Source organism: Parapedobacter koreensis, assembly GCF_900109365.1.
Taxonomy (GTDB): domain Bacteria; phylum Bacteroidota; class Bacteroidia; order Sphingobacteriales; family Sphingobacteriaceae; genus Parapedobacter; species Parapedobacter koreensis.
On sequence record NZ_FNZR01000012.1, the window covers coordinates 57,672 to 114,678 of the forward strand.

Below are 57,007 nucleotides of genomic sequence, written 5' to 3' on the forward strand. Positions count from 1 at the left end.
CCTATGCTATCGGGGCCGTTGAAAATGAATACGACAGGACATTGATGATTCGCAGTGCCAAACGGTTTATTTACCTCGTGGTTGGGGCGGGTGCCTTGGTCTTTCTATCAGCCACGTATTCAGATATCCCCTTAATGGATTGGATATTCGGAGCACGCATTGGGCAAGCAGCCATCCTATTGGCCACAATATCCTTAGGACTGACATTCCTTGCATTCAAAAGACGAAAAGCGGTCGCTGCCCGTGTATTGGCAGGTTTTCAGGTAACCATGATCTTACTGGCAGCAACGTACCAACATTATCCAGAGCTGGTGCTCTTCAAGCATGGTGGTGGCTTGTCATTGATTGAGCATGCCGACAATGCCAAAACCATTGCGGCCCTTGCGTGGGCGCTGTTATTAGGTAGCCCACTCATCTTACCGTTTTTGTTTTACCTCATGCGCGTATTTGGCAAACGATCTCCCTACCCATAAATTATGACATCCACCAAACGTTTGGCTATTTGCATATTGGGTGAATATTGCGATATTTGTATGTTTTAGGATCAGGAGTCAGAAAGCTGGCAGCTTAATAACTAACAAAAATGGTAACGGTAACAGAAAAAGCAAAACAACGTATCCTTGATATCTTACGCGAGGAAAGTTACGATAGCACATATTTCGTTCGGGTGGCTGTGGAAAGTGGTGGTTGCTCTGGATTGAGCTACAAGCTCAATTTTGACAATGAAGAGAAGAAGGGCGACCAATTTTTCGAAGATAAAGGTGTTAAAATCTGCTTGGACATCAAGTCTTACCTCTATTTAGCGGGGACGGAGCTGGACTACACGGATGGCCTTACTGGTAAAGGATTTGAATTCCATAACCCCAATGCTTCCCGTACGTGTGCTTGCGGGGAAAGCTTCGCGGTTTAGTCACTTCCGCTATTTCAGTGCAAACAAATCATCCACCCCCAATAACCTGCGGCACGTAAAGCCTTCGGCATATTTTGCTCCGATATATTTGCCGTATTCCCTTGCCCTGCCTTCGATATATTCTAAAAAATCCGGTCTCGAAATATAGGTTTCAGGCTCATTTGAGGCGTATGCTTCGTTGTGAAACTGTGATTTAAATGCCTTAATAGCATTTATTTTGCCTTCCCAGTGGTCACTAACGTCTACCACGATATCGGGTTTGATATAATAGTCCTGAATCAGCTGAAGCACCAGCCTCGGACGATGAGGCACCTGAACGCTGCCTTCATCAATGGTTTCTATTTTACGCAAGCCAGCAAGGAAAACCGCATCGTTGACTAAGTCCCCCGATCGCCCGTGATCCGGATGCCTGTCATATAGCGCATTGGAAATGATAATTTCCGGGCGATATTTCCGTATGGATTGAACCACTTGTAGTTGATGTGACTCATCATTACGGAAAAAACCGTCACGCATTCCCAAGTTTTCCCTCACCGATAGTCCGAGCACCGCTGCAGCATGACGTGCTTCCTCATGGCGTGATTCCGGGGTTCCTCTTGTGCCCAATTCACCGCGTGTCAAATCAACGATACCCACCTTCTTGCCCATGGCTACATGTTTGAGAATGGTACCACCACAACCTAATTCGGCGTCATCTGGATGTACGGCAATGATTAAAATATCCAGCTTGTTGTTTTCTTCCATGTACGAGTGTTCAACAATTTTGGCGCAAAGATAATAAATGTATTGGATCAGAAATAACGGCTGGTTGGTCGTTCTAAGCTTCGGATGATATTTTCGATTTCGAAATCCTCTTCCGGATGGTAAGTATTTTTGAGGTTATGGCCAAATACCCTTGCGACAGACTGGTAGAAGAAAGCGGTGAATCCACCCCTTAATTCCTTCACCACCTCATAGCTGGAGCTGCCTGTTTGGCGGTCGATGAGTTTAATCAGAATTTCCCCCTGTGAAATGGTCAATTTCTTGACTTCCCTGTTGAACATGTCCTTGATTTCTTTCTCACAGGCTTTTACGAGCCGTTTTTGCTCCCGCTTGCTATTGGTCAAAGCCAAATCACGGTAAAGTTGCTGGTACCTATTTTGTGCAAATTTGGCGTAGGGCAATACCTTGATCACGTTATAGCGTAGCCGCATGTAGCGGGCCTTATCTTCCGGGCTCCTAAATACTCGTTTTCGGGTGACTTCTACTTCCGGGATTAGCAGCCAGGGCATCTGCACGCCGTCTACCACGGCCGTAAGCACCATCTGTCCTTCTCGCCGCTGAGTTTCGTTACGTGACAAAGCAACGGTATCCTGCTGCCCCATCACGTCGCTTGCAAGCACCATAGCACTTAAAAAAAACAACACACGTAGATAACCCATTTACTTAATATCGATAATTATCCGTATATTTATGAATTAAACGAAAGGACAAACATTTTGTCCAATATCATTACGGACATACAAAGATAAAAATTCTCGGCAATAAAGTGTAAGGCGATATATATGAAAGAATTAGTGATCGATTTAGAAGCAGAAAGTAAAGAAATACGCAAGCGATATCGCGCATTGCTACGCGCCTGTAAGCCTACCTTGCAGCGTGGAGACAAACAAATGATACGCAAAGCTTTTGATATGGCGCTGGATAGCCACAAGGACATGCGTCGCAAATCCGGAGAACCTTACATTTATCACCCTATCGCAGTCGCCCAGATTGCAGCAGAAGAAATCGGCTTAGGCACCACTTCCATTGTTTGCGCCTTATTACATGACGTGGTGGAAGATACGGATATTTCATTGGAGGATATCGAACGTGAATTTGGTAAAAAAGTGGCCCGTATTATCGATGGTTTGACCAAGATATCCGGCATCTTTGATCCCAATAGCTCCATGCAAGCCGAAAATTTCCGGAAGATGCTGCTTACCCTTGCTGATGATGTCCGTGTTATCCTTATCAAGCTGGCCGACCGCCTGCACAACATGCGCACCATGGATTTCATGCCCCGGGATAAACAACTGAAAATTGCATCGGAGACCTCTTACCTTTATGCGCCGCTTGCTCACCGTCTAGGCCTGTATGCCATCAAGTCCGAGTTGGAAGATCTTTCCATGAAGTATACGGACCCCGATACGTATAAATTCATCGCCAGAAAACTCAACGAAAAAAAGGCTGAACGGGAGCGGTTTATCCATAATTTTATCGGGCCTATCAAAGAGATATTGCTTGAGCAGGGCATCAAAGCCCAAGTATTCGGCAGACCGAAGTCTATTCATTCCATTTGGAACAAAATGCGTAAAAAATCAATCCCCTTTGAGGAGGTATATGATTTATTTGCCATCCGTATCATCATTGATGCAACCCAGGAAAATGAAAAGGCCGAATGTTGGAAAGCCTACTCCATCGTGACCGATCTTTACCGTCCCAATCCAGACAGGTTGCGTGATTGGATTTCATCGCCCAAGGCCAATGGCTATGAGTCTCTCCACACCACCGTGATGGGCCCTAAAGGCCAGTGGGTAGAAGTACAAATCCGCACCGTACGGATGAACGAAATCGCCGAAAAGGGCTTTGCCGCACACTGGAAATACAAGGAATCAAATTCAGACAGCGGGCTCGACCAATGGATACAGAAAGTAAGGGAAATATTGAGCAACCCGGAGCCGAATGCCTTGGACTTCCTGGATGATTTCAAGATGAATTTATTTTCAGATGAAATCTTCATTTTTACTCCGAAGGGAGCGCTTATCCAACTACCAAACGATGCCACCGCACTTGACTTTGCCTTCGAGATACATTCCGACTTGGGTGCCAGTTGCATCGGTGCCAAAGTAAACCATAAGTTGGTGCCACTGAGCCACAAACTCCAGAACGGCGACCAGGTGGAGATCATCACCTCCAGTAAGCAGACCCCAAAAGAAGACTGGCTTAATTTCGTAGTCACAGCCAAAGCCAAGTCCAAGATAAAGTCAGCCCTGAAGGAAGAAAAAAGGCGCGTAGCCGAAGATGGGAAGGAAATTCTTGAGCGGAAGTTGAAATCGCTGAAAATTACCTACAATACGGAAAATATCAACAAGCTCACTTCGTTTTTTAAATTCCCTTCATCGCAGGATTTATTCTACAACGTGGCTAAGGGCGACATCGACATCAAAAACCTGAAAGAATTTGCCCTGAGCGAAAAAACAGTCGAACAGCAAAACGGACAGCAGTTCAACTCGCACATTAGTGGACTGGTTGATAAGATCAATAAAAAGGATTACGAAACGTTACTGATTGGTGATGACTTGCAAAAAATCGACTACACGCTTTCCCCGTGTTGCAATCCAATTCCAGGCGATGATGTTTTTGGCTTCATTACAATTAATGACGGCATTAAAATACATCGGACCAATTGTCCGAACGCGGCCAAACTGATGGCCAACTATGGCTATCGTATTGTCAAAGCCAAATGGACATCCCAGAAAGAGCTGGCATTCCTTACAGGGCTACACATCGTGGGTATAGACGATGTGGGGCTTGTCAATAAAATCACGAAAGTCATTTCACACGATTTCAAAGTAAATATCCGTTCCATTACCATTTCCAGCAATGACGGCATCTTTGAAGGTTCCATTATGATTTTCGTCAATGATACGGCCCATCTGGAAAACCTTATCAAACACCTTAAACAGATCAAAGGGATCACCGGCATTACGCGGTTCGACTCCACCAATTGAGAGGTGGTGCCTGATTTGCATTTTCATGCAATTTTATGTAAATTTGTACGTTTAACTTTCGGATGATGACTCAAACGGAAAACTATCAAACAGTAAAGAAAATTTTCGAGGCTTACCTTGAAAACAAAAGCCTTCGCAAGACGCCGGAGCGCTATGCCATTCTTGAAGAAATTTATTCCCGAAATGACCATTTCGATGTGGAATCGTTGTATATCCACATGAAAAATAAAAAATATCGTGTCAGCCGAGCGACCGTATACAACACGTTGGAATTATTGGTATCATGCGATTTGGTGACCAAACACCAATTTGGCAAAAACATGGCCCAATTTGAAAAGTCGTATGGATACAAGCAGCATGATCACATCATTTGTATCGAATGCGGCAAAGTTGTGGAATTTTGTGACCCACGTATCCACCAGATACAGAGCATGATGGGTGAGTTGCTAAAGTTTGACATTAAGCACCATTCCCTGAATTTATACGGAATATGCAGCGATTGCTCGGCTAAGAAAGCAGGATTACCCGGACAACCCTCCCTGAAGAAAAGAGAATTGGCTGAGACCCATTGAACTTGATTCGATCCAACTTTTATTTTTCACGCGCAGCCAGCGAACGGGCATTGCTCGGCTTTTCGATTTTAAAATCGGAGAATATTAAAATAATGTTAGATTTGCCACGAAATTGATGTTCCAGCAATTCGCAGCATCGGGGATACGCTTACCATCTTTCACTGATTATTAAATGATTTCAATTTTTCAACGCTGATTAAATTATGCAAGTTGATGTGCTTTTGGGCCTGCAATGGGGCGACGAAGGTAAGGGCAAAATTGTGGATGTGCTCTGCCCAAAATACGATTTGATTGCTCGCTTCCAAGGCGGGCCAAACGCAGGACATACCTTGGAATTTGACAACCAAAAATACGTCTTGAATACCATCCCTTCCGGTATCTTCAATAAAGATACCCTCAACCTTATTGGTAATGGGGTGGTGATCGATCCCATCATCCTCAAACGGGAACTCGACACGTTAAAGAGAAACGGTTTTGATCCGGTAGCCACAGAAAAATTGGTCATTGCCCGCAAGGCCCACCTCATCCTGCCTACGCACCAGCTGCTGGATGCAGCTTCGGAAAGCAAAATGGGCGCTGGCAAAATCGGTTCCACGCTCAAAGGTATCGGCCCTACCTATATGGATAAAACCGGACGCAATGGGCTCCGTGTGGGCGATACGACCCTGCCTGATTTCATGGATCGCTACCAGCGGCTTGTGGAAAAACACAAATCCATCTTGTCCCACTACGGCGAAATCCCTGATTTTAGTGAGCGTGAGCAAGCATTCATGGAAGCCATCGAATTCCTGAAAACCATCCCCCACGTAGATAGCGAGCATTTGGTAAACCAATACCTACGGGAAGGTAAACACGTGCTTGCAGAAGGGGCGCAGGGTACACTACTGGATATCGACTTCGGCTCATACCCTTTCGTGACGTCTTCAAATACCACTACGGCAGGTGCTTGCACTGGTTTGGGGATTGCACCTTCCAAGATTGGCCACGTTATCGGCATTTTCAAAGCCTATTGTACCCGTGTTGGCGGTGGTCCATTCCCTACCGAGCTCGAAAACGAGACCGGGGAGCAACTTCGCCAATTAGGCCATGAATTCGGTGCAACGACCGGACGCCCGCGCCGCACCGGATGGATTGATCTACCAGCGCTGAAGTACGCCATTATGCTCAATGGGGTCACCGAATTGGTGATGACCAAGGCTGATGTATTGAGTGGGTTTGACACGATCAACGTGTGCACCCATTACATTCAAAATGGCGAAAAAATCGATTACATGCCTTATGACATTGTGAGCATCAAACCAGAGCCGGTATATGAGCAACTCAAGGGATGGGACACCGATTTATGCAGCATCACCCGCAAGGATCAAATCCCTGAAACTTTGCAAGAGTATATCCATTACTTGGAGCAGCACCTTGGCGTACCCATTAAATACCTGTCTGTAGGGCCGGATCGCACGCAGACACTGTTATTGAGCTGATATTAGTTGATTATGGTATCATTAGCATGCCATCTTGCTGATAGCGATGTATTCACCCAAAAGGCGTTGCAATGGGCTGCACAGTTTGATAGCGTGTGCTACCTCGATTCCAATGGCTACCGCGACAATTACGGCAATATTGACGTATTTATTGCCGTAGGATCCACTGCATCTTTTATGTCTGATGGCAAGGATACATTTGAAAAGCTCCAAGAATTTATTGACAACCACCCCAACACCTGGGTTCCGGGATTCCTGGGATACGATTTAAAGAATGAAATCGAGGACCTCCATTCTCGTCATCCCAATCATACGGGCTTTCCGGATGCCTATTTTTTTGTACCACAATATACGTTGCTTATTGGCCAGTACAATGCAGAAATCAAAGGTCCGGATCCGCAAGCAATCATCAAGCAAATTGAGGCAACGGAATTAAAGGATGAGCCGTTGGAATTCAAGGGGCAATTGAAATATCGCATGAACAGGACGGCCTATTTTTCGGCTTTTGCCGAATTGCAGCACCATATTCATCAAGGCGATATCTATGAAGTAAATCTCTGCCAGGAATTCTTTGCCGAGCAAGTCTCCCTCAATCCCTTGAGTGCCTATCGGAAGCTCAACGAAGTGTCGCCTACCCCCTTTTCTTGCTTCTTTAAATTTGGGCAGAAATACATCCTTTCTGCTTCACCAGAACGTTTTCTATCCAAAAGTGGCAATACGTTGCTTTCCCAGCCCATCAAAGGGACGGCTCCCAGGGGCAAAACTGCTGGCGAGGACGAGCAGCTGAAGGCCACATTGGCGGCTAACCCCAAGGAAATCAGTGAAAACATCATGATTGTAGATTTGGTCCGGAATGACCTTACCCGAAGCGCCAAACCGGGTAGTGTGCGGGCCTCCGACCTCCTACAGATACACAGTTTCAAACAAGTACACCAGCTGATTTCGACGATTGTCTGCCAAATACAGGAAGGGATGACTGCTACGGAGACCATCCGGAATACCTTTCCGCCCGGTTCGATGACCGGAGCTCCCAAAATCAGTGCAATGAAACTGATAGACCGCTATGAAAACAGCCGCCGAGGAATATATTCCGGTGCACTGGGGTATTTCAGTCCGCAAGGCAACTACGATTTCAGTGTTGTTATCCGTACACTGCTATATAATGCAGAAAACGGTTACCTCTCGTTCCATACAGGTGGGGCCATTACCTATAATGCCGATCCCGAAAAGGAATATAACGAATGCTTGCTAAAAGGGAAAGCATTGTTTGAAGTGCTCAAAAGCCAGTGATGGAATGGCACTTCGCTACATGGACACTTATGCTTCGTATTTCCCGACCACTATTTTGATCATATTTTCATAATCCAAATAGGTGTTGGCCAGTCGCAAGATTTCTTCTCGGGTAATGGCATTGACCACATCCGTATAATAGTCGTAATACTCGAAATCAAGGCCGGAGAAATACACATTCTTAAACTTATCGGCATGCGAAAACACGTTTTCTAAACTGCCCAGCATCGTCCCCATCAGGTAGTTTTTTACTAAGGCCAGTTCCGCTTTTTCCACAGGCTCTTCCCGAAGCCGTCGGATTTCTTTTTCAATTTCGGCCATTGTAGCTTTCGTTACTTCGACTCCTACCTCGGAGCTTATGGTGAAAAAGGCACTGTGTTTGAGCGAAGCGAGGCCCGAACCAATGCTGTACGTATACCCCTTGTCCTCGCGGATATTAGCCATTAGGCGCGAGCCGAAATAACCACCCAAGAGGGTATTCAGCACCTGCAAGCCGGGAAAGTCGGGATGAGACCGCTGGATACTTTGGTATCCCAAGCGGATAGCCGATTGCAACGCATCTTTACGCTCATCTACCACCAGCAGTCCTGTCGTACCTGAAATAGCCGGTGCAGTATCCACTGGTGCAGATCCACCCTCCGCAGGCCAGCTATCGCCAAACAACCCTTCCAACATCGCTATCACCTCATCTGTGGCCTTACCGGATACTACCAATGTACAATTTGAGGGCGTGTATTGCTGCTTAAACAGCGCTAACAATGCCTCCCTGGAGATGCGATCGTAGTCTGCAATATCAGGCACACTACCGTAGCGTGACGGGCCGAACAAGGTTTTGTTGAATAGCCTGCGTGCCACAAAACTATTTTTCTTCAATGACACCTGCAGTTTCTGCTTATTGTTACGGATATAGGTAGCCAGTTCTTTTTCAGGAAAAACAGCGTCCGTAAGGATATCTTTAACAACTGGCAACAACTGACTCAAGTGCTTATTCAATGAAAACAACGTCAGGGATGACTGGTCATAGCCATACTCCGGCACCAGAAAAGCGCCATGGAAATCCACCAGCTCGGCAATCTGCTTGCTGCTGTATGACGCAGTCCCTTCGAGCAGGAGTTCGCTCGCACAGGTGTTGAGCAGCGCTTGTTCGTCCTGCGCAAATACGTTCGCGAAAATCCATTCGATGCGTACCACATCTTGCTCACCTGCGTTGAATACAAAAGCCTGTAAGCCATTTGAAAATTGGAGGTGTGCCGGTTTAATTAAATCGAAGCCGGTTATCGGGTGATACGCAGGTGGCAATGTTCTATCGAGCATGGGGGGTGGCAATATAAATAAGCGTTGACGAATTTTCTTTTCTAAACAGTTGTTGCGCCTGTTGCTGGATATCGGCAGCAGAGACAGCCAAGTAGCGTTCCACCTCGTGGTTGAACTTATCTGCATCGCCGATCAGCTCAAAATAAGCAAGGTTCATCGCCTTTTCAAGAATTGCCATTTCCGCAAAAACCATGGTCGATTCTATGCGGTTTTTGACCTTATCCAATTCGTAGGGCTCCACCTGCTGCACCTTGAGCTTATCTAATTCCGACCAGATGACCTCCTCAGCGGTATCCATGGCAACATTGGGCAACGGTTTGCCCTCGATTACAAACAGGTTGGCATCCAAGCTTCCCGTTTGGTAAGCATTGATCTCGCTAAACAATTCTTCTTCTTTCACCAGTCGTCGATACAGCCGTGAAGACGGCCCACGCGAGAGCAAGTCGGAAATCAGGTCCATTGCATAGTACCCTTCATCCAGACGGGCAGGGCCATGAAAAGCGATGTAGATACTGTTCAGCGGTACATCGGCCTGCACCACCTCCCTGCGGGCTTCCTGCTGTTGGGGTTCCATCGGCAGTTGCCGCTCGTACGTGTTGGTAGACGGAATAGGGCCAAACCATTTCTTGGCCAGCTGCTTTACCTGATCGGTCTGCACACGGCCAGCCACCACCAAAATCGCATTGCTCGGGTTATAATGCTTGGTGAAAAACGATTTGACGTCTTCCATCCTTGCCTGTTCGATGTGCGCCAGTTCCTTGCCGATGGTTGCCCAGCGGTACGGGTGTACCTTATAGGCCAACGGCCGCAACCTGAGCCAAGCATCGCCATAGGGTTGGTTGAGGTAGCGCTGCTTAAACTCTTCGCACACCACATTACGCTGCACCTCCAAGCTTTTCTCGTTGAATGCCAATTCCAGCATCCGGTCACTTTCCAGCCAAAAAGCCGTTTCGAGATTGGACGCAGGCAGGGTGATGTAATAGTTGGTGATATCGTTGCTGGTAAAGGCATTGTTTTGCGCGCCCACAGCCTGCGACGGTGCATCATAGTTGGGGATATGGGCAGATCCCCCGAACATAAGATGTTCAAATAGGTGGGCAAAGCCTGTCTGCTCGGGATGTTCGTCCCGTGCTCCCACATCATAGAGCAAGTTGACCACGGCCATTGGCGTAGCCGCATCTTCATGCACCAAAACCCGCAAACCATTAGCCAATGTAAATCGATTGAATGTGACCATCCTGATACGCAATTAACTATTCATAGTGTAAAAACCAATTATAAGTTTAGCCAGTCTATATCCTGCTTCAGCAACGACAAGGTCTGCGCTTCCGCACTACCAGCCTCGGGCTTGAAGTCATACACCCACTCCGCTTGCGGCGGCAAGCTCATTAGGATGGATTCGATGCGACCATTAGTCTCCAACCCGAATTTTGTCCCCGCGTCATATACCAGGTTAAACTCCGCATAACGCCCCCTGCGAAGGTATTGCCAATGCTTGTTAGCCTCGTTAAATTCCCGATGGCGGTTCCGGTTTACCAGTTCAGCGTAGATGGGCACAAAGGCGCGCCCCAGCGTACAGGAAAAATCAACTATCGCATCCCAGGGCACTCCCGCCTTTTCCGGTGTAAGCCGGTCATAAAAAATACCGCCAATGCCGCGCGTCTCCTGCCGGTGCTTGATGTAAAAATAGCGGTCGGCATGCGCCTTAAAGGTTGGATAAAAAGCTGGACTAAATTGGTCGCAAATGTTTTTAAGGCGACCGTGGAAATAAGCCGCATCTTCGGTTTGGATATAATGCGGCGAGAGGTCTATCCCACCTCCAAACCATTTAACCCGATCATTCAACTCAAAATACCGGATATTCATATGGATGATCGGCACAAACGGGTTGCCGGGATGGATGACGATGGAAACACCCGTAGCAAAGAAATTGGTTTCATCCACTTGGAAAGCCTTTCTCACCGGCTCAGGCAACACGCCATGCACGGCCGAAAAGTTGACCCCTCCCTTTTCGATGACATTCCCCTGCTGGATGACCCTTGTACGGCCACCGCCGCCACCATCACGTTGCCATAATTCCTCTTGAAAAGTCGCTCCCCCATCCAATGCTTCCAGCCCCACGCATATTTCATCTTGGATGGATTCATACTGTTTGGCAATCTGTTGTTTGTCCATCATGGTATACTCGTTAATAACCCATTGCCACGTCATCACCACGGGGGTCGGCCCCGCCCTGCAAACGCCCATCGGGCAACATCAATATCGCATCTACCCTACCGATGCCGGTACGATCCACCAATTTGTACCCAGTAGTAGACAGCGAATGGCGGACGGCCTTGCTCACAGCGTCGTTTTCCAGTGCTACCTCATCCGGCAACCACTGATGGTGAAACCTCGGGGCGGCAACAGCCTCCTGTATATTCATGTCAAAATCTACGACATTGAGAATCGTCTGGAATACCGACGTCATGATCGTAGAGCCTCCGGGCGTGCCCACCACCATAAATAACCGCCCGTCTTTTTCCAATATTGTCGGAGTCATCGAACTGAGCATACGTTTACCCGGCTCAATTGCGTTGGCCGTGCCGCCAATCAGCCCATACATATTTGGAGCGCCCGGTTTTACAGAAAAGTCGTCCATCTCATTATTCAGCAAAAATCCACCGCCAGCTACGACCACGTAGGAGCCATAGGAACCATTGATGGTTGTGGTAATAGACACCGCATTTCCCTCCTTATCCACCACGGAAAAATGCGTGGTTTCTTCATGTTCAATTTTGGGCAAACTCCCCGCGTGGATATCACTACTAAACGACGCATGGCCGAAACTGAAATTGCGCATCCGCTCAGCATTATAAGCCGAATCCATCAGCATGGTTTGTGGTACTTCATAGTAGTCCGGATCGCCAAGATGAGTCGCTCTATCAGCATATACCCTGCGTTCGGCTTCTATCATTACCCGCATGGTTGAGTCCTTTTGGAACCCCCATCGGTATAGCGGATAAGCTTCCACAGCCTTTAGCATGGAAATCAATGCAATCCCGCCACTTGATGGGGGCGGCATAGATACCACCCGATGCCCACGGTAGGTCGCTACCACTGGCTCCCGCCACTTCGCACCATAATTTTTCAAGTCGTCATAGCTGATGATGCCGTTGCCGCTGGCCATCTCTTCGACGATGTAGTCCGCGATTTCACCTTCGTAGAAACCGGCTCTCCCTTCGCTGCTGACCAAGGATAAGGTATGCGCCAGTTCGGTTTGCACCAAGGTGTCTCCCGCCATCCACTCCTCTTCCCTTACAAACGCCGTTCCTTTAGGATTGTACTTTTGGAAACTCTCCTTTCTGCCGTTGAGTTCCTTAGCCTGCATCTCGGTGATCGGAAATCCCTGTTGGGCCAAGCGGATGGCCGGTTGCAATAACTGTGGCCAATCCAGCTTTCCGTAGCGCGCATGCGCCTTCACCATGCCATCTACCACGCCCGGTACGCCCGATGCCAATTGCCCACGCAAGCTGAGTTCGGTAATGGGATTGCCCGTTTCGTCCAAATACATATCTCTTGTTGCTGCAGCAGGTGCAGCTTCCCGAAAGTCCAGCGAAGCGACGTTGCCATCAGCGCCCCGATACACCAGGAATCCACCCCCGCCTATATTTCCTGCATTTGGGTATACCACAGCAAGCGCAAATTGTATCGCTACAGCGGCGTCCACAGCATTTCCTCCGGCTTTGAGAATTTGCAATCCAACAGTTGAAGCTTCGGGGTGGGCGGTCACCACTACACCATTCTGGTAAGCAGCCAGCACCTTACCTTCTTTGGATGTGTCGCATGACGCAGCCAGCGCAACAACAAAGCAAGTTAGCAAGTAATGGGCAAAAGTTCGTCTATTCATGATGTTCAGGTTAGTTGTTCAGCTAAAGCTTTCATTTCAACAATAGGAGATTGGTGGCCATAAAGCACGTTATAAACGGCGTTACATATTGGCAAATCGATCCGGTATTTTATGCAAATCTGCTGGATGCAATACGATGCATAGTAGCCTTCGGCCACCATATTCATCTCCAGTTGCGCCGATTTGACCGAGTAGCCCTTACCGATCATATTGCCGAAGGTGCGGTTGCGGCTAAATTGTGAGTAGGCCGTCACCAGTAGGTCGCCCAAGTACGCCGATTCCTTGATATCCCGTGCAATGGGATGAACGGTATTCACGAAATGGGCCATTTCCCGGACAGCGTTGGACACCAGCACCGCCTGGAAATTATCCCCGAATCCCACCCCGTGGCACATCCCCCCTGCTACCGCATAAATATTTTTCAATATCGCTGCATATTCCGTCCCGTAAATATCATCGGAGACGTTGGTTTTGATGTAGCGGGTACTAATCAACGATGCCACCAGCGCCGCCACCTCCCTATTTTTGGACGCCACGGTAAGGTATGAAAGTTTTTCGAGCGACACCTCTTCCGCGTGGCAAGGCCCACCGATTACCGCGATTCGGTCTATCGGCACTTGGTAATGCTCTTGGAGGTAATCACCCACAATTTGGTTTTCATCGGGTATAATGCCCTTGATCGCAGAAACGACAATTTTGTCTTGAAAAGCCTCATTCGGAACACGTTTCAAGGCATCTTTTAAAAATGCAGCAGGTGTATTGAGGACAACAATATCAGCATGTTCAATAACCGTGCGTATATCGGTATGAATATGCCGTTTAGGGATTTTTACGGTAATTGCACTTAGGTAATTGGGATTATGCCGATAGTTACGGATATAATCAGCGGTTTCCCGATTACGTATCCACCAAAATATGGATTTATCCACGGTATTGTCACCCAGCATTTTAATGATTGCCGTTGCCCAACTGCCGCTTCCTATCATCCCAACTGTTTGTTTAGTCACGTCCATGACCTATTTCCCGATAGTTATCATCAATTGGTAAGTTAGCTTTTTGCATCAAAACCTAACAAAAAAAGCCCCTCAATTTGGATATCAAGAGGCCCTAAGTACGCCCATTAGGATTCGAACCTAAGACCGACGGTTTAGAAAACCGTTGCTCTATCCAACTGAGCTATGGGCGCTCCTTTTTCGGTGCAAACTTAGCTAAAATTGTCCATATAAAAAACAAATATTAGTCGTATACACGTATAGCTTTTGTCGTTTACGACTTTTGCTAAAGCAGATTTTGCAATGCCTATAAACGATAAAACCCCGCTAATGCGGGGCTTTTTAAGGCTTTAGCGGAGAGTGAGGGATTCGAACCCCCGGTCCTGTGACAGACAACGGTTTTCAAGACCGCCGCATTCGACCACTCTGCCAACTCTCCGCCGCAAAAGTACAAACTCTGCTACATTTTGCAAATTCAATTGTGCTTTTTTTGTTAATACTTACATTATCAGATAAATACTTTTTTCTTTACTGATAAAATGAGCACATGGGCGAAGCGAATGGATTTTCAGGGCTTTTGAAGCCTCTCCCAAAAAGAACGGCTGTGGCTATGTGTATGGGACTGAGCAACGCACCAGAAGCGGTGCTGACCATTTTTCAGCAACGAATCATTGGTATATTTTAAAAATACCTATTTTAGCGTATTGTCATTGATTTTATTTTGTTATTAATTTGAAATTGACACAAAAATTAACAGGTATGGTTTCAAATATGTAAATTTTTATATTTTATATAATTTGTCACAGTTAATACGCAGCTTAAAATACTCACAGAATAAAAATAAACACCTTTCTGACATGAATAAATCTGAATCATTTAACTTTTTCAGGCCATCAGTGAAGTTCATTGCCATATTTCCCGGTTTATCGGTTCAGGAGCGTTTTTCTGGACTGGCCATCATTAATGACTATTAGCCTCAGGATTTTTATTTATGATTCACTCGCCCTTTATTACGTCTTTGACAAATCAGAGGTTGTTTTCGGACATCATAAAGCATCCCAGTGTTGAGTTAAAAAATGCTGCCAAAATGATTTCAGCGCCAATTGATAACATGTACAGCATTAAAAAATTAACCGTGGATCAGTATGTTTTTGAATCTGTCGCGATTACTGTCAGCAAGCAAAAAACGTCTGAATTTCGTAACCCGCTATTAGCCTTCAAATTTATATCTCAGGATATAGCTCTTTTCGACAATTCGGATTATCACTTTGGAAAAAAAGGCACTGCCTTTGAAATTCCAATGGAAACACCTTCCTCTGTAAAAGAGTGGCGGAAGAAAATGGGAGGCTTTTTAGTATTTGATAAAGAGATAAAAGTTAACTTGTCTAAGTTTTCGAATGGAATTTGCGTGATTTCAATGTTGGTTTTCGAGCCATTAACAAATTAAGTGCACAGCATGCAACAAGAAAAACGACAGGGGGGAATACCCCGCAAAAAACAGGAGGATGCAACTGATGATTAAAACAACAGTATTGATTTTTTCAATCATGGCCTTCATGGGCGCTCAGACGCAAGTTAAAAATGAGCGAGCGCGGATTGTCAGGCAATTCATAAGTGCCGGGTTACACGAAAACGGAAATGCCAAATTCATCATGGACAGCCTCATGTACTTCGCACCCCTTGATACGGCAGTATCGATGGATAAGAGATTGCAGATACTTGAGGGGCACCTTGAAAATTTTAAGGTGCGAAAAGGCATTGATTCGGTAGCTGACTACACGTACATTCCCTATGGGGAATACCACCAGTCTAAGGTTGATTTTGCAACTGATCCAAACAATCTTGGCATCTTGCTGAATAAAGGCCAGCCTCTTACATATCTTTTGTTTGAAGGCAGCAAAATCCGCGCTTTCGATTATATCACAAAAGGTACGGTGGAACCTGGATATTTTATTGTGTATTAATACGAACATGATTTTATTGGAATGGCTTTACAATTGTTGCTTATGCTCAGAAAAGTAGTGGTAAATGTAGTCACAGCATTGGTTGGCTTTCCGATTGTTATTTCGATTCGATATTGGGGGAATCTTATTGAGGGGAATTACAAACATTACGATGCATATTATGATTCACTTCCAAAATACCTATATAAAGTCATAGTGCATCCACTGGTATATCCTTTAGTTCCCTTACTATTCCTTCTGTTTATCTTATTGCCTTTTCAATTGATTAAAGATTCACGCAGTGAAAAAGGAAAGCCATTTTCTTATCTTCAGAAGGTCGGAATATTTAGTTTGATAGTTGTTGCCATGATTGCATTTTGGGGACTTTTTACCAATTTATGGGCGATCCCGTATTACCGCAATGTGATCTATCTCGCATATGCGCTCGGTTTGGGGCTCGTATTTGCTACTTTGCTTTATTTTCTGGTCGATAGGTACACTGAAAAAAGAGGCATCTGACAAGTTTTTTTATTACTGAGGTTCTTTTCCTTTTGCGGGATATCATTTAGTAAAAACTCGCCCGAAACTCCAATGGAGAAATGTTAGTTTTCTTCTTGAACAACCTGTTGAACGACTGCGGATATTCAAAACCCAATTGATAAGCAATTTCGGCCACGGACAAATTGGTGGAAGAAAGGTATTCTTTGGCTTTTTCAATCAGCTTTTCATGAATGTGCATTTGTGCGTTTTGTCCGGTGAGCGAACGCAGCATATCGCTTAAATAATGTGCCGAGACATTGAGTTTTCCTGCCAGAAATTCTACCGTCGGCAATCCATTTTTCAGGGTTTCTTCATTGTCGAAATAATCGTTCAGCAATCGTTCCATGCTGGAAAGCAGATCATTATTCACCGCTTTTCGCGTGATAAATTGCCGCTCATAAAAACGATTGCTGTAATTGAGCAATAAATCAATTTGCGACAGAATAACAGCCTGCGTGTGGCGGTCAATATGTTGATATTCCTGTGTAATCTTCTGAAAAATTTCGATGATGTCTTTTTCTTCGCGTTGCGAAAGGTGTAAGGCTTCATTTACGGCATATGAAAAGAAACCGTAATTTTTGATGGCAGCTGCAATAGGATGTTTATGCAGAAAATCGGGGTGAAACATCAGCATATAACCTTGTCCACATTCCAGTCGCATTTGTTGAATTTCGGAAATGCTTAATGATTGCACTTGCCTTGGGGCAATGAAATTCATCGTCCCTTTATCAAAATCGTAGTATTGTTGTCCGTATTTTACTTTTGCGGTAACATCTTTTTTCAGCGATATGCTGTAAAAATTCACAAAAAACTGTCCCCAAATTTCGCTTTCGGCAGGTTTCATTTCTGAAACATCAATGACACTTACCAGGGGATGCAACGGTTCGGGCAATGATAATTGCCGATGAAATTCGGATATGGAATTGACAATGTACATTTTTGCTTCTCTTTTACAAATTTACAAAAAGCAACTGCCCCAAAAAGGCAGTTGCCAGCTTTTTGATGATCACGCAAATTGCTGTCCGATTTCTTTTCTGAATGCTTCATTGCCAATTTCTCTATGTCTGGCATACATCGCATTAGCATCTGCGCCAGCCACATAACGCACTTTTTCTTTACCGTCTGTTGCGGCTTCATACACCACCTCGGCAATTTGTTCGGGCGTAGAAGCCAATTTGAATGCTTCTTCAAAAGCACTGAACATTTTGTTTTCAATGTCCTGATATTCGGGAAGCGAATTCATATCCAGCGAACGCCCTGCAAAATCCGTTACAATTCCACCCGGTGCAATGGTTTTAATACCGATATTGAATTTACTTAATTCGAACGACATGCTTTCACTCCAGCCCTCCAGCGCAAATTTAGTGGCGTGATACACTGAACTTATAGGAAAACCCCAAATCCCACCGATGGAAGTGGTACTGATAAACAAACCGTTTTTCTTTTCTCTAAAATACGGAATGAACGCTTGTGTCATGCGCAAAACGCCCAATAAATTCGTATTGATTTGTCGTGTAATCTGCTCATCAGAAATTGCCTCCAATGCGCCCATTAGCCCGTAACCTGCATTGTTGAAAACCACATCAATGTTGTGTAATGAAATAGCTTTTGCTACGGCTTCTTTGATTTGTGCCAAGTTGGTGACATCAAGCGGCAACAGCGTAACGTTTTCCAATTGGCCCAAAGCTGTTTCTTTTTCGGGATTTCGCATTGTAGCGATTACATTCCAGCCTTTGTGCTGAAATAATTTAGCGGTTGACTTGCCCAAACCTGTTGAGGCTCCTGTAATAAAAATTGTTTTTGACATTGTTTTACTCATTTTAATTTAACAATGCAAAACTCTGCAGAAGTCGAAATGTGGATGTTTCCAAAATGGATTTCGTTGTATCCAAAATGAGGTTGGGGATGCTTGCCTTTCAAACGCCTCACATCGGGGTGAATTTTATTTTAAATATTGTCGGCCAGTTTTTGCCTGTGATGAATAACGTTTTGTTCCGCTGATCCCAAGCTATTCCATTCAGCACATTCTCTCCGGTATCAATAAAGTCTGGCTTGTAGCGCTGAATCAAACCATCAATATGCATCAGTCCAACAACATGGCCCGTGTGGGGATCAATTTTGTAAATGGTATCGGAATGCCACCTATTTGCATAGACGTATCCGTCAATATATTCCAATTCATTCAGATCAACAACGGGGCCTTTGTCATCGACAACGGTGATTTCTCTTTCAACGTTGAATGAGTTGGGATTCACGAAAAACAAACTTGCTGTCCCGTCGCTTAGTATAATCGAAGTCGAATCAGTCGTGCATCCCCATCCTTCTCTTTGCCATGTAAAGGTTTTCTCGAATTCACTAAAGTTCTTGATGTCAAATACATAAACAACATGGTTCTGATAGGTCAGTTGGTATAGTTTCTCGCCAAGGACAGTGATGCCTTCTCCAAAAATGTCGTTCCTATAAGTTGAATATAGCGTCTTGGCTTTACCGGTTAAGGTATCGATCGTTCTTATCAGCGTACGTTTCTGTTGTCCGGTACCCTCCAATAGGTCACCGTTGTAGACGACGAGACCTTGGGTAAATGCAGTTGTATCATGCGTAATCTTATCGACCACCGAATACCTTATTAAATGTGGGGAGGGAACGTTACGTTCGGGCACGCTATTTTCCCGAACATTCGATGGATTTGTACATGCACCCATTACCAAAGATAATAGCAGGATGCCGCATGCCAGTTGATTGAAAGTTTTCCTATTTTTTAGCATACTTCTACTGATTCAAGCACGGCACAAACAAAACAGCCTGATAATGGTTATATCCATAAAAAAACCGTATGAGAGGATTTCTTTTTGTCTTAGCACTGATTTTATTGGCTATTTGGGGAATAGGCATATTTTTATACGCCTTGAAAGGCCTATTCAACATTGTGGTTATACTGGCAGCCATTGCACTTATCATGGCCATCTTCAGTAAACCCAAGCGTACTTAAGCCTGTGCTGTTGGCCCACCGAAATTCATTGGAAATGGCGGGTCGTCGTGTGCATCAATCTGGCCGTTCGCGGATTCATATTTGGCAACATTATCGTCCAGCGCGTGTAGCAATCTTTTTGCATGTTCCGGTGTCAGGATGATCCTGGACTTTACCTTTGCCTTAGGGATGCCCGGCATTACACGGATGAAGTCCAGCACAAATTCTGTATTGGAATGTGTAATGATGGCTAGATTGGAATACGTTCCCTCAGCCACATCCTCGGCAAGCTCTATATTTAATTGATTTTCGTTTTTTTCTGCCATTATCGTTGTGCTGTTTATAATTTAGTCTGCCACAAAAATGCAAAGAAATTTCCAAACATGAAAAACCTGCCGACACTGCCCCCTATCGCACAGTGCCGGCAATCCGTTATTTCGCGAACGTACGGAAATCATGTCCCGACTTGATGGCAAGCAACGCTTCATAAATCAGGCGGATGACGTTGTCCACGTCTTCTTTATGAATCATTTCCACCGTTGTATGCATGTACCGAAGGGGCAACGATATCAATACCGAAGGTACTCCTTCATTGGAATAAGCAAATGCATCAGTATCTGTGCCTGTCCACCTCGAAGATGCCTGCCGCTGGAACGGTATTTCTTTCTTTATTGCGGTGTCTATTAGCAGTCTATTGAAATTTATTTGCACAGAAGGTGCATACGATACTACCGGCCCTTTGCCGCAGGCAAGATCGCCCTGTGTGACTTTGTTGATCATGGGCGTCTGGGTATCGTGGGTCACATCCGTGATGATGGCCAGATTGGGTTTAATCCGATGGGCAATCATTTCAGCGCCACGCAGGCCGATTTCTTCCTGCACCGAATTGACGATGTATAAGCCGAAAGGAAGCTTCTTTTTATTCTCCTTGAGCAAGCGGGCCACTTCGGCAATCATGAAGCCGCCAGCCCTGTTGTCCAGCGCACGTCCTACGTAATAGCGGTCATTCAATATCATGAATTGGTCTTCATACGTGACCACACTTCCTACATGCACCCCGAGGGCTTCTACCTCCTCCTTGCTCGTACAGCCGCAGTCCAGAAAGATATTCTTCAAGGTGGGGCTTTCTTCTTTCTCGCCCGAGCGCGTATGAATAGCCGGCCAGCCGAATACCGCTTTCACTATCCCTTTATCCGTATGGATGTTTACACGTTTTGAGGGCGCAATCTGATGATCGGATCCCCCGTTGCGGATGACATAGATCAATCCATCTTTGGTGATGTAATTGACAAACCAGGATATCTCATCTGCATGCGCTTCAATCACCACTTTGAAATCTGCTTTTGGGTTGATGACTGCTACGGCCGTACCATAGGGGTCAGTAAATGTTTCATCTACGTAAGGTTTCAGGTAATCCAGCCACAGGCGCTGACCTTCCCATTCAAAACCCGTCGGTGAAGGGTTATTAATATATTGTTCAAAAAATTGGAGTGATTTGGACGTTACGACGGGAGTATGTTGTGTTGATTCTTGTTTTGGTTCTTTTTTTGCTCTTGCCATATTATAGTTGGATATATCTTGTGGATAAATTAGCTTCGGGCAAACTTAGATAAATTGCCTTTTATATGCAATATAATCGCAGCGCATATAAAAGCAATTTATCGGTCTCTCCTATGAAATAATTACGCCCGGGTTGCCATTAAAATCAGATCACGAAGTCAATTAGGTATGAAGAAAAGCTTTTTTAAATTACTCGTTAAGTTCAACAACATCGTATTACCTCGCTATACAGGCAAGGATCCTACCACATTGACCAAGGGCCAGCGTGTCCTTTTAGGATACCGGTATTGGGCACTTATTCATTCACTTTGATTTTCCCGTAGCTTCAGGTTTAGTTTTTTTCTTCTGTACCCGCAAGTTCAGGAATTCCACCAAAACAGAAAATGCCATTGCGAAATAAATGTAACCCTTAGGTATGTGCTGTTCAAACGCTTCCGCGGTCAGTGATACGCCTATCAGCAGCAAGAAAGCCAAGGCAAGCATTTTCACCGTCGGATGTTGATTTACAAAGCGACTGATGGACTCCGCAGAAAGCATCATAATCGCCACGGCGATGATGACTGCTGCAATCATGACCTCAATGTGATCCACCATCCCGACGGCCGTGATCACCGAGTCCAAGGAAAATACAATATCCAAAATGACAATTTGCACAAGGACATTGCCAAACGTAACAGCCTTCCCTTTCAATTCATGGCGATGCTCCTCCCCTTCCAGCTTGGTATGAATTTCAGCGGTGGCTTTATAAATCAAAAACAAGCCGCCAAGCAACAGGATCAGGTCCCTGCCCGAAAGATTCAAATAGTGATTAAGATTGCCATTCTGAATACCCAGCCACTCACCGATGGTCAAAAACGGTTCAGTAAGCGACATGATCCACTTCACCGAAAACAACAACCCGACACGCATAATAAGTGCTAAGAACAGCCCCAGCTGGCGTGCTTTCTTTTGCTGTTCGTCAGGTAGTTTTCCACTTAAAATCGAGATAAAGACAATGTTGTCAATGCCGAGGACAATTTCCAGTACGGTAAGGGTCAGGAGTGAGATCCAGACTTCAGGGTTTAAGAGCCATTCCATAATAACGTATCAACGCGCAAATCAGTACATTGTTTTGCGGCCGACCTATTTCAGCACTTCGCGTGCGATAACAAGCTTCTGGATTTCTGACGTGCCTTCACCAATCGTACATAATTTGGCATCCCGGTAGTATTTTTCCACTGGAAAATCCTTGGTATACCCATATCCGCCAAAAATCTGCACCGCTTCGGTAGCGCAGCGTACCGCTACCTCAGACGCATAGTATTTGGCCATAGCCGAATTCTTTGCCACTTCTTTGTCCTGGTTTTTCAGTTCGCACGCCTTCCGGATGAGCAGTTCAGCAGCTTCAATCTCCGTGGCCATATCGGCCAGCTTGAACGATATACCCTGAAAATTTGCTATTGGCTGGCCAAACTGGTGGCGCTCCTTTGCATATTTTATAGAAGCTTCCAATGCACCTTTGGCAATCCCCAGAGCCAAAGCCGCAATGGATATACGCCCGCCGTCCAGTACCTTCATCGCTTGCTTGAAGCCTTCTCCTTCCACGCCAAGGAGGTTTTCACGCGGCACCCGGCAATTATCAAACACCAACTCGGTAGTTTCCGATGCCCGCATGCCCAACTTATTCTCCTTCTTTCCAGCTGTAAAACCAGGTGTGCCCCGCTCTACCACCAGTGCAGATACGCCGCGCGCACGATCCTTTTCACCAGTACGTACCATCACGACAGCTATATCGCCGCTTTGGCCATGTGTAATCCAGTTTTTTGTGCCGTTTATCACGTATTCATCGCCATCCAGCACGGCAGTAGTACGCATGCGCAATGCATCCGATCCCGTATTGGCTTCGGTAAGTGCCCACGCCCCGAGTCCTTCCCCAGCGGCCAGTTTCCGCAGCCAACGCTGCTTTTGAGCTTCGTTGCCAAAGGCCATGATATGCCCTGTACACAGCGAGTTGTGCGCCGCAAACGAAAGGCCTATGGCCCCACATACCTTCGCTATCTCCACGATAATGTCTACATATTCATGATAGCCCAATCCCGCACCGCCGTATTCCTCCGGAACCAACGTACCCATGATGCCCAATTGGCCCATGGCCTTGAAGGTATCCACCGGGAAATACTGTGCTTCATCCCATTCCATCACATGGGGACGGATATTTTTCACTACAAAATCGCGTACCATCTGGCATACCAGTTCACGATTTTCCGCTTCTTGCATTGTGGATTGCGCGTGCATTATCACTTAATTTAAGACGTTATCATAATGGTTTTACACAATGATAAACAATCTCAAATCAAAAGCAAACCAAAGAAAATACGGTATAATATAGGATAAAACAGTTTCTGGTATAAATTCAATTCACTGATTAGGTATAAGCCCACTGTACAGGTTCCGAGTGCCCCATTTTTTTGAAAAATTATTTAAATTATTATTTCCTCTTTTGTAGGCAATACAGAAAACCGCATCCATATTTCTTTTATTGTTTTTTCCACAGTGGTTCATTTAAAATCCGTAGAAAAGGACGTGTTTTTGTTGTTTTCCAACGCTGCTGAAAGTAAACTGATTTTTGCGGTCGCACGATCCTTTTGAAGCCCCGGTTACAAACCATACGTTCTTTGTATCCATAATTAATTTTCTCTTTTATTTGGATGCAAAGGTAGAACGGTGATGAGCCCCTCCGCTAACTGTCGGGCTGAAACACTTCGTAATCTTTCAGGTTGCCGAAATGGTGAAAAAAAGTCGGAGTAAACACACAGAAAAACCCGGTCTGATATTATCCGGAACCCAGTTCAATTTCGCTTTATAAAATTCTTCTATGGTTTGAGTTTTGTCCATTCGGGAAAATTACGAAAATCAAACCAGTATTACTTGCCAGTATATCATAAACAGCTATTTAAGTGTTTAGCAACTTTAAAAAGAAAGCTTTTGTCTCTTTTCTGAATGCCTCTGCACCGATTTCCAGGCGTCTACCATACGCTTTTTTCGCATTTTCCCCTGCCAGGTAACGCAGTTTGTCTTTCTGATCGGTTGCGGCTTCGTAAATAACTTCCGCGATTTGCTCGGGTTCGGTATTCAGGTTGAAGCCGCCCAACATTTTTTGGATAGCCTGATCATACGCAGGAAACGAAGCAATCTCAGCAACGTTAAAAAAGTTGGATTTTGTTCCGCTCGGTGACACGGTTTTAACTCCGATATTAAAAGGGGCTAATTCAATGGATAAACTTTCGCTCCAGCCTTCCAACGCCCATTTTGTTGCATGATAAACATTACTGAATGGATGTGCCAAAAGTCCCGCAATCGAGGTCACATTGATAAACAAACCACTTTTCTTCGCTCTGAAATGCGGGATAAATGCCTGGGTGACGTACAGGGTCCCTAAAAGATTGGTGCTGATCTGCCGCTCAATTTGTTCATTGCTGAACGCTTCCATGGCACCGAACAAGGCGTAACCTGCGTTGTTCAGCACGACATCAATAGTTCCTAATGAAATGGCTTTAGCTGTCGTTGATTTGATTTGTTCAACATTGGTAACGTCTAACGGCAAAACAGTTACATTTTCCAGCTGCGTCAATTCGGTTTCTTTTTCAGGGTTTCGCATGGTGGCGATCACATTCCAACCTTTTGATTGAAATAATTTTGCAGCTGCTTTCCCAATACCGGATGATGCGCCCGTGATGAAGATGGTTTCCATTTGAATCAAATTTTATTTTTTACACTGCAAACCTAACCGAAAAAAGATATACATTTGATACCTGTATCCAAAAGGATACTTGATTTATGACAAGGGAGGAAAAACGATTTCAAGAGAAAATCAAAGCCATTCAGGATACCATGTTTGTGCTTGGCGGAAAATGGAAGTTGCCGATTATCCTTTCCATTTATGGCGGCAATAAGCGATTTAATGATATTTCAAATGCGATTCCCAAAATCACCAATCGCGTGTTATCAAAGGAGTTGAAACATTTAGAAGAAAACCTGCTGATCAAGCGGACGGTAATTGATGATTATCCCGTTAGGATAGAATATACCGTGACGGATTATGCTTTCGGTTTGGAAGAAGTCATAAAACCAATGGAAAGCTGGGGCAAGAAACATAGGAAACGGATTAGCGACGCAAGTCGTTAGCAGTACCGATTGGATTAACGCTGAAATCAAACAGGCAGCAGCTAAGAACCAATTATGTCAGAAGAATTGTTAAGACATTTTAGAAACTACATCGAAATTGACGAAAAAGACGAAACAAGGCGAAACGGCTCATATGATTTATTCCATGGCTTTACCGGTCAATTAAACCTTGCCCGAAATTCCATTGGCGAAACAGCTGTTTTCTTTTTAAACAGTTTGTTAAACGACTGCGCATATTCAAAACCCAATTGGTAGGCAATTTCCTTTACCGAGAGATTGGTGGTCGATAGCAGCTCTTTGGCCTTTTCAATCAGTTTGCTGTGAATATGTTGCTGGGTGTTTTGCCCCGTTGTGCTTCGCAGCATATCGCTTAGGTAATCTACGGAAATGCCCAATTGCCCTGCTACGTATTGCACTGTTGGCAAACCCGAGAGCGATAGGTTATCGTCGTTAAAATAATCGTTTAGCAACTTTTCCAACCGGATTAAAATTTCATCACTCGCAGGTTTTCTGGTAATGAACTGCCGGTTGTAAAAACGGTTAGCATAATTGAGCAACAAATCTAAATGCGAAACGATAATGTCCTGACTAAACGTATCGATATTTGATTTCAATTCCTGCTGGATCTGTTCGATCAATGTCGAAACAATATTCATTTCGGCATCGGACAAATGCAGTGCTTCAGACAAATCATAAGCGAAAAAACCGTAGTCTTTGATTGTTTTCGCAAGCGGATAATGCTGAATCAAATCAGCTTTGAAAAATAGCGCAAAACCTGTCGCCCGGTATTCATCAGTTTCAAAAATCCGGAAGACTTGTCCGGGCTTGGTAAAAACCATTACGCCTTCGTTGAAATCATAGTATCGCTGACCATATTTCATTTTGCATTTATTGCCCAGTTTCACCGAAACGCAGTAAAAATCCTGGCTGAAATGTTTCCAGATTTCCCTGTTTTTTTCATAGTCGAACAAGCTGACATCCGCTACGCTTATCAACGGATTATGCGGTTTCGGAAGATTGAACAAGTCGTGCAGTTCACAAATGGATTTAATGTTGTAGAGCACCGATTTTTTCATTATTACCAAATTTATTCAAAAATAATCTGTCGCAAAGGACAAGTATTACCCGGTCGTCACAACGTTGCCATGTCAATAACAAAACGGTAACGGACATCGCCTTTTTCCATTCTTTCAAACGCCTCGTTGATGTTTTTAATAGCAATAACTTCAACATCTGAAACGATGTGGTGTTCGGCACAGAAATCCAGCATATCCTGGACTTCCTGCAATCCACCATGTCCAGAACCAGTAATCACTTTGTTGCCAACGACCACGGAAAAAGATGAAATTTCCCAGGGTTTTGAGGGCAATCCGACATTGATATAAACACCGTTTGTCCTTAAAACGGCAAGCAACGGATTGATGTCATAATTAGCCGAAACCGTATCCAGTACAAAATCAAAGGAATGGAAAACAGCCTTCATTTGATCTTCATCTTTTGAAACCACAAAATGATGGGCACCTAATTTTCTTGCGGCCTCTTCTTTATCGGGTGAAGTGCTGAAAACCGTAACTTCCGCTCCCAAAGCCACACCAAATTTTACGGCCATGTGTCCCAATCCGCCCAAGCCGACAACACCTAATTTATGTCCCTTTCCTACCTTCCATCGGTTCAGCGGCGAATACGTTGTAACGCCCGCACAAAGTAAAGGTGCGGTTGCCGCCAGGTCCAATTTTTCGGAGATATGGAATGTAAAATCTTCGTTTATCACCAGGATATTCGAATAGCCGCCGTAAGTCGGCTGTCCGTTTCTGTCCAAATGATTATAAGTTTGTACGCCTTGATTGCAGAATTGCTCATGCCCGCTTTTGCAATCCTCACATTCCCTACACGCATCGATATACGTCCCCACGCCAGCCAAGTCGCCGATTTTGAATTTACTCACGCGCTCGCCTACGGCAGAAATCCTACCCACAATTTCGTGTCCCGGAACCATTGGAAAGATTCCCGGAAACCATTCGTTTTTGATGTTGTGAATGTCCGAATGACAAACGCCGCAATATAAAATTTCAATCTGTACGTCGTGTGTGCCTAATTCCCGCCGTTTAAAATTCCAAGGGGCTAATTTTTCATTTACCGCTTGTGCCGCATATCCTTTTACCTGTATCATGTTTTTAAATCTTTACAAGGCAAAGTTCTGTAAACATAAAGTGGCAGCAGTATCCAAAACCGTGAAATGCGTGTCCAAAACCGTAAAAGGGAGGTTCTTTTACCAGGGAATTTCGCCCGTTTCGGGGTTGGTTTCCTCGCAGAAGAATTTACCTGTTGGCCCGTCCTGGTCTATCAAGGCGTATTTTACAACGCGTGTTCCTGCATCTTCAACGGTGCCCGTGCCCCGGTTATTGTTGAAATCTGTTTTGGTGAAACCAGGGCTCACCGCGTTTATCCTGAATGCGGTGTCCCGCAGTTCGTAAGCCAGGTTCACCGTATACATATTCAACGCCGCTTTTGATGAGAGATAAACCGCGCCTTTATGATGGTAATATTTGTACGTCGGGTCGCTGTGTAATGTAATTGAACCCTGGCTTGAACTGACCATCACGATTCTCGGTGTTTCGGATTTTTTGAGCAAACCCAAAAATGCCTGCGTCACCCTTATCACACCGTAAACGTTGATTTCATAGACTTCTTTGAAAATTTCAATGCTGGTATCTGTGGCGGTTTGTGGAATATAATTTCCATTTTCATCAGATTTTGCGCCCGAAATGCCCGCATTGTTAACGAGCACATCCAACACGTCTGTTTTTTTGCCGATTTCAGCGCGGGCGTTTTTTACAGATTCCTCATCGGTGACGTCGATTTGTACGGCTTCTACCTGGATTAATCCTTCGGATTTTAGTTGCTCTGCGGCTTCAAGCCCTTTTTGCAAATCACGGCTCCCGAGATACACATAAAACCCATTTTGCAATAATTGTTTGGCGACTTCAAAGCCAATGCTTTTATTCGCTCCTGTGATGAATGCTGATTTCATTTTTTGCTGTTTAAAAGTACGGGACAAAAATAATCAGCCGAAAAACGAGGGAAATGGACAAATCGTTTTATTTGCCCGACAAATCCTGCTGTTCTGCCAGAAATTCACTGACGCTTTTCCCCGTGCTTTTTTTGAAAAGCCGGGAAAAATAATCGGGATCGTTAAAACCCAGCTCGTAAGCTAATTCTTTGACAGAACGTTTGGAATAATGCAGTTTTCGTTGCGCTTCGGTAATCAAACGGTTGGTAATAAATTCTTTTGGCGAAATGCCCGAAAATTCTTTTACGATTCCATATAAGCTGCTGGGAGTGATTGCTAATTGTTCGGCGATTGTATTGACCGAATGTTGCTCGGTTAAATGTGTCTCAACAGCCAGTTTAAATTCGATATATTTTGACAGCTTGAGGCTTGAAATGTTGTCTTGGGTCTTACCTTTGAAATAGGCGCTGTTGAATTCCGTTAAAAGCGTGTTCAAATGCGCTAAAATTACTTCAGTGTCTACATCGTGTTTGCCTTCCGTATGAAGCAGTTGGTTTAAAATCTCAAAAACCTTCCTTATCCGCTGTTTTGCGTCGTCACCAACAGGTATGGTCTGTGTGTTCAGCGGATTAACTAAAAAAGGAAACTGTTGCGGAAGCAAGGCCAATGTATTTTCATCAAATCCAACCTTAAAATATTCAAGGTCGTCCTTTATGGGCGGTGGCGTAACAACTTGATTGGGCAATACAAAAAGCAACTGTCCGCTTGAGAGGGTAATGTCCTGCAAGTCCACCTTATAGTTTGAAGACCCCTTATCCATAAACACGAAAAAATAAAAGGTCAGCCGGTGCGGATGAAGCAACTTTTGCAGCAGATCGGCAGGCAAATAGTGGTTTGCGTTTGAACTGAGCCTGATACCCAATTTATCGTGTTGCTTAATGAGTTGATGTATTTCCTTAGTATCTTGCATTTTCAATCGATATCGTGCATATGCATGGCGTGAACGCTCATTTTGCAACACCGAAGATACGCATACTTTGGTTGTATTTTTTTACAAAAATAAATACGACTAACCCCCATAAAGTATACCTTTGGGAAAAACGCATGATTACAAAAAAACGCACCATGAAACATACTATCACATTGGGTCTCTTCGTCGTCTTATTGATTACCTCCATCGGGGAATTTGCCAACGCACATCCCCTACCCAAGGAAAACACGGTACCGGTAAATCGGGCATTGACGCTAAAATTCAATCTCAAACCCGGCGAACAGTATTTTTTCTCGTCGGCAACCAAACAAAACATCACGCAGAATTTTATGGGCCAGCAGATGGCCACTACGCAAGATATCCTTTCAGAATATGTGTATGACATCCAGTCTGTCCAGAATGGCGTCACCGCCATTAATGTGACATTCAGCCGGATAAAAATGGACACCGATGTTGCAGGCATGCAAAGACTAACTTTTGACTCCGAAAACCCAGAAACATCAACCAGCGAACTCAGTGCGATTTCAAACCTCGTCGGCAAATCTTTTCTGATGCATATCAATGAAGAAGGAAGCGTTGAAAAAGTGGAAGGGCTAGCCGATATCATCAATGCCGTGGGTGGGCAGCAAGCCGAGATGCTTAAGCAAAGCTTTGGAGATTCTTCAATGATCCTCAGCATGAACCAGATGACCAACATCTATCCTGCCAACCAAGTGGATATCGGCGAAAGTTGGATTAAAGCATTCACCGGCCCCATTGCCGGCATGATGCAATCCGAAGCAACATCCAAGTTCGTCCTTTCAAAGACGGAAGGTGATCTGGCCATTTTGGAAGTAGATGGTCAGATGAATTTTTCAAAGCTGCAAAATGGGGGCAATCCCATGTTGCAGGGGGCCGAGTTCAACCTGAAAGGCACACAAAAGGGCACCTTGCGGGTAGATATCGAATCCGGGCTGCCGATACAGACCAGCCTGAAACAAGACATCAGCGGCGACATTGAAGTACAGGGCATGCAGATCCCCATGTCCATTGTTTCAGACATCACGATCACGGGCAAAAAACTGTAGCTAATACCCCACCAAAGAAACAATATTCGGGCTGTAATCAGTTAGCCGTTCGCTACCTTTAAGGAAATCCAGGCTGATAATAAAGGCGAAGCCAGCAATATTTCCACCAAGCTTCTGTATAAGCTGGCTGGTAGCGGTGACGGTGCCCCCCGTGGCCAGCAAATCATCGTGGACAAGTATCCGTGTACCCGCGATAAAAGCATCCTCATGGATTTCAATAGTTGCTTTCCCATATTCCAGGGCATATGACTGTGCTACGGTATGATAAGGCAACTTGCCTTGTTTGCGGACGGGGACAAACGGCTTGCCCAGCCGCTGGGCCAGCATCAATCCGAACAGAAAACCCCGGCTTTCGATGCCCGCTATGACATCAATCGCATCTGCTTGCAACCGCGCTTCAAATGCATCCAATATGGCCTCACATAGGCCAGGATCTTTGAGAATCGGTGTAATGTCTTTGAAGATAATGCCGGGTTCGGGAAAATCCGGCACATCGCGTATGACGGATTTCAATCGTTGATCAATCATTAGCTATGGTTAAATACGGTACAATTTTACGAAAAATCTCTTCATCCATAATGGCAATGCGCAATAAATCCGTCAGTGCGCGGTAGGGTCCATGCTGTTTGCGGTATTGGATAATGAGATTCGCCAACTTGGCACTTATAAAAGGATGGTTGTTCAACTGCGCATAATCCGCAAGGTTCAATGCAATTTTGGTTACCTTGGTGGTATCGACATAGACGTACGTTTTCAATCCATCATACCGAAGGGTATCAAACCCATACACATCCAATAGTTGCTCAGCCTGGTGAAAGCCACCCAACCGATCCCTGAACCGTACGATGCGGGAAGCATACACCGGCCCGATTCCCGGCAACGCCTGTAGATCCAGTGAATCTGCCGTATTCAAATCAAGGTATAACTTTTCCTCAACGACCATTTCCCGCGAGCGGTCGGCAGGTGGCCTCCCCCCGTCAGATGGTACTGTAGCAGAATCCGGTTCACCATAAATAGCCGCCGCTTTTATGCGGATATACGGTTCCAGACGGGCATAGTCCGATGCATTGATGGCGTAAATTTTCTTTAAATCTTCCCGCCTACGGAACCTGCCGCCTTTTGCTTCATAATTTTTTATCATCCGTACCTGCCTATCAGAAAGCCCCAGCCGCTTCCAATCCACCACCGCAAGGCCGTTGGGATCAAAGGGGAAGTATTCGGCTGCTGCTATCCGATCCGCCGCTGGGGCAGGCTCGCTTGCCGTAGCCAAAAACCGCTCAATATCATCGATGTGAGCCGATAAGGCCGTATCCTCAGGCGTACTCCAGGCGCGATAAAGGTATGGAGCTATCCACGCTGCCAGCAGCAATACCCCAAGCACACATATCCCCGTGAGCTCGCTGCGACTGAAGGCAAAATACTTTTCAAACCATCTATACATTATAGAAGATTGAGGTTTCAGCACCTAAGATAGTAAAAACAAAAAAACCTGGCAAATTTGCGAATCTGCCAGGTTTTCGATGGTTTGTCGTATGCTTATGCCACACGCACTTCGGTCAGCGAAAGCAATGCCTTATGGTTGCTCGCCTTGGTACGCGTCTTGGTCTTATGCTTGTTGATCTGCCTGCGCAACGATTCCACTGCTGAATCGGTGGCCTCTTCGAAGGATTTCGCCTGTGCTTTAGCAAATAATTGATTGCCAGGGATATTCAGTTTAAACTCTGTGACTTTGTTCGCCTCGTCTTCCACGTTTTCCAATTTCAGGTAACACTCACCGTCAATAATCTGATCAAAAAACTGATCCAACTTGTTCACTTTTTTTTGGATGAATTTGATTAATTTCCGGTCTGCATCAAATCGGATAGATTGCACGATAATATTCATATTTCCTCCTTTTTTTAAGCTTTTGGATGCGCTTGTTTATAAATCGATTTAAGTCGTTCTACTGAATTGTGTGTGTATACCTGAGTGGCAGCTAATCCGGCGTGCCCCAACAGTTCCTTAATTGCATTTAAATCCGCTCCGTTGTCAAGCAATGCCGTGGCAAATGTATGCCGCAATACATGCGGGCTTTTCTTTTGCTGCGAAGATATGGCACTGAGGTAATGTGTTACGATGTCATAGATCAATTTGGGATAGGCGTGCTTCCCTTCTTTAGTAACGATCAGACGGGACGAATTGTTATCAAAACGTTGCGTTTTTTTTACATCAATGTAATGTTGGAGTAACATAGCCAAAGTCTGGTTCAGCGGGACGAGCCTTTCCTTGTTCCGTTTACCAAAGATAAGGACGTTTCGGTTGTAAAAGTCCAGGTGTTCGTCATGGATTTGCAACAACTCGGAAAGCCGGATGCCCGTACCGAACAGCAGTTCCATGACCACCTTATCGCGGAGGCCCTCAAACGTATCAGCAAATACCCCTTCGGTATCCAGCAACGTCGACAATTTTTCTTTATCAACCACTACCGGGAGCTTCTTAGCAGCCTTCAATGCCTTGATGAGCGCAAAAGGGTTATGCACGGCCAGGCCTTCGCGCATCAGGAATCGGTAGTATGTACGAAGTGCGGAAAGGCTTCGATTGACACTTGTCGGATTTTGGCCATTTTCAAGCAGCATAGCCAGGTAGGCCCTTGCTTGCCGGTGGGTCAACGCCTTGGCGTCGATTTCCTGTTCGCCGAGGTATCCAATGTATCGGTTTACCTCATGTTCATACGCTGTCAGCGTGTGTGCGGAATAGCGTTTTTCATACGTAAGGAAATTGACAAAACGGTCTATAAACATCGAAAACTACCCTTATATTCTACATGCTGAATATACGGATAGTTTTCTGATGCTGCAAAATAAATTGCGTATCTATATCGGATAAAAATCCTTAGATGGTCTCTTGGTTAAGGCCCTGCTTATAAATAGCCTTTTTAATTTGCGTACGGCGGGTAACGGATTTTTTCTCATAAGCTTGGCGCGAACGCAGCTCCCGCAATACACCGGTCTTCTCGAATTTCTTCTTGAAACGCTTCAACGCCCGATCAAGTGATTCACCTTCTTTTACATTTACTATAATCATATCCTGTTATACCTCCTTTCGTACGAAATTTTGTGGATTGCAAAGGTAATACAATTATTTGAATTATAAAATAACGAATTAAAACTCTTGCTCTTCCCGAATTTTCCATATCTTGGCAGTACGGCAATACAACGATGATGGCAACGCTAAAAACCATGAAAAAAACCACAATTGCTTTACTTTACCTCTTAGCCCTGAACGCCTGCGCGCAGCAACAGGAAAAATTCGACCCGGTGCGCTGGAAAGCCCCCTATGATTTATCGCTGGAAGGCTGGGGAATCGAACGGTTCGCCATGCCCATTGACTTTGCGCCCACGATTCCTTTCAAGGGGGTCGAGGACATCCGCTTCACGCCCGGCTGGGGGAATGAGCAAGATCCGGAATATTGGTCCTATGCCTTCCTGTGGTATGTGGAGGGTACCCACCGTATACAGGAGGAGGACATCCAGAAAAACCTTGCGGCGTACTTCGATGGGTTGGTTGGCCGCAATATCGAGAAGCGTAGTTTGCCGAAGGACTTGGTAAAAGAAACCGAAGCCCAGTTCAGGAAACTGCCAGCTGCGGAGAGCGGGGACCTGGAGACTTTTGTCGGAACCGTCAATATGGTGGATTACATGGGGAAGAAGCCGATGGTCCTCCAAGGGACAGTGCACATCCGGCAATGCCCCGACAGCGATCATACCATCTTATTTCATCAGTTTTCACCCCAAGAGCGAACAGCTCCCGTGTGGGCTAAGCTCAACGGCTTGTGGGAAGCTTTCAGCTGCGGCGCACCCACGCCTTGACGATAGCAAGTTGAGGAAAGCGCATCGCAAAAAAAAAGCCCTTTTTTAATAAAAGGACTTAAATTTGTCGGTGCGCCCACCTGGGCTCGAACCAGGGACCAAAAGATTATGAGTCTTCTACTCTAACCGACTGAGCTATAGGCGCAGTTGCAAATAATTGTTGTTTTGCGGGTGCAAATCTACATATTTGCATATACATCGCGAAATTTTTATGCAAAATATTAAGAACATCATCCTCGATTACGGCAATGTATTGTTTGATATTGACTTTTCAATATTGCGGCAAGCTTTTATCGATTTGGGCGTCAAGGACGTCGATCAGTTTTATGGCCATAGGGCGCAGCATGCGCTTTTCGACGCATTTGACAAGGGCATCATCACCGCCGCGCAGTTCCGAAACGAGATTCGTAAAGCCGTGGGCAATGATGATCTGGCAGACGAGGCCATCGATACCGCATGGAACAGTCTACTCATTGGTGTCAGGCCGGGCCACCATGAATTGCTGCTTCAACTAAAAGACCGCTACCGTATGTTTCTGCTGAGCAACAACAACGAGATCCATTACAATTGGATCATGGCCTACCTTGCCCGCGAATTTGGCCTCAACGGCAATTCGGGGTTTTTCGAAAAAGATTATTATTCGCACTTGATGGGAATGCGCAAGCCTGACAAAGCAATCTTTGAGTTCGTGTTGCACACCCATGACTTGGATCCCAGGCACACCCTTTTCATCGATGACAGCCCGCAGCACATCGATACGGCCAACGCACTTGGATTACACACCCACCTGCTTAAGCCCGGTGATACGCTGCCTGCATTTTTCAAACAATCATATCCATGATTCCTACCCTTATCTCCACTTTGATGGGCCGTTGTTTTTTTACGTCGATTAATTCGTCATCCACATGAATCAGCCGGTTGTCACAGCGAATGATAATTTCTTTCGTTGCATCCACAAGCTGTAGCGGTACTTTCAAGCGTTTGCGGCTACCCGAGTCTTTCAGCCGGCGTAAATAATTGACAAATGCTTCCCGATCCGATTCTCTCAGTAAGGCCACCTGGAATATCCCATCCGTCGGATCCGCTTGGGGTGCGAGCTTCAGGTTTGGCCCCACGGACTTAATGTTCAGTACTTCCACGAGCAGGTAATCGTCCTCGTATTCGACCCCATCGATGAGGATTTTTGCTCTTTTCGGCGTATAGTGTGCCGTTATTTCGATCAGCTTTCCAAGTGCCGTGTCCAGTTCCTCCTCCGCTGTCTCCTCTTCCGGACGATCGGCTTCCTTCATTTCCTTGATCAGTTTTGGAAGCAGGCCCATACCCATGCCTTCAAGGAAAAATTTAGTATTCGGCACATTCCGTAGGGCACCGATATCAATTTTTTTCAAATTCCATCTGGTGATTGTCCGGCTCAGCCCGGCCAGTGCTGGCGGGGCACCCAATGTTTTTGCAAAGTTATTGGCCGTACCAGCAGGCAGGAGCGCCACCGTCAGCCGTTTGTCCAGTATCCGGCGTGCCAGCAGTTTCTTCATCACCTGACGCACCGTTCCGTCGCCGCCTGCAACGATCACCAGCGTGGTCTTCGTCTTCATGCGCCCCCAGTCTTTTGTCTTGGTAGACGCATACTCGCAGGTAAATCCACAGGACACTATCGTCTGCATTAGCTCTTCTTTCAAATGATCCCCATCCCCAGCCTTGGGGTTGTGCAATAAGTGGGCGTGCTTGCTCATTTCCATGTTCGATAGTTCCTTCTCATTTTTGGACAAAACAAAAAATCAGGAAGACTTGTTTGTAACATAGCAACGTTCATTTAAGCACTTTTACTTATGCGTATTTTAGTGACCAATGATGATGGCATATACAGTCCGGGCATCAATGCTTTAGCAAATATCGCCGCAAAATTCGGTGAAGTGGTTGTGGTGGCGCCGGACGTCGAGCAATCGTCCATGGGCCATGCGGTCACCCATTCGCGACCACTGTCTTACAAGAAATCGCCCATTGATTTTCCGGGTATAGAGGCTTACCGTGTCAATGGTACCCCCGCGGATTGCGTAGCATTGGGCACCCACCTGCGCAACAATATTCAAGTGGTCTTATCCGGCATCAACATGGGACCCAACCTCGGCAATTCCATGTGGCATTCCGGCACATTAGCGGCCGCAAAGCAAGCCGTGCTACTCGGCAAAAAAGGCATTGCCTTAAGTACGCCAGTAGGCAATACCGAACCGGATTTTGGCCTGCTGGCTCCTTATGTCGAAAAAACCTTGGAACTATTGCTTCAAAATCCCACTGAAATCGCGCTCTATAATGTCAACTACCCCCCTGAGCCTATCGGCATCCGATGGACGAGGCAATCGGTCAGGTTTTACGACGGCAAAATCGAACCCGGCAAGGATCCCATGGGGCGCAAACACTATTGGTTTACGGTAAGCCCATTGGAACCCGCCGAACAAGATACCGATCGGTGGGCCGTGGAGAATGGTTTCGTATCGGTGACCCCGCTGCGGCTCGATCTCACCGACGAAAACCAGCTGAGCAAACTTACCGCAACAAATGCATGGCAATGAATCATTTAAACTTTTTCACTACATTTACAGTATTTATAAACGGGATTTGCCATGTTCAACAAAAACATACCCCAGATAGCGAGTTTGCTTATATCAGAACCCTTCATGCTCGATCCCAATTTCCAGCGGGCGGTTGTCTTGCTTTGCGAGCATAACACGGAAGATGGAACTATCGGCTATGTACTCAACCAGCCTGCCAACGTCCAGTTAGGGGACGTAATGGATGGTTTTCCGGAAGGCGATTTTCCTTTATTTTTTGGAGGCCCCGTAGCCCAGGAGAGCATCCATTTCATCCATAAGTGCTACGACAAGCTGCACAGCGGGATAGGCTTGGGCAATGGCATCTATTGGGGCGGCAACTTTGAAAGCCTGCAAATCCTTATCCGCAACGGTGATATCCACCGGGATGAGGTTAAGTTTTTTATCGGCTATTCAGGGTGGAGCCCCGGCCAACTGGATGAAGAACTGAAAGAAAATGCATGGGTAATCAGCAATCACTATAATCCCGATATCACCTTAGGCAATGATGGCGAGAATCTTTGGAAGGAAGCCATCGTATCGCTTGGCCCCAAATATGCCCATGTGGCCAATTTTCCCCAAAACCCGATGTGGAATTGACCCGAAGGTGCACTGTGCATCCTGCTGGACCAGCCGGTTGAGTACGACCATGGCGGTATACTCTTCCAGCCGGCACGCACCCTCTGCCTAACGGATGTCATGAAACCAACAGAATGAACAGCACTACGTACGCAGTACGTATCGAAAATCCATGCCCTGCTGGGTATACCCCATTGTCTTGGCGTTGGGGATGCCGAAGTGACATTCACCTTTATCGACCTTCGGCACCCGGCGCCAAGTAATTACGCAATGCTGGATTATATCAGCCAACTATTTTCGGAGACAAATTTAGGCCCTTACTCCGAAAAATAGTGTTTGAGGGATATTCAGCAATCATATGTGGCGAATGGAAAACGAATTTAAGCCAGTTGGATGGCGTTTCCCATACGGGCTTTGAATGCGGCCGCATAAGACCGCGAAACCGGGATAGGAGGCAAGTCCGGATGTACACTGATTTGGAAGCCTGCCGCATTGCCGGTGACGTGAAGCACCTTGCGCAGGTCTACGATGAAAGCGCGGTGGCAGCGGAACACCGCCGATGCTGGATTGCATGCTTCAAGCTCCAGCAGGGTACACCTGATACTTCGGGACTTCACCACACCACCTTCCATCCCATAAACGTCTACGTAGTTATCCCGGGATTCGGCAAATAGAAAATCTTCCACTATCCCCATATCCTTTGGCAAGCTGAAAACAGATGGCTCATCCTTTTCAATCTCTTTCGGCAAACGTCTGTTCAAAACCATCGCTTCGGCCAAATGCAGACGCATCCCATAGATTCGCTTCAGCAATGTTGCCAAAAGGTAAGGTATTGTACCCGTAGTAAACACTACCCACCACGTAAAGAAAAAACTACGCCGGGGAGCGTCTCCATAATATTGTTCAAAATATAGCCTCACCAGCCATACGGCCAGTGCCACTACCGTAAATTGATGGATGCCCAGCAACATTTCTTTTCCCAACGTCCAATTGCGTTCGGCAAAAAACGTTGGAAACAAGTAACGCCACACATAAAACAACAGCATCGCTGCAAACGTCGCCACCGAAGAGATTGCCGCAGCAAATAATAGCCTATCTTCGCTCATTCGCCACCAATCGAAGGGCCTAAACATATACAAGATAAAGAAAATGACCAAGCTAATGATGGTTATCGTCCGCAAGTAGCTCCACGGATCGATATACGCGGGATAGGGCGTCCGGATAAAGTCCATTATTTTTTTCATAGCGTATTTGATTTTCACAAGTGCCTATGCTTGTCGTCCAGCAAGTGCCTTTTTCAATCCGGATACGTGGGTTCGTGATACCGGTATTTCAGGTAGCGCGTCTCCCAGATCTACAGTACACCCCGCCGCATTTCCATCGACGGCGGCAATATGTGTCAGATTGATGATATATGTCCGATGGCACTGAAACAGTTGCGAACAAGCCTCATTATCCGCCAGCAATTGCTTAAGCGTCCCCCGGACGGTATACGTCTGGACGTTGCCACCTTTCACTGCTGAGATATGCAATTGGTTCCCACCGGATTTCGCATAATGGAATTCCTCAATCAGTAGCGGAACCAGCAGCCCACGGACAGCCAAGGGCTGTTTAGATTCAAACCGTGGGTAGCCTGAAAGTTGATTTTGCAGCTGTGTCGCTTCGTGCAAATGCCTCCTCAACTGGTAGACATGTTTCAGCGAAATGGCCACCAGGTAGGGCAAAATTCCATCGGCGGCCACAACCGACCAAGTATCCAGGTAGGATCTGCCCCCAGGCTTCCACCCTTCCAACGTACGGCTGAGCAGCCATACGGCAAGCGTGACAGCCGTAAACTGGTAGGTCGCGTTGAGCATTTCTTTACCAAGTGTCCACGTTTCCGTTGCAAACAGTTTAGGAAAAAAGACTATCCAAACCAACCCCATCAGCATAGTAGCATACGCTGTACCCGCATAAAGCAGCGCATAATAAGCAATAGATTCTTCCGGAAAACGCCGGAAATTAAACGGGGTAAAGATCCATAGCACCAAAAAGACCAACACGGCGATAACAGTGATGATACGCAAGTATTCAACGGGATCATCATGAGCCGGGTGGCGTTGGCTGAGCAGTATCAAAATTTTACCCATGTTTCAAAATTAGGTATCCATCATTTTAAAACCACGGTGTCGGCCATCGCTGTCACGGCAAAGGGCTGCACCACGGCTGCATGCGCAGCCTCCCGGGCCACCTCGGCTTGTGCCACGGAGACCTGTTCGGGGCGGTAGCTGGCCACAGGTGCCTGCTGGCCAAACAAGGATTCAAACCATGCGCATGCTGCGATGAACCGTCCAATATGCAGATCAAGATGGTAGCCGTCTCGCGTGAGATCATCCCCCAGGAAACTGGTCCGGGCATTTTGGATGGCCGTGCCGCTCGGCACCAGCAGGTCAAATGGGATCAGGTCTTTTGCCTTGCTGGACGCTTCCGCGATAGCCCGATACATCGTTTGCTGGTCTTTTTGATAAGCCGCGAAGCCCTCGTGTGTAGAGGTGGGGGCATAAGCCCAAGTTTGGTGCCAGATGTACTTCACCGTTCCGGATGTCACGCTATCGATGTAATGGTGCAGTGCATTGATGGGCTGTATGTACGTATCAAACTGGCCGGACAGCGGGCTCGCCTGTTGCAGGGATACGTAGTCCCATGGCTCATCCAGCAAGGCCGTACGGATACTCACCTCCCCGGGGATGGTTATTTTGCCATGGGCATCAATTTTCCGGTAGCGGTAAGCAGCCTTGTCGCCCCTTGCATTTTCCCAGTGCAGGGACAAAGGTGCCCCGCCGATGTACATGTTGCCGATGACTATCGGCTTACCGGCAGCCTCGGCCAGCTCGTACAGGTATTGCTCCACCGCATCCTCCGAAAAGCTATTGCCGATAGCCAGTATCCGCAACGTATCGGACGGATTAATGGCCAGCGCCTGGAGGCTACAAGCCGCAATCACTCCTATCAAGAGCGTCAAATGAATAAATTTTCGCATGCCCAATAATAGCAAAAATTCAACGCATCCCCAAAAGCTGCGGAGAAGATTATAACGTTTGTTCTATTGTGCCGTACCCGGGTGATCGGCATTTTTGGCAGCATAAACAGTAACACATTGAAGCCATGAAAACAATACACATTATTCAGAAGACAGCAGGCAAAATCAGTCTGCTCTTGGCCCCGTGCCTGATCGGGTGCCTATTGGCGCTGCAAGCCTATGCACAGCCCGCTTCCAGCCAGGCGGATACCAGCGCTGCCAGCACATCCAATCCGCTCCCGAGGTGGACATTCAATATCAACCCACTTGGGTTGCTGCAATTCGGCCCGATTGCGCAAGGCGAGTTTAAAATCAGCAAACAAGGTTATCTCGTCCCTCATATACGCATCCCCTACCTCGGCGTGCTCTACCACGTCGTCAATTGGGACGATCAGAGTGATGATGTAGCCGTATCGCCCCTCGCGCTCGGGCTGGGCGCGGGTTATAAGACGTTGTTTCCCGTAGAGAAGGGCGCTTGGTACGTGGGCGGTGCGCTGGACTACTCCTTCGGCAGTTCCACGGGCTATGACATGGGCGATTGGGAGAGCCACTTCCAGAATATTGCCATCATGTCCAATGGTGGGTTCAGGTGGCGTTCGGCAACAAAGCGGAGCGTACTGAGCGTAGGCGCTTACGTCGGTGTATCCCTACCCATTCAGGACGAATGGTCCGGTTCCAGCGGTTCTGGAGACGATCGCACCGTCCTCCCAATGGCTATGCTGGAACTGTCATTCGGGTGGGAACACAAATGATACGCTCACTCAGCGGATGGCGGCCATGGTGCCTGAAACCGTAAAGCCGTGCCTTCGGACGCGTCGATGGTTAGGGAGCCACCCAGCGCAGCCAGGTGGCGTTGCATATTTTTCATGCCGTTGCGCTGCGTCTTTACCGGTGGCTCCGCAGGCATTCCCCTTCCGTCGTCGCGCACGGTGATGGTGAGCCCACCATCCGTACAAACAGTGATCGCCACTTCCGATGCTCCCGAATGCTTGATCGCATTATGTACCGCTTCTTTCACCGCCAGGTACATGCCGCGTCGGAAATCCTGTGGAAGCATCAGCGCGGGGAGCTCATCGTCCACAGTAAACCACAGGGCGATGCCCACATTGTCCAGCAATTCTGCCGCAGTGCCATGTATTCTCGCCACCAGGCCGTCGAGCGTGTTTTCATCGTCGTTCATTGTCCAGATAATCTCGTTCATCTTTTTGATTAGCCCCTCGGCGGTCTCGCCTATCTTCCGCCCAGCCTCCTGATCGCCGTCAAAAGCCCGGCTCAGGTATAGCATCTTGGTAAGGCCCGCTCCCATATCATCATGCATTTCCTGGCTTATCCGCCGCCGTTCCTGTTGTTCGCCTTCAAGCCGCGCTTTCAGGTGGGTCGTTTCCTTTTCTGCGTGCAGCGCTTCAATCGCCTTCCGGCTGAGCTGTTGCCGCTGGCGGTACGTGCGGTATCCCAATATCAACAGCGCCATCAGTAGCAGCGCACCCGCAGCTATGGCTACCAACCACTGCTGTTGTATGCGCGCCTCCTGCGCACGTTGGCGCAGCATCAGATCTTTCTGGATAAGTTCCTGTTCTTTCCTGGCGGTTTCGTATTTCGTTTCCAGCTCTTGGATGCGGGCCAAGGTGGTTGTACTGACCAGCACCCGGCTTACCGAATCGTGTTTGGCCCGGTATACCTGCGATCGGCGGGGAGCATCCAAGGCCAGCTGCACGTCAGACATCAGCATGAGCATCTCACCGAGCGGCTCCTTCTGATCATGGGCCTCGGCAAACGCCATTGCTTCCAGGAGATACCGTTCGCACTGCCGGTACTGCTTCTCCCAGTAAAGACCCAGTGCCACGCCGTTCATCGCATACGCCTGGCCAGAGACATCCCCGATTTGCTCGGCCAGCGGCAATGCCGCCTCGAAAGCAGGCAGGTACCCTGCGGGGTCTTCCAGTTCAAGGTACACTTTACCTAAGTCGATGAGCGCCGTTTCAAGCAGGTTGAGGTCGTTCAGTTCCTCACCCAAGCGTTTGCCCCGCTGCAAATGCTGGATGGCCTCCTGCTGGCGTCCCACATCACTGAGCGCATTTCCCAGGTTGATGCTCGCCGATCCGATGGCGTAGCCATTTCCATCTTCCTCGGCCAGCGCAAGCCCCTTCTGTGCATAGTCCAATGCCCTTTCGGGTTGGTGGATGTTTCGATAAAGCCCGCATAGGTTGCCGTATAGCAGGGAAAGCATATGCGTATCCTGCTCTACCAATGGCAGCGCTTGGAGGTAATAGTCTATTGCTGTCTCATACGACTCCATGTACTGGTATACCACCCCGGTATTGACCAGTGCTTTTGGCAGCAACGCCGCCAGCGCATGGCGCCTGCATAGGTCGATACCCGATAGGTTGAGGCGCAGTGATTCCTCGAAGCGCCCTTGTACATTGAGCACGGCCGTGTAATTGTTGATGTAGCTGATTACGCCCGCAGGGTAATCCAGCTGCTCGCTCAGGCGGCGTGCCGCTTGGTAGTAGCTTATCGCTGAATCGGGTTGGTTGCTCTCATATTGCTGGCCCAGCGTGATCAACGTAGCCACTTTCACCGTATCATCTTCCATGGCAGCTATCACCTGTTTCAAGCTATCAATGCTCAATCCCAATTGGATTTGGCCCATCACGAAAAATAAAAAGAAAGACAGTAGGCAGCTCATGGGTAGCTTATTCGGTGGATAAATATAGGAAAAAAAATTAGCTAACCTTTGTTAGTGTGGCAACACCGGGGATTTGGTATTATCTTTACCAGATGGAAACGATTTTGGTCAGTATTGTAGAAGACATATCCGAAATACGGGAGGGGCTCCGCTTCATCATCAACCAGTCGGAAGGATTCAAGTGCTTATCCGCATATAGCAATGCCGAAGACGCCTATACCGGATTGCTGCAGCAAGCACCCCACATCGCCATCATGGACATCGCATTGCCGGGCGCTACCGGCGTGGATTGCATCCGCAGGTTGAAAGCCCGGGGGAGCGCCATCCGGTTTCTGGTGTTTACCATCTACGAAGACAGCGAGCAGGTGTTCGATGCCTTAGCGGCCGGAGCGAGCGGCTATTTACTGAAGAACGCCTCCCCTGCCAAAATCATCGAGTCGCTCCGCGAGCTGCACGAGGGCGGAGCGCCCATGAGTACGTCTATCGCGCGCAAGGTGGTTGCCTCCTTCCACGGCACGGACGAACGGGATAAGCTCTCGATACGCGAACAGGAAATCCTGCAATTGCTGGCCAAAGGCTTCCTTTATAAAGAAATAGCCGACAAGCTGTACATCAGTACTGGCACGGTACGGCAGCATATCCACCACATTTACGAAAAACTGCACGTACAGAACCGCACGGAAGCGCTCAATAAAGTATACGGTCGCAAGCGATGATCATCGTTGCGGACATACCACCTACCGATTGTAGGGGTATTCCTGTATCCAGCGAAACTTCGTATTGATGAGCCGAAAGCTGGTTAAATCACGCTTACGGAGCCGCACGGCCACTGATTCGCGTCGCCATACGCCATGCATAAGTAGCCCTTCCGGCACCTCTTCATAATGGAGGATTCCCCGCTCCTCCTCGCTACCCTGCGGCAAACGCAGCGTCAGCGTTTTAGCAGCCGTATCCATTGTCGCGTTAAACCGCCGCAATGAATCGTTCATGGTTTTCACATACGCGTAGTCCGGATTATCGAGTATCAGGTGCCGCCAGCGGACACTATCCGTGATCAGCGGCGGCACCGTATCGCCAGCCAACACAAATAGTTCGGCATCATAGATGCCATATAGTGGAGATCTCGGTCGTTTATCGCCATACTGCTTCACAGCCTGTGCTCGACCGTACAGTTGGCCGATGATCACCAATCCCATGAAAACAACCTTCACGACCACTGCTGCAACGCGCATCCAGCGTTTGCGTAGATGATAGCGCCGGTCCGGTGCAGGCTCGGTAGGTTTGTTGTGTACCAGTACGCGCAATAGGCGACCCACGTCCGGTAGCAAGAGCATGACTGCCAGCAGCAACAGAATTGTAGAAAATAACTTTACCGGGATATCAAAACAAAAATTCATTATCGCCACGTTGAACATGACCGCCGCGACGAACAGCGCGCCCAATGTGGTGGTACGCCTAAAGAAAAGCAATAGCCCACCAATGACTTCCGCTATACCAGTAAACAAGCTAAAGGCCTTAGAATAGCCTACATAAGACCACGCCAATCCCATAGGCGATTTATCCCCAAAAGGCTGCAGGAGCTGTACCAAGCTTGGCGAAGGCATCTGCAGGTGAAACACCTTGCTCATCCCGTATACCATCATCATAGCGAGGTAGTAGCGCACCATCACCCGCAGTCCATCGTATAGGCGGTTATATTCATACCGCTGCCGGTCAATTACGTTCCACACGATGGCCACGAGCAAAGACACCACCGCCAGTACAAGGAGCAATACGAAGTCATATGTTTTGTCGCCGCTGCCACTCTGGAATACCGTGATGGGTTCGGGTAAGTGCAGCACGTATTCGCCCACCCACACCACCACAGCATGCCAGGCAGCCGTATACCACTGCATCAACGACGACACCAGCGGAATCATACTCAACGGAAACGGAAAAATATAGAGTATGATGAACACGGCAAAATAGCGAAATGCCAACAGTTGCACAGCAGTCCAATGCGTGGGGCTATCGATCGATCTTTCCATGATGGTTCAGCAAAAGTTAAGTAAGTCCCCAAGATAAGGATTTTTGTTTAATGTGCTATATACGCATGAAGCCAGCCGGCTTATCGTGTCCGCTTCCGTACGCAAGCGGACAATTAACTGTCCGCTATCGGACAGCACGGAATCCCACTTAAAAATTATTCAACTACCTATCAGCAAGTTACACTTTTGGTACAGAAATATAAGGTATTGGCACAGTACGGCGACGCTGAGCTTGGGGACGCCCGGTGAAGCGGAGGCCGACAAAAATTAGGAGAAAAAAATAAAACGATAACTTGTAAAAAAAACAACATCATGAAAACATTAGCCATCATCGCACTTTTCGCTACCGCCAATGCAGGGACGGCCTTTTTTGCCAATGCCACCGAAAAACCAGCCACTGTATACATTGTCAATACTGATGTAAATGAGACCGCCAAACGCATGGAAGCCTTCAAATCGCAGGTCGCTTTCCATGAGCACAACGTCAGCATATTGTGGCAGCAATATAACTTGGAAGTGCAGCGCATCCAAAACCGTGCAGGCAGCCATGCCGACCTGGATCGCGATGAAAAGTTTTTCATCGGGCTATACCAGCAGGACATTGATAACGGCCTCCGCGTGGCGCAAAGCCAAAAGGCCATCGCTGAAATCAAAGCACGGTATGCCAAGGCCCACGAACAGCGGGCTGCTGAAGAAGCCCACCGCATTGCCGCCGTGCAGACCCTGTTGAAAAAGGAATTGAAACGTGAAGCAAAAGCGTTGAACAAGACAAAAGATGCTTATGCCGGGCTTGCCGAAGCACTGCCCCTGTTTATGGAAGTAGAACGCTACGTAAACGAATCCATCGAGCGTGCAGCTATGCTGCTGGCCGATTCCAATGAAGTGACTATCGCGGCCCGCTAATCACTTGCCCAGACGGAATATCGAAAAGCACCCGCTTGCTCGCGTAGCACCCCAAAAGTTGGACACAACATTTGGGGTGTTTTTTTGAAGTACCGTTATGAAGAAACGAATGCGGCTATTCCAACCGCAGCTCCACCCGATTGATCCGTTGGTTTCGCCACACATCCAAAAGCAAGTGTCCCTTCCACTTATGGGATGCCTCGGCTTTCCGCAGGTTGAGCATGTCGTCCGTACCGGTACCTTCGCAGCCCAAAATCACATCGCCGGGCCGCAGTCCGGCAAGTGCCAGCGGCGAATCATTAGGCACGGCTACTACCAATACACCCCTGATCCGATCCAACCCAGCCGCCGATTGCTCCCCGAGGGTCTCCACGTTCTTTAGTGCGCCACCGTGCCATTGCACCATCTCGCCAGCTGCAAAAGCACCACCCACGGTCAGTGGCGAAATCTCCGGTCGGTCGGCTTCGGCTTTCAGGCGTGCGGAAACCACGCCAACGTCATTCATCGCGAAATTTACAAAACCAGCCGCCAGCAAATCGCTCCCCTTTCCGAGGGAAAAATCTCCGGCGGAAGCATCCACAAACTGTGGATCGCCCACCCGGCCATTGCGCTCGATACCGTATTGGCGGGTCGCTTCCAGATCCACGCTATCCAGGAAAAAATTATGGTCTACCGTATCCCCCCAATGGATTACCTGTATCTGCTGGTGGGCCGTCATCACGATGTTGCGCGTGAACACGTCGTGGCTGTTTTCAAACCACACGTGTGGATGGAAACCGTTGTTTACCAAAATATTGTTATATACCTTCCGGTAAAAACCCTCACGAAGTTTCAGTCCGCCGGCCAGGCACAAGTTGTTATAGATTTCATAATTGCTCGAACCGTCGTCCAAATCAATGTCCCATCCGTGGTCGCACCGGAAGCGGTTGTTGCGGATGACGGTCGTTTCCACTGCGTCCAGCAAAATCCACCCGGGATGGATACGCACCAAGCTATCCATCACCTTCCTATCCGGGTGCCAAAAACGATCCCTGCCCCATGAATTAAATGCACCATGGTCGCCGGTCTCCAGTACCGTCTGGAATACGTCATTAAATTCGATGACGTGGCCACCCCAAGCACCATCGCCGATGTTGATCCCCGAGCGGGGCACGTAGTAGATGGTATTATGGCGTACACTGATCCGCGCGGCCATTTGAATCTGTACCCCTGCCACCTGCTTTTCAACCATCCCGATGTGACGGATGAGGTTGTCTTCAGCGATGCAATCGGTCGGATATGCATTACCCTTGGGCCCCGGAATAGTATCCATTTCGCTGGCTGGCACAAATTCTTCATAGCGGAAAGCGGGCGATCGCACCGCATCGGGGCTCCCCACAAAACAGATGGCACTGCCGCCGATGTCTTCGATGAGGTTGCCCGAAATATCGGCGTGCCGGTTGTAGTTGCTCACGAATACCGCATTGCCCCCCAACTGGCTGAATGTTGCCTTCCGCACACCACAGCGCTCCGTGCCGTCAAACAGTACCGCCCCATTGCGGTAGATGCTCCAATCACTGCGCATGAGCTGCTCCCGGGTATCCATGAATGTCGGCACCGTATGCCGGAAGGTTATCCCCTCGAAGTAGATGTCCGTGACCGGATTGTCTTCGTCGCCTTTCAGCTGGATGATGGATTCCAGTTGGGCAGCTACGAATGCCAGTTGACCTATTTCCTGCCCTTCTTCGGGGATGTAGTACAGCGTGCTATCCGTTCGGTCATAATACCATTCGCCCGGAGCGTCCAGCTCCTCGAAGATATTTTCCACAAACCGCTGCGTGCCGTGCATCGGGCTGGGCCGGTTGTTCTGCCATCCACCCTCATAAGCCAGGGAACCCGTAGCGTCCTTGCCGGTGATGCGGTAGTGCATGCCGCCCCATCGGCCGCTGTGCATGGCATGGATGTATCCCCCTTCCGGATGTGCCCATCGCACCACCCGTTCGGGTGCAAGCGCATCTGCCGCAAAGCCGCCGAACGGATATTTCCCCTCCTCGTAATTCGGGTACCGCGCACTCACCAGGGCTTTCCCGTCTGCAAACAAGGCCTTGATTTGATCAAGCCCCTGTACTTTGGCCTTCCACATGCGCCCATCGTGCTGCTGCCAGTCCAATTGCAAAGGGATTCCCGCACTCAGTACGACATCTCCCCCTTCATCGGCCCGGATGATGTATGGCGCTTCCGGCGTACCAGATTCATAAGCCCCGAAAACCAACGGTTCCGCAAGGAAATACGTACCCGGCAGCAGCACGATTTCAAACCGGCCGGTACTCCCAACAGCCCGTTGTTCCTGCACCGCCTGTTTGGCCGCGGCCAGTGACGAAAACGGATTGTCTTTTGTACCCGTACCCGCATCGGTGCCCGCAGTGGCCACGTAGTAGGTGATGCCCGGCGTGCCACATGAGGCCAGTACAAGAACGCAGCACATCAAAAAAACGAGTTGAAGCTGCGGAAAAAACCTGATATCTTTCCAATAGTGCATTGTTTTGGGTATCATCCAGCCTTAAAGGTATTCAAAAGAAAACGATCTTCAAATTTGCCTTAATGTAACATACATGTTGCAAATATCCAAAATAGTTGTATATTAGTCAATCATTCAACGCTAATGCGCACTTGGAATCATACCCTACTCGGTGTCAATACCGCGTTGCCGATGCTATTGGCATGTTCGCTCATTGTCCCATCGTGCAACCCCGTCTCGCCAAGGCGACAAGTCCGTCTGGCAATACAGGCCGCCGTTGATTCTGTCTATGCCGCAATTGCTCAAGATGTCTTCACCGAATCAATCCAATATAATCTCGACAGTATTTTTCAACGTCATGTGCCCCTATCTTCTGATGAAAAATTGTTGAAATACGGTTTCTATCACTGGTATTATACAACGTACCGTTTAGGCGATTATGCACATGCCGACCAGATTGCGGACAGTGCATTGGCCCTTTTCCAGGACAAGTCATTTAGGGAACTCAATCTCGAACATTATGGTACTTGGATGCTGTTGAAGGGCGATGCACTGGTCAATCTTAAGCAACTGAGCGAGGCATTCACCTACTACTACCAAGTAAAATCCGACTATTTGGCTCAGTGGGACGCGTGCAAGCTTTCACAGTTTACATCACGGCTCGGCTTTGTCCGTTACAAGCAAAACAATTATCCCGATGCAATAGCGCACTACAAGCAGGCCTACGCTCAATTTTGCCAATGCCGTGAAACGAAGCACATCGACACCTATTATGAAGCCGTCACCGAACCGCAGGGATTGCTCAACGGCATTGCTTGGTTTTATGACCTGATGGACGAACCGGACAGTGCCCTTCACTATTATTACCATGCGCTTTCGTTTCTCGAGCAGGAATCCCGTCGATTTCCAGAAAGCCAAAAGGCTGCCACAACTGCCAAAGGCGTCATCTACGGCAACCTGGGCGGGCTATACAGCAAAACCGGCCAATATGAACAGGCCGAACATTACCTTACGGAAAGCGTGACCATCAATGGAAAGCCGGGCTACGACCAACGGGACGTGCAGACGGCGCAAATCAAATTGGCGGACCTGTACATCAAAATGGGCCGGTTGGCCGACGCCGAGCATATGATTGCCGACAGCAGAAAAGGATTGGACTCATTGCCAAATGCAGATTTTGAGCTTCGCTGGAAACATGTACATTGGCAGTTTCACGATGAGCGGAGCAATCTCACCGATGCTTACGCTGCTTTCCGGGATTATCAAACGTTGAAGGATTCCATTGAGGAATCCGATAAGGCCCTGTTTGGCGCGGACTTCTCATGCGAGTTCGAGCGCCGTGAACAACAATCGGCTTATACCCAGCTCGCTTATAAAAACAAGCAAAATTTTATCTTCCTGTTGGTCAGCATTGTTGTGCTTATCCTCACTCTTGCCGTTGTTTACCTGGTATATAGCAACTGGCGGCGATCCAAGCGGCACGTCAGGCGGCTTGCACAGCTCAATGACCGAATCAATCAACGGAATGAAAAGCTCCAGTTAGCCTTATCGGCATTGCAGGACAGCCAGCAGGAGAATAGCCGCATCATGGCCATGGTCGCTCACGACCTAAGAAACCCGCTGACAAGCATCAAAATGAGCGTAGACTTCCTGCTGATGGAGCACACGCAGCTGCAGCACTCCCAGAAAACTTCGTTTTTCGAAATCATCGGAAAATCCAGTAGCCACGCGTTGGAGCTCATTGAAGAACTGATGCATAGCTACGAAACCGGGTCTGACGTAACCCACAGCGATCAAATAGACCTGTATATGATGCTGAGTGACTGCGTCGAACTCATGCAATTACGCGCCACGAAAAAAGAACAGTTGCTTGCCTTCGAAGGCGAGCCGGTAGTGTTGTGCGGTAGCCGTGAAAAGATCTGGCGGGTCATCAGCAACCTGATAGACAATGCCATTAAATTTACACCTTGGCGGGGCCATATTGCCGTCCGTCTGCGATGCTACGAAACTGAGGTCTTAATTGAGGTACAGGACAGCGGGATTGGCATTGCTCCGGAATTTCAGGATCGGCTTTTTGAAATGGGCAAATCCGCAGGTCGGATCGGCACCAATGGCGAACCCTCGACCGGACTGGGGCTTGCCATTGTCAAACAAATCGTATCGTCACACAATGGGCGCATATCCTTCGTCAGTTCCCAGCAAAGTGGCACGACCTTTTATGTACACCTGCCACGCTGAAAGCTGTACGTAAGGCCGGGGCGCTTAAGTATCGCCCCGGCCAATTCCTACTCAACGCCGTCGCCACCGCTGTAATAGCAGCGTCACGGCAAAACTCACCACGGCCCCGATGGCAGCAAGCAAGGCCGTCTTCAAGACATCATGCAATCCCAGCTGGCCCAATATGCTCAGCAACGTGCCGCCGCTTGTGCCGATGCCCAGCCGCTGGTCAATCTTCATCCTCCTCTCCTTTCTTCACGCCGTTTTCCACCGCTTCCAGCACACCCAGCGCAAGGGCTACGTAGCGCGCTACAGCCACCACTTTGGCGGGCAGCCCCATCGGCGCGGCGATAATAAGTTGGCTCGCCATGGCCAGCCCTTCTTTGATTTTGTCGTATAGCGTCTGATCCGCCACTGTGGGGAGCTCGACCTTTCTTTTATTCTTTCGCATTGTTTTTTGTTTTTTTATTCGCTTTAGGCAGCAGGCTTATCGCTTACAGCCTATCCCTTATTGGCTTACAGCTGATTAATCACCTTCATCCTATCATTCCCCTGCTCGATCTGTTCTACCAGCAGTGGATATACCAACTTATACGCCGCAGCAGAGTGCAGTACCCGGTAATCACCATCGATTAACTGCCAATACGAACCCGTGAGCAGGCATCCAGCCGTATCGGTGTGGTAGTTGCCGATGTGGAAGAATACCAGCGAGAAATTCGGTATCCCGCGCACCTCCACCATCCCACGGTGCATGGACGCATAGCGGCTACTGTATCGCGCATTCATGCCGGCGACGGTATTGAGCCCCAGCGTGTACTCGCCTGCCGGAATGGCCGTCCTGCCCGGTATCTTGCGGTCGCGCACGGTATCTTCTAAGATGTAGCAACAAAATATGTTGCCAATATACAGGTGGCCAAGGGTACTGTTATTCCCCGCAGCCATGCGAATGATTTTAGTTTCATCCATTCTTTTGTCTCCTTATAAACATTCATCACAGCCACCCATCCTCCACTCAACCCGTTTTTAACCTATTGCTCCACGTCTGGATCCGGTGCGCTTCGCTGCCGTCTCCTGGGCCGTGTCTGCAATAGGCGAAAAACGACCACCATTCAAAATTCTCCCAGATACTTGCTGTTTGACCATTTTTGCCCACTGCGATCATGCACTATCAGGTACAAGTGCACCGGCTTATCTGCCAGCATCGGCGGCAGTTTCAGCGTCACATTGCCATCCTCACGAAGCCGTTCCTCGTCATTGATGCCCGCCACACGCAATGCAGGGTTGTACGCGCAGAGGACAAGTCGATCGTCCCAAGCCTGGTTCAACCCGTCCAGGTCGCCCATTCTCGATTCCACCGCCACCCTTACTGTACGTCCTTGGCGCGTCACTTCCGTACGAATTGGATGCTGCAACACCCCTTCGCTGAGCCGTACGGCCGCCGGGTCAATGTATTGATCCGGATATTCACCACACACGGCCCGCAGCAGCACGTATGACATCGCCCGGCCAAATGCAGATTTACCCTTCCGCTTGGTTGCGAACCCCCGCCGAATCAATCTGTGCAACGGCATCAGAAATTCACTGGCCAGTTTGAACCGCTGGCGGATGGGCAGGCGGCCATCTATTTCGCTGCTTTTCCTCCGTTCGGTGGTGTTGGATATGATGTTCATGGCTTTCTCTCGTTAATTTATTGCACGTTGTACGATAAAGAAGCCGCCTACGCTCCGCGGTACGCAGGCGGCTCCGGTTTTACGCCCTTATGCCAGCGCTACCTCCCCGAGGTATACGCTCCGCGACACGTTGAGCCTCTTCCGATCCGCCGTGAAAAGCCATACGTGGCCCTGGCCTGTACGGAAATGATTGGGCAGCGTGATATCCACCGTGCCATCCGCACGCTGTGGCGGTGTAGGTGCGGTGAGGAACTGGTCAATGCCCGGGTGGTACAAAACGACATATACCCGGTCGTCATCCCGCTGTTCATACATCTCGTTCAGCAGGGTATCCCACGCCACCGTCAGCACCCCTTCATCCACGGCGATAGACTCACTGCCGCCCGCACTGTATCCCTCGGCGATACGCACTTGGCTGTAATCCAATGCATAGTCCGGATAATCGCCGGTGATCACGCGGTCGATGTTGTCCTGAAACGCCACGTTCATCGGTGTATGCGTGTCTGTCTTGCGCTGGCCATAGCCGATTCGGATAAACACCTTCAGCGGCAGCAAGAAACGCATCAGCAACGTAAATTTGGTCTGCTGCATAAGCTGCTCTTCCGTAGCTGGTTTCGTGCGTTTTTTATACAACCCTTTGATGTAATCGATGCCTTTCCAGCTGCTACCGATTACACTTCCCGCTTTTCCTTTGAAGCCTCCGTTGGCTCCCTTTCGAATTACTCCCATTTCTGGTCTCCTTTTACTTTAAGTTTTACTTCATTTACACTCCATTTCACAACTCGCAATACCGGTATGCGTTGCTTCATGTAGACAAACATAACACACTGTAAATCAAAAATATATAGCTATAAATGGATTGACGGGAAGATGAAGGGGTGTTATCGGTAAACTGACGGGGAGGTGAAGGATCCTGAACGAGCTTTGACGGTCGAAGATCCAACAAAAAAACCTATCTTAGCCCCGTCAAGACACATTACATGAATCACCTGAGCCGGATATCGACCGTAGCGTTGTTGCTTCTGCTTTCGTTGGGTCTACATGCGGAAGTTTTCGTGGTCACGAGCAATGCGGACAGCGGGCCTGGCACGCTGCGAGAGGCCTTACAAAAAGCGACGGACAATGGCGGCTCGGAAACCGACGAAATCCACTTTAATCTACCCGGATCGGGCGCCTCGGCCAAGACTATCCGGCTACGAACACGGCTACCCAATATTACTGGCAACTTGATCATCGATGGTTCCACCCAACCAGGGGAAACACTATCCATCAACGGGGCGAAGGTTATCTTGGTCGCCAATATGCCCGATATGGAAGAAGAAACGGGATATGCATATGACAAAGTCGCGCTTTCTTTAAGCGGCAATTTTCAGCTATTCGAGCTCTACGGCATGATCATCAAAGCGTTCAGCACACGTAGTCCTGAAGGTTATTTCGATTCCGGATCGGCGATACACGTCAACGCACAGCTCCAAACCTTGCGCCTTGGTGCACGCGGCAAAGGAAATGTATTGTACAATAACGCCAGAACCATCCTCGTCGGTCCCGAGTATGGAAGCCATGCAAGCATCCATACCGCGCAACTGAAAAACAACCACATCGGTGTCGACGAACAGGGCCACTTTATCGATCAGCACTTACAATCAACTGTCGACCTGATTTATACCAGCAACCTAACCGTTGGGGGATCCGAGGATGAGGGAAACATCATATTGGCGACTTTTCTCCACTCACCTACAGGGGATATTGATGATGTCATGTCTTCAGACTGCGCTGTAACGATATCCAACAACCGGTTCGGTATGGATGCCAATGGAGACAACCCCTACGATTTTTTGTACAAACTCAATACTTACTTTGCCACGGGCGCTACCAGGCACCCTACCGGTGCCCGTGCAACCATTACGATGGTTAACAACGAATGGGGTTGTTCCGTCGGCATAAACGGGTACAACAACGCAACCGTGACCATCCAGCGCAACACATTCGGTGCTACGAAAGATCGGACGAAAATGGTGCCCATTTATTTACATGCAATCATGGTATCCTATGTGTCCGGCCGCACCCTAATCGGTGGGGAAAGCACCGTTGATGGCAACCTCTTTACCAATATCCTTCATCACGACTATAGCGGCTATAAGGCCGTTGTTTACGCCCAAGAGGCCCACAACGTTGAATTGTCGCACAACAGCATGTATTGCAATACTGTTGTACCATTCATCGTCGAAAACCCGCTTAGTGAATGGCAGCTTATCCAAGATGTGGATCTAACGCTGGACGACGTTACGGAGTCATATGCTTCCGGCACTGCCACCAAACCCGGTTCGCGAATTGAACTTTTTTATACCGATAAGGATTGCGAAAGCTGCCAACCTAAAACCTATTTTGCCACGGCAACAGCAAATGCCCAAGGCAAGTGGCGTTATGATGGGCTTATTGATCCCGATAAAAACGTGATAGCTGCAGCCACTTACGGACGGCAAAGTTCTGAATTTACCCATCCACAAATTTTCCTTTGGATTGGGAAACTTGAAGTGGAACACCTCGCCTGTGATACCGAATTGGGAAGTATCAAGGGCGCCTTTGTCAAACACGCCAACAAATTCCAATGGCTGGATGAAAAAGGCGAGGTAGTGGGCAATACCCTTGACATTGAAGGGCTCGACGCAGGCACCTATTACCTCACTGTCAACCAATTCGGCTGCAAAGTTATCGACTCCGTAATCATTGAAAATACCATACCATGGATAGACGTCGAAAGCGCCCAATACATCCACCCAAACTGTGACAGGGGCGGTGAGATTACGTGGTTCAACAGCAACCATGTATCGGAACTCTATTGGACGGATGAGTCGGGCAACCCTGCCACTGACCAAGCTTATTTTCCCAAAGATTTGTTGCCTGGAAGATATTGGGCGCATGTGAAAAACTATTACGGTTGCGAAAAAACCTTTGGCCCCTTTGAACTCATCGATCAGGGCGGCACCCCCATCGTCATTGATGACACCCAATTGGTCGTGCAGGCGGCTTCCTGTGGTTCCCCCAGTTCAGGCAGTATCACGGGATTACAGATTACCGGTGCAACGGAATTTGCGTGGCGCAATGAAAGCGGTGAACTTATAGACACCGCACAGGAGCTACACCATGTGCCCGCAGGCGGATACCGTCTGTACCTTTCCAATGGGCCCTGTGCATCGGAAACGATATACTACTACGTCGACGAAGAACCGCCGACCGACTATCCTGCTTACGCCGTGCAAATAGCCGCTGCCTACTGCGGGCAGCCCAACGGCACCATCCGGATAGACCTCGGTAGCGGTGTCCGCCCCGCCAGCCTCCGTTGGTTGAATGGCAACGGCCGTGAAATCGGCACCACGGCTCAGCTCGACGGGCTTGCCCCGGACATTTATACCCTGCTGCTTACCGATGCACAGGGCTGCGAAGTGCAGTATGGAACCTATACCGTGGACAACACACCAGACTTAACCTTGATCGCCACATCCGTCACGGTGGTAAACGATGCCTGTGGCCATGGTACGGGCAGCATATCCGGCCTGCAACCTATGGCCGGCAGGGCACCATACCGCTATGCTTGGGCCGACGAGCGCGGTACGGCCGTAGGCCAGTTGGCCGAAGCCACCGGATTGACGGCAGGCCGGTATCGCCTCACCGTTACCGATGCAAACGGATGCCAGGTAGAGTCTGCAATGTATTCCATTCTGAATGATGACGGCCAGTTGGCTCCCCCTACCGCACCAGAAGTATTGGCCCTCTGTAGTCCCGGCAAGGTGAGCATCTCGTACACCGGATCGCCCGATTACCACTACCGGCTATATCCTGCCCTACAAGGTGGGGTCATGATCGAGGAAAACACCGGTATCACCCCATTTGAGGTCTATCCCACACAAACCACCACATATTACCTCGCTGCTGCCGATGGCAGTTGCGAAAGCCCGCGTGTACCCATCCGCGTGGAAATCAGCAATGCCGGCATCCAGGCACCAAACACATTCAGTCCGAATGGAGACGGTCACAACGACACCTGGCACATCGCTGGTCTTGCCAGTTATCCGCATGCCACCGTACACATCTTCAACCGCAACGGACAACTGCTCTACACGCAACGCACCGGAGCTCCGGATTTCGACGGCCGGTATAGGGGCTCCGATCTGCCTGTGGGAGCTTATTTTTATATCATTGACCTCGGGATGGGGTGCGATCCGCTTAAGGGGTCGATAAACCTGTTGCGGTAACGACCTACTAACTCCCCCCTTTCTCCCGCCATCCCCCGTATACGATGCGGTCCTGATCCGGGGTGTATCCGGGAAAAAGCAAGATCCGCTCCGCATCCCCTACGGATAAACCCCGCATTACGGCAGAACAAAGGCAGGAAAAAAGAGAGAGGAAAGCTGGTCACTCCTGCCCCCAATACTCCCGGCGCAGCCGCTCCACATCTTCATCACGGAAATACTTCTTACCGCGTATCACTTTCGCCAC

At 47.9% G+C, this 57,007-nt stretch carries 58 protein-coding genes and 3 tRNA genes (2 of these 61 only partly in view); 21 read left to right on the forward strand and 40 right to left on the reverse strand.

Translation table 11 applies throughout. The features are described from left to right. Both BMW65_RS21705 and BMW65_RS21710 read left to right on the forward strand, forming a co-directional pair. A protein-coding gene (locus BMW65_RS21705) for a cytochrome d ubiquinol oxidase subunit II (protein WP_090608872.1) crosses the window boundary here: on the forward strand, positions 1–473 show its 3' portion. It extends 538 nt beyond the left edge of the window; the window shows 473 of its 1,011 coding nt (coding positions 539–1,011); its start codon lies beyond the left edge, outside the window; it ends in the stop codon at positions 471–473. Positions 474–583: 110 nt separating this feature from the next. Continuing rightward, positions 584–910 (forward strand): HesB/IscA family protein, encoded by a 327-nt coding sequence (locus BMW65_RS21710; RefSeq protein WP_090608874.1) that lies wholly within the window; start codon positions 584–586, stop codon positions 908–910. 9 nt (positions 911–919) lie between these two features. Here BMW65_RS21710 and bshB1 read toward each other — a convergent pair whose 3' ends face one another. Next, the gene (gene bshB1, locus BMW65_RS21715; RefSeq protein WP_090608876.1) at positions 920–1,654 is read right to left on the reverse strand and encodes a bacillithiol biosynthesis deacetylase BshB1; all 735 of its coding nucleotides are present in this window, start codon (positions 1,652–1,654) and stop codon (positions 920–922) included. Positions 1,655–1,701: 47 nt separating this feature from the next. Beyond that, positions 1,702–2,331, reverse strand: a complete 630-nt coding sequence (locus BMW65_RS21720) for a DUF4294 domain-containing protein (protein ID WP_090608878.1) — start codon at positions 2,329–2,331, stop codon at positions 1,702–1,704. A gap of 123 nt (positions 2,332–2,454) precedes the next feature. On the opposite strand from BMW65_RS21720, the gene BMW65_RS21725 reads away from it, so the two are divergent. The 4 genes from BMW65_RS21725 (at position 2,455) to BMW65_RS21740 (ending at position 8,002) form a co-directional block, all read left to right on the forward strand. After that, on the forward strand, positions 2,455–4,662 hold the full coding sequence (locus BMW65_RS21725) for a RelA/SpoT family protein (protein WP_090608880.1): 2,208 nt from the start codon (positions 2,455–2,457) through the stop codon (positions 4,660–4,662). Between the two features lie 65 nt (positions 4,663–4,727). Further along, the gene (locus BMW65_RS21730) at positions 4,728–5,234 is read left to right on the forward strand and encodes a Fur family transcriptional regulator (protein WP_090608881.1); all 507 of its coding nucleotides are present in this window, start codon (positions 4,728–4,730) and stop codon (positions 5,232–5,234) included. A 203-nt stretch (positions 5,235–5,437) separates the two neighbouring features. Further along, positions 5,438–6,712: an adenylosuccinate synthase gene (locus BMW65_RS21735; protein ID WP_090608883.1), complete on the forward strand. Its 1,275-nt coding sequence runs from the start codon at positions 5,438–5,440 to the stop codon at positions 6,710–6,712. A 12-nt stretch (positions 6,713–6,724) separates the two neighbouring features. Beyond that, the gene (locus BMW65_RS21740) at positions 6,725–8,002 is read left to right on the forward strand and encodes an anthranilate synthase component I family protein (RefSeq protein ID WP_090608884.1); all 1,278 of its coding nucleotides are present in this window, start codon (positions 6,725–6,727) and stop codon (positions 8,000–8,002) included. Positions 8,003–8,029: 27 nt separating this feature from the next. Here BMW65_RS21740 and BMW65_RS21745 read toward each other — a convergent pair whose 3' ends face one another. The 7 genes from BMW65_RS21745 to BMW65_RS21775 form a co-directional block, all read right to left on the reverse strand. Further along, entirely contained in the window at positions 8,030–9,316 is a 1,287-nt protein-coding gene (locus tag BMW65_RS21745) for a M16 family metallopeptidase (protein WP_090608886.1), read from the reverse strand. Beyond that, a complete protein-coding gene (locus tag BMW65_RS21750; RefSeq protein ID WP_090608887.1) occupies positions 9,306–10,553 on the reverse strand; it encodes a M16 family metallopeptidase in 1,248 nt (415 codons plus the stop codon). Before BMW65_RS21750 ends, BMW65_RS21745 begins: the two co-directional genes overlap by 11 nt. 38 nt (positions 10,554–10,591) lie before the next feature. Continuing rightward, on the reverse strand, positions 10,592–11,494 hold the full coding sequence (gene hemF / locus BMW65_RS21755) for an oxygen-dependent coproporphyrinogen oxidase (RefSeq protein ID WP_090609000.1): 903 nt from the start codon (positions 11,492–11,494) through the stop codon (positions 10,592–10,594). Positions 11,495–11,504: 10 nt separating this feature from the next. Then, positions 11,505–13,205 carry a gamma-glutamyltransferase gene (gene ggt / locus BMW65_RS21760; protein WP_090608889.1) on the reverse strand — a complete coding sequence of 567 codons (1,701 nt, stop codon included), beginning with the start codon at positions 13,203–13,205 and terminating at the stop codon, positions 11,505–11,507. 5 nt (positions 13,206–13,210) lie between these two features. Next, the gene (locus BMW65_RS21765; protein WP_177181254.1) at positions 13,211–14,218 is read right to left on the reverse strand and encodes an NAD(P)H-dependent glycerol-3-phosphate dehydrogenase; all 1,008 of its coding nucleotides are present in this window, start codon (positions 14,216–14,218) and stop codon (positions 13,211–13,213) included. Between the two features lie 99 nt (positions 14,219–14,317). Then, positions 14,318–14,391: transfer RNA gene (locus tag BMW65_RS21770), tRNA-Arg, on the reverse strand. A 160-nt stretch (positions 14,392–14,551) separates the two neighbouring features. Beyond that, positions 14,552–14,636, reverse strand: a tRNA-Ser gene (locus BMW65_RS21775). Between the two features lie 594 nt (positions 14,637–15,230). Here BMW65_RS21775 and BMW65_RS21780 point away from each other — a divergent pair. Genes BMW65_RS21780 through BMW65_RS21790 form a run of 3 tightly spaced genes read left to right on the forward strand, consistent with a single transcriptional unit; the run spans position 15,231 to position 16,659 of the window. Continuing rightward, the gene (locus BMW65_RS21780; RefSeq protein ID WP_177181255.1) at positions 15,231–15,644 is read left to right on the forward strand and encodes a hypothetical protein; all 414 of its coding nucleotides are present in this window, start codon (positions 15,231–15,233) and stop codon (positions 15,642–15,644) included. Positions 15,645–15,702: 58 nt separating this feature from the next. After that, a complete protein-coding gene (locus BMW65_RS21785) occupies positions 15,703–16,161 on the forward strand; it encodes a hypothetical protein (protein ID WP_177181256.1) in 459 nt (152 codons plus the stop codon). A gap of 42 nt (positions 16,162–16,203) precedes the next feature. After that, a complete protein-coding gene (locus BMW65_RS21790) occupies positions 16,204–16,659 on the forward strand; it encodes a hypothetical protein (protein WP_143053970.1) in 456 nt (151 codons plus the stop codon). Positions 16,660–16,705: 46 nt separating this feature from the next. Here BMW65_RS21790 and BMW65_RS21795 read toward each other — a convergent pair whose 3' ends face one another. From BMW65_RS21795 to BMW65_RS21805, 3 genes are all read right to left on the reverse strand, one after another. Further along, positions 16,706–17,617: a helix-turn-helix domain-containing protein gene (locus BMW65_RS21795; RefSeq protein WP_090608896.1), complete on the reverse strand. Its 912-nt coding sequence runs from the start codon at positions 17,615–17,617 to the stop codon at positions 16,706–16,708. A 69-nt stretch (positions 17,618–17,686) separates the two neighbouring features. After that, the gene (locus BMW65_RS21800; protein WP_090608899.1) at positions 17,687–18,487 is read right to left on the reverse strand and encodes an SDR family oxidoreductase; all 801 of its coding nucleotides are present in this window, start codon (positions 18,485–18,487) and stop codon (positions 17,687–17,689) included. Positions 18,488–18,605: 118 nt separating this feature from the next. Next, positions 18,606–19,445 (reverse strand): glutaminyl-peptide cyclotransferase, encoded by an 840-nt coding sequence (locus BMW65_RS21805; protein ID WP_090608900.1) that lies wholly within the window; start codon positions 19,443–19,445, stop codon positions 18,606–18,608. 68 nt (positions 19,446–19,513) lie between these two features. Here BMW65_RS21805 and BMW65_RS24325 point away from each other — a divergent pair, with 68 nt between their 5' ends. Next, on the forward strand, positions 19,514–19,669 hold the full coding sequence (locus BMW65_RS24325) for a hypothetical protein (RefSeq protein WP_177181257.1): 156 nt from the start codon (positions 19,514–19,516) through the stop codon (positions 19,667–19,669). Here the strand turns inward: BMW65_RS24325 and BMW65_RS21810 are convergent. The 5 genes from BMW65_RS21810 to BMW65_RS21830 all read right to left on the reverse strand — a co-directional run bounded on the left by BMW65_RS21810 (position 19,666) and on the right by BMW65_RS21830 (position 24,938). Then, the gene (locus tag BMW65_RS21810) at positions 19,666–19,974 is read right to left on the reverse strand and encodes a DUF3467 domain-containing protein (RefSeq protein ID WP_177181258.1); all 309 of its coding nucleotides are present in this window, start codon (positions 19,972–19,974) and stop codon (positions 19,666–19,668) included. The genes BMW65_RS24325 and BMW65_RS21810 overlap by 4 nt on opposite strands. Positions 19,975–20,080: 106 nt before the next feature. Continuing rightward, on the reverse strand, positions 20,081–21,208 hold the full coding sequence (locus BMW65_RS21815) for a M42 family metallopeptidase (protein ID WP_090608903.1): 1,128 nt from the start codon (positions 21,206–21,208) through the stop codon (positions 20,081–20,083). 303 nt (positions 21,209–21,511) lie between these two features. Then, positions 21,512–22,285: a TerC family protein gene (locus BMW65_RS21820; RefSeq protein WP_090608905.1), complete on the reverse strand. Its 774-nt coding sequence runs from the start codon at positions 22,283–22,285 to the stop codon at positions 21,512–21,514. Between the two features lie 45 nt (positions 22,286–22,330). Next, positions 22,331–23,464, reverse strand: a complete 1,134-nt coding sequence (locus tag BMW65_RS21825) for an acyl-CoA dehydrogenase family protein (protein ID WP_143053971.1) — start codon at positions 23,462–23,464, stop codon at positions 22,331–22,333. Between the two features lie 676 nt (positions 23,465–24,140). Next, positions 24,141–24,938 carry an SDR family oxidoreductase gene (locus BMW65_RS21830; protein ID WP_090608908.1) on the reverse strand — a complete coding sequence of 266 codons (798 nt, stop codon included), beginning with the start codon at positions 24,936–24,938 and terminating at the stop codon, positions 24,141–24,143. Positions 24,939–25,024: 86 nt separating this feature from the next. Here BMW65_RS21830 and BMW65_RS21835 point away from each other — a divergent pair, with 86 nt between their 5' ends. After that, complete coding sequence (locus tag BMW65_RS21835; protein WP_090608910.1) at positions 25,025–25,372, forward strand: winged helix-turn-helix transcriptional regulator; 348 nt, start codon at positions 25,025–25,027, stop codon at positions 25,370–25,372. Positions 25,373–25,530: 158 nt separating this feature from the next. Here the strand turns inward: BMW65_RS21835 and BMW65_RS21840 are convergent, their stop codons facing one another. The 4 genes from BMW65_RS21840 to BMW65_RS21855 form a co-directional block, all read right to left on the reverse strand. Further along, on the reverse strand, positions 25,531–26,448 hold the full coding sequence (locus tag BMW65_RS21840) for a helix-turn-helix domain-containing protein (protein ID WP_090608911.1): 918 nt from the start codon (positions 26,446–26,448) through the stop codon (positions 25,531–25,533). A gap of 56 nt (positions 26,449–26,504) precedes the next feature. Beyond that, positions 26,505–27,542 carry an NAD(P)-dependent alcohol dehydrogenase gene (locus BMW65_RS21845; RefSeq protein ID WP_090608912.1) on the reverse strand — a complete coding sequence of 346 codons (1,038 nt, stop codon included), beginning with the start codon at positions 27,540–27,542 and terminating at the stop codon, positions 26,505–26,507. Positions 27,543–27,641: 99 nt separating this feature from the next. After that, positions 27,642–28,403 carry an SDR family oxidoreductase gene (locus BMW65_RS21850; protein ID WP_090608914.1) on the reverse strand — a complete coding sequence of 254 codons (762 nt, stop codon included), beginning with the start codon at positions 28,401–28,403 and terminating at the stop codon, positions 27,642–27,644. A gap of 67 nt (positions 28,404–28,470) precedes the next feature. Then, positions 28,471–29,352 carry a helix-turn-helix domain-containing protein gene (locus BMW65_RS21855; RefSeq protein ID WP_090609003.1) on the reverse strand — a complete coding sequence of 294 codons (882 nt, stop codon included), beginning with the start codon at positions 29,350–29,352 and terminating at the stop codon, positions 28,471–28,473. 155 nt (positions 29,353–29,507) lie between these two features. Between BMW65_RS21855 and BMW65_RS21860 the strand changes: the two genes are divergently transcribed. Further along, positions 29,508–30,440, forward strand: coding sequence for a DUF6263 family protein (locus BMW65_RS21860; protein WP_143053972.1), 933 nt, complete (start codon positions 29,508–29,510; stop codon positions 30,438–30,440). Here BMW65_RS21860 and BMW65_RS21865 read toward each other — a convergent pair whose 3' ends face one another. The 5 genes from BMW65_RS21865 to rpsU all read right to left on the reverse strand — a co-directional run bounded on the left by BMW65_RS21865 (position 30,441) and on the right by rpsU (position 33,503). Further along, the gene (locus BMW65_RS21865) at positions 30,441–30,968 is read right to left on the reverse strand and encodes an adenine phosphoribosyltransferase (protein WP_090608918.1); all 528 of its coding nucleotides are present in this window, start codon (positions 30,966–30,968) and stop codon (positions 30,441–30,443) included. Further along, on the reverse strand, positions 30,961–31,881 hold the full coding sequence (locus tag BMW65_RS21870; RefSeq protein WP_090608920.1) for a helix-hairpin-helix domain-containing protein: 921 nt from the start codon (positions 31,879–31,881) through the stop codon (positions 30,961–30,963). Before BMW65_RS21870 ends, BMW65_RS21865 begins: the two co-directional genes overlap by 8 nt. A gap of 95 nt (positions 31,882–31,976) precedes the next feature. Then, a complete protein-coding gene (gene hpf, locus BMW65_RS21875; protein WP_090608922.1) occupies positions 31,977–32,324 on the reverse strand; it encodes a ribosome hibernation-promoting factor, HPF/YfiA family in 348 nt (115 codons plus the stop codon). A 14-nt stretch (positions 32,325–32,338) separates the two neighbouring features. Continuing rightward, positions 32,339–33,220 carry a tyrosine-type recombinase/integrase gene (locus BMW65_RS21880; protein WP_090608924.1) on the reverse strand — a complete coding sequence of 294 codons (882 nt, stop codon included), beginning with the start codon at positions 33,218–33,220 and terminating at the stop codon, positions 32,339–32,341. Positions 33,221–33,311: 91 nt separating this feature from the next. Continuing rightward, positions 33,312–33,503 carry a 30S ribosomal protein S21 gene (rpsU, locus tag BMW65_RS21885; protein ID WP_090608926.1) on the reverse strand — a complete coding sequence of 64 codons (192 nt, stop codon included), beginning with the start codon at positions 33,501–33,503 and terminating at the stop codon, positions 33,312–33,314. A gap of 155 nt (positions 33,504–33,658) precedes the next feature. Here rpsU and BMW65_RS21890 point away from each other — a divergent pair, with 155 nt between their 5' ends. Continuing rightward, complete coding sequence (locus BMW65_RS21890; RefSeq protein WP_143053973.1) at positions 33,659–34,288, forward strand: hypothetical protein; 630 nt, start codon at positions 33,659–33,661, stop codon at positions 34,286–34,288. A gap of 71 nt (positions 34,289–34,359) precedes the next feature. Here BMW65_RS21890 and BMW65_RS21895 read toward each other — a convergent pair. Continuing rightward, positions 34,360–34,433 (reverse strand) — tRNA-Ile (locus tag BMW65_RS21895). A 66-nt stretch (positions 34,434–34,499) separates the two neighbouring features. Here BMW65_RS21895 and BMW65_RS21900 point away from each other — a divergent pair. Continuing rightward, positions 34,500–35,129: an HAD family hydrolase gene (locus BMW65_RS21900; protein ID WP_090608929.1), complete on the forward strand. Its 630-nt coding sequence runs from the start codon at positions 34,500–34,502 to the stop codon at positions 35,127–35,129. Here BMW65_RS21900 and BMW65_RS21905 read toward each other — a convergent pair. Beyond that, on the reverse strand, positions 35,110–36,018 hold the full coding sequence (locus BMW65_RS21905) for a diacylglycerol/lipid kinase family protein (RefSeq protein WP_177181259.1): 909 nt from the start codon (positions 36,016–36,018) through the stop codon (positions 35,110–35,112). The two genes, BMW65_RS21900 and BMW65_RS21905, sit on opposite strands and share 20 nt — an antisense overlap. A gap of 96 nt (positions 36,019–36,114) precedes the next feature. On the opposite strand from BMW65_RS21905, the gene surE reads away from it, so the two are divergent. Together surE and BMW65_RS21915 are read left to right on the forward strand one after the other, a co-directional pair. After that, positions 36,115–36,855, forward strand: a complete 741-nt coding sequence (gene surE / locus BMW65_RS21910) for a 5'/3'-nucleotidase SurE (RefSeq protein WP_090608933.1) — start codon at positions 36,115–36,117, stop codon at positions 36,853–36,855. Positions 36,856–36,906: 51 nt separating this feature from the next. Continuing rightward, positions 36,907–37,473: a YqgE/AlgH family protein gene (locus BMW65_RS21915; RefSeq protein ID WP_090608934.1), complete on the forward strand. Its 567-nt coding sequence runs from the start codon at positions 36,907–36,909 to the stop codon at positions 37,471–37,473. A 359-nt stretch (positions 37,474–37,832) separates the two neighbouring features. Here BMW65_RS21915 and BMW65_RS21920 read toward each other — a convergent pair whose 3' ends face one another. From BMW65_RS21920 to BMW65_RS21930, 3 genes are read right to left on the reverse strand one after another with little or no spacing between them, the layout of a single operon-like run. Further along, a complete protein-coding gene (locus BMW65_RS21920) occupies positions 37,833–38,696 on the reverse strand; it encodes a LytTR family DNA-binding domain-containing protein (protein WP_090608936.1) in 864 nt (287 codons plus the stop codon). A 24-nt stretch (positions 38,697–38,720) separates the two neighbouring features. Beyond that, entirely contained in the window at positions 38,721–39,581 is an 861-nt protein-coding gene (locus BMW65_RS21925; protein WP_090608937.1) for a LytTR family DNA-binding domain-containing protein, read from the reverse strand. 20 nt (positions 39,582–39,601) lie between these two features. Beyond that, a complete protein-coding gene (locus BMW65_RS21930; protein WP_090608939.1) occupies positions 39,602–40,471 on the reverse strand; it encodes a DUF4886 domain-containing protein in 870 nt (289 codons plus the stop codon). A gap of 125 nt (positions 40,472–40,596) precedes the next feature. On the opposite strand from BMW65_RS21930, the gene BMW65_RS21935 reads away from it, so the two are divergent. Then, complete coding sequence (locus tag BMW65_RS21935; protein WP_090608940.1) at positions 40,597–41,262, forward strand: hypothetical protein; 666 nt, start codon at positions 40,597–40,599, stop codon at positions 41,260–41,262. A 5-nt stretch (positions 41,263–41,267) separates the two neighbouring features. On the opposite strand, the gene BMW65_RS21940 is transcribed toward BMW65_RS21935, so the two are convergent. Further along, entirely contained in the window at positions 41,268–43,196 is a 1,929-nt protein-coding gene (locus BMW65_RS21940; protein WP_090608942.1) for a tetratricopeptide repeat-containing sensor histidine kinase, read from the reverse strand. A 92-nt stretch (positions 43,197–43,288) separates the two neighbouring features. On the opposite strand from BMW65_RS21940, the gene BMW65_RS21945 reads away from it, so the two are divergent. Continuing rightward, positions 43,289–43,912, forward strand: a complete 624-nt coding sequence (locus tag BMW65_RS21945) for a response regulator (RefSeq protein ID WP_090608944.1) — start codon at positions 43,289–43,291, stop codon at positions 43,910–43,912. 21 nt (positions 43,913–43,933) lie between these two features. Here the strand turns inward: BMW65_RS21945 and BMW65_RS21950 are convergent, their stop codons facing one another. Then, positions 43,934–45,223: a DoxX family protein gene (locus tag BMW65_RS21950; protein WP_090608945.1), complete on the reverse strand. Its 1,290-nt coding sequence runs from the start codon at positions 45,221–45,223 to the stop codon at positions 43,934–43,936. Positions 45,224–45,535: 312 nt separating this feature from the next. Between BMW65_RS21950 and BMW65_RS21955 the strand changes: the two genes are divergently transcribed. Further along, positions 45,536–46,126, forward strand: a complete 591-nt coding sequence (locus BMW65_RS21955) for a hypothetical protein (RefSeq protein ID WP_090608946.1) — start codon at positions 45,536–45,538, stop codon at positions 46,124–46,126. Between the two features lie 115 nt (positions 46,127–46,241). On the opposite strand, the gene BMW65_RS21960 is transcribed toward BMW65_RS21955, so the two are convergent. Beyond that, entirely contained in the window at positions 46,242–48,659 is a 2,418-nt protein-coding gene (locus BMW65_RS21960; RefSeq protein WP_090608948.1) for a PDZ domain-containing protein, read from the reverse strand. Positions 48,660–48,767: 108 nt separating this feature from the next. On the opposite strand from BMW65_RS21960, the gene BMW65_RS21965 reads away from it, so the two are divergent. Next, entirely contained in the window at positions 48,768–50,861 is a 2,094-nt protein-coding gene (locus tag BMW65_RS21965; RefSeq protein WP_090608950.1) for a tetratricopeptide repeat-containing sensor histidine kinase, read from the forward strand. Positions 50,862–50,912: 51 nt separating this feature from the next. On the opposite strand, the gene BMW65_RS24330 is transcribed toward BMW65_RS21965, so the two are convergent. The 5 genes from BMW65_RS24330 to BMW65_RS21985 form a co-directional block, all read right to left on the reverse strand. Beyond that, on the reverse strand, positions 50,913–51,080 hold the full coding sequence (locus BMW65_RS24330) for a hypothetical protein (protein WP_177181260.1): 168 nt from the start codon (positions 51,078–51,080) through the stop codon (positions 50,913–50,915). After that, positions 51,070–51,291 carry a hypothetical protein gene (locus BMW65_RS21970; RefSeq protein ID WP_090608951.1) on the reverse strand — a complete coding sequence of 74 codons (222 nt, stop codon included), beginning with the start codon at positions 51,289–51,291 and terminating at the stop codon, positions 51,070–51,072. Before BMW65_RS21970 ends, BMW65_RS24330 begins: the two co-directional genes overlap by 11 nt. A 65-nt stretch (positions 51,292–51,356) precedes the next feature. Beyond that, positions 51,357–51,806, reverse strand: coding sequence for a DUF5675 family protein (locus BMW65_RS21975; protein WP_090608953.1), 450 nt, complete (start codon positions 51,804–51,806; stop codon positions 51,357–51,359). Positions 51,807–51,949: 143 nt separating this feature from the next. Next, on the reverse strand, positions 51,950–52,510 hold the full coding sequence (locus tag BMW65_RS21980) for a DUF6266 family protein (protein WP_090608954.1): 561 nt from the start codon (positions 52,508–52,510) through the stop codon (positions 51,950–51,952). Positions 52,511–52,597: 87 nt separating this feature from the next. Continuing rightward, positions 52,598–53,239, reverse strand: a complete 642-nt coding sequence (locus tag BMW65_RS21985) for a DUF6266 family protein (RefSeq protein ID WP_090608956.1) — start codon at positions 53,237–53,239, stop codon at positions 52,598–52,600. Positions 53,240–53,490: 251 nt separating this feature from the next. Between BMW65_RS21985 and BMW65_RS21990 the strand changes: the two genes are divergently transcribed. Then, on the forward strand, positions 53,491–56,763 hold the full coding sequence (locus tag BMW65_RS21990) for a T9SS type B sorting domain-containing protein (protein WP_090608957.1): 3,273 nt from the start codon (positions 53,491–53,493) through the stop codon (positions 56,761–56,763). Between the two features lie 160 nt (positions 56,764–56,923). Here the strand turns inward: BMW65_RS21990 and BMW65_RS21995 are convergent, their stop codons facing one another. Next, positions 56,924–57,007, reverse strand: partial view of a hypothetical protein gene (locus tag BMW65_RS21995; RefSeq protein WP_090608959.1) — the 3' portion only. The gene runs 234 nt beyond the window's last position; the window shows 84 of its 318 coding nt (coding positions 235–318); its start codon lies beyond the right edge, outside the window — the gene reads right to left on this strand; it ends in the stop codon at positions 56,924–56,926.

Bases quoted from the DNA above. Each gene is read 5' to 3' on its own strand.
- BMW65_RS21970 (WP_090608951.1), bottom strand. From the start codon at position 51,291: ATGCGAAAGAATAAAAGAAAGGTCGAGCTCCCCACAGTGGCGGATCAG.
- BMW65_RS21790 (WP_143053970.1), top strand. From the start codon at position 16,204: ATGCTCAGAAAAGTAGTGGTAAATGTAGTCACAGCATTGGTTGGCTTT.
- BMW65_RS21785 (WP_177181256.1), top strand. From the start codon at position 15,703: ATGCAACTGATGATTAAAACAACAGTATTGATTTTTTCAATCATGGCC.
- BMW65_RS21855 (WP_090609003.1), bottom strand. From the start codon at position 29,352: ATGCAAGATACTAAGGAAATACATCAACTCATTAAGCAACACGATAAA.
- BMW65_RS21825 (WP_143053971.1), bottom strand. From the start codon at position 23,464: ATGCAAGAAGCGGAAAATCGTGAACTGGTATGCCAGATGGTACGCGAT.
- BMW65_RS21890 (WP_143053973.1), top strand. From the start codon at position 33,659: ATGAAAAAAACCACAATTGCTTTACTTTACCTCTTAGCCCTGAACGCC.
- BMW65_RS21735 (WP_090608883.1), top strand. From the start codon at position 5,438: ATGCAAGTTGATGTGCTTTTGGGCCTGCAATGGGGCGACGAAGGTAAG.
- BMW65_RS21745 (WP_090608886.1), bottom strand. From the start codon at position 9,316: ATGCTCGATAGAACATTGCCACCTGCGTATCACCCGATAACCGGCTTC.
- BMW65_RS21905 (WP_177181259.1), bottom strand. From the start codon at position 36,018: ATGAGCAAGCACGCCCACTTATTGCACAACCCCAAGGCTGGGGATGGG.
- BMW65_RS21915 (WP_090608934.1), top strand. From the start codon at position 36,907: ATGTTCAACAAAAACATACCCCAGATAGCGAGTTTGCTTATATCAGAA.
- ggt (WP_090608889.1), bottom strand. From the start codon at position 13,205: ATGAATAGACGAACTTTTGCCCATTACTTGCTAACTTGCTTTGTTGTT.
- BMW65_RS21985 (WP_090608956.1), bottom strand. From the start codon at position 53,239: ATGGGAGTAATTCGAAAGGGAGCCAACGGAGGCTTCAAAGGAAAAGCG.
- BMW65_RS21950 (WP_090608945.1), bottom strand. From the start codon at position 45,223: ATGGAAAGATCGATCGATAGCCCCACGCATTGGACTGCTGTGCAACTG.
- BMW65_RS21945 (WP_090608944.1), top strand. From the start codon at position 43,289: ATGGAAACGATTTTGGTCAGTATTGTAGAAGACATATCCGAAATACGG.
- BMW65_RS21955 (WP_090608946.1), top strand. From the start codon at position 45,536: ATGAAAACATTAGCCATCATCGCACTTTTCGCTACCGCCAATGCAGGG.
- BMW65_RS21980 (WP_090608954.1), bottom strand. From the start codon at position 52,510: ATGAACATCATATCCAACACCACCGAACGGAGGAAAAGCAGCGAAATA.
- BMW65_RS21795 (WP_090608896.1), bottom strand. From the start codon at position 17,617: ATGTACATTGTCAATTCCATATCCGAATTTCATCGGCAATTATCATTG.
- BMW65_RS21720 (WP_090608878.1), bottom strand. From the start codon at position 2,331: ATGGGTTATCTACGTGTGTTGTTTTTTTTAAGTGCTATGGTGCTTGCA.
- BMW65_RS21840 (WP_090608911.1), bottom strand. From the start codon at position 26,448: ATGAAAAAATCGGTGCTCTACAACATTAAATCCATTTGTGAACTGCAC.
- BMW65_RS21710 (WP_090608874.1), top strand. From the start codon at position 584: ATGGTAACGGTAACAGAAAAAGCAAAACAACGTATCCTTGATATCTTA.
- BMW65_RS21935 (WP_090608940.1), top strand. From the start codon at position 40,597: ATGAAAACAATACACATTATTCAGAAGACAGCAGGCAAAATCAGTCTG.
- surE (WP_090608933.1), top strand. From the start codon at position 36,115: ATGCGTATTTTAGTGACCAATGATGATGGCATATACAGTCCGGGCATC.
- BMW65_RS21750 (WP_090608887.1), bottom strand. From the start codon at position 10,553: ATGGTCACATTCAATCGATTTACATTGGCTAATGGTTTGCGGGTTTTG.
- BMW65_RS21870 (WP_090608920.1), bottom strand. From the start codon at position 31,881: ATGTATAGATGGTTTGAAAAGTATTTTGCCTTCAGTCGCAGCGAGCTC.
- BMW65_RS21830 (WP_090608908.1), bottom strand. From the start codon at position 24,938: ATGGAAACCATCTTCATCACGGGCGCATCATCCGGTATTGGGAAAGCA.
- hpf (WP_090608922.1), bottom strand. From the start codon at position 32,324: ATGAATATTATCGTGCAATCTATCCGATTTGATGCAGACCGGAAATTA.
- BMW65_RS21740 (WP_090608884.1), top strand. From the start codon at position 6,725: ATGGTATCATTAGCATGCCATCTTGCTGATAGCGATGTATTCACCCAA.
- BMW65_RS21990 (WP_090608957.1), top strand. From the start codon at position 53,491: ATGAATCACCTGAGCCGGATATCGACCGTAGCGTTGTTGCTTCTGCTT.
- BMW65_RS21765 (WP_177181254.1), bottom strand. From the start codon at position 14,218: ATGGACGTGACTAAACAAACAGTTGGGATGATAGGAAGCGGCAGTTGG.
- BMW65_RS21800 (WP_090608899.1), bottom strand. From the start codon at position 18,487: ATGTCAAAAACAATTTTTATTACAGGAGCCTCAACAGGTTTGGGCAAG.
- BMW65_RS21925 (WP_090608937.1), bottom strand. From the start codon at position 39,581: ATGGGTAAAATTTTGATACTGCTCAGCCAACGCCACCCGGCTCATGAT.
- BMW65_RS21900 (WP_090608929.1), top strand. From the start codon at position 34,500: ATGCAAAATATTAAGAACATCATCCTCGATTACGGCAATGTATTGTTT.
- BMW65_RS21960 (WP_090608948.1), bottom strand. From the start codon at position 48,659: ATGATACCCAAAACAATGCACTATTGGAAAGATATCAGGTTTTTTCCG.
- hemF (WP_090609000.1), bottom strand. From the start codon at position 11,494: ATGATGGACAAACAACAGATTGCCAAACAGTATGAATCCATCCAAGAT.
- BMW65_RS21965 (WP_090608950.1), top strand. From the start codon at position 48,768: ATGCGCACTTGGAATCATACCCTACTCGGTGTCAATACCGCGTTGCCG.
- BMW65_RS21730 (WP_090608881.1), top strand. From the start codon at position 4,728: ATGACTCAAACGGAAAACTATCAAACAGTAAAGAAAATTTTCGAGGCT.
- BMW65_RS21860 (WP_143053972.1), top strand. From the start codon at position 29,508: ATGAAACATACTATCACATTGGGTCTCTTCGTCGTCTTATTGATTACC.
- BMW65_RS21850 (WP_090608914.1), bottom strand. From the start codon at position 28,403: ATGAAATCAGCATTCATCACAGGAGCGAATAAAAGCATTGGCTTTGAA.
- BMW65_RS21940 (WP_090608942.1), bottom strand. From the start codon at position 43,196: ATGAGCTGCCTACTGTCTTTCTTTTTATTTTTCGTGATGGGCCAAATC.
- BMW65_RS21880 (WP_090608924.1), bottom strand. From the start codon at position 33,220: ATGTTTATAGACCGTTTTGTCAATTTCCTTACGTATGAAAAACGCTAT.
- rpsU (WP_090608926.1), bottom strand. From the start codon at position 33,503: ATGATTATAGTAAATGTAAAAGAAGGTGAATCACTTGATCGGGCGTTG.
- BMW65_RS24325 (WP_177181257.1), top strand. From the start codon at position 19,514: ATGAGAGGATTTCTTTTTGTCTTAGCACTGATTTTATTGGCTATTTGG.
- bshB1 (WP_090608876.1), bottom strand. From the start codon at position 1,654: ATGGAAGAAAACAACAAGCTGGATATTTTAATCATTGCCGTACATCCA.
- BMW65_RS21975 (WP_090608953.1), bottom strand. From the start codon at position 51,806: ATGGATGAAACTAAAATCATTCGCATGGCTGCGGGGAATAACAGTACC.
- BMW65_RS24330 (WP_177181260.1), bottom strand. From the start codon at position 51,080: ATGAAGATTGACCAGCGGCTGGGCATCGGCACAAGCGGCGGCACGTTG.
- BMW65_RS21810 (WP_177181258.1), bottom strand. From the start codon at position 19,974: ATGGCAGAAAAAAACGAAAATCAATTAAATATAGAGCTTGCCGAGGAT.
- BMW65_RS21725 (WP_090608880.1), top strand. From the start codon at position 2,455: ATGAAAGAATTAGTGATCGATTTAGAAGCAGAAAGTAAAGAAATACGC.
- BMW65_RS21835 (WP_090608910.1), top strand. From the start codon at position 25,025: ATGACAAGGGAGGAAAAACGATTTCAAGAGAAAATCAAAGCCATTCAG.
- BMW65_RS21930 (WP_090608939.1), bottom strand. From the start codon at position 40,471: ATGCGAAAATTTATTCATTTGACGCTCTTGATAGGAGTGATTGCGGCT.
- BMW65_RS21920 (WP_090608936.1), bottom strand. From the start codon at position 38,696: ATGAAAAAAATAATGGACTTTATCCGGACGCCCTATCCCGCGTATATC.
- BMW65_RS21820 (WP_090608905.1), bottom strand. From the start codon at position 22,285: ATGGAATGGCTCTTAAACCCTGAAGTCTGGATCTCACTCCTGACCCTT.
- BMW65_RS21845 (WP_090608912.1), bottom strand. From the start codon at position 27,542: ATGATACAGGTAAAAGGATATGCGGCACAAGCGGTAAATGAAAAATTA.
- BMW65_RS21865 (WP_090608918.1), bottom strand. From the start codon at position 30,968: ATGATTGATCAACGATTGAAATCCGTCATACGCGATGTGCCGGATTTT.
- BMW65_RS21815 (WP_090608903.1), bottom strand. From the start codon at position 21,208: ATGGCAAGAGCAAAAAAAGAACCAAAACAAGAATCAACACAACATACT.
- BMW65_RS21805 (WP_090608900.1), bottom strand. From the start codon at position 19,445: ATGCTAAAAAATAGGAAAACTTTCAATCAACTGGCATGCGGCATCCTG.